This is a genomic window from Sphingopyxis sp. (assembly GCF_035998965.1).
GTDB lineage: Bacteria > Pseudomonadota > Alphaproteobacteria > Sphingomonadales > Sphingomonadaceae > Sphingopyxis.
In genome coordinates this window covers 56,208-111,327 of the sequence record NZ_DASYHE010000098.1, presented here as the reverse complement: position 1 = coordinate 111,327, position 55,120 = coordinate 56,208, and the positions used below count along the sequence as shown (strand labels likewise).

Below are 55,120 nucleotides of genomic sequence, written 5' to 3'. Positions count from 1 at the left end.
CCGCCCATCGACCTCTAAAGCAACTGTCTTGGCCTGTGCGGTCTGCGCGATAGTCGGCCGATGGTAGGCCAACCGCAGGCCGGAGAATCTCGCTCGCCGGCGCATCATATCAAGGCGAACATCGTGCTCTACGGAGCGCTTTTCGCCAATCTCGGTATTGCCATCGCCAAATTCGTCGCAGCGGCGATCAGCGGCTCCTCGTCGATGCTTTCGGAAGGGGTCCATTCGCTGGTCGACAGCGGCAACCAGATGTTGCTTCTCTACGGCCAGGCGAAGGCGAAGCGCCCGGCCGACAATCGCCATCCCTTCGGTTACGGCCGCGAGCTCTATTTCTGGGCGTTCGTGGTCGCGATCCTTATCTTCGCCGTCGGCGCCGGAATTTCGATTTATGAGGGCTGGATCCACTACCGCGATCCCGAGCCGCTGCGCGATCCCACGATCAACTATGTCGTGCTCGCCATTGCCTTTCTGCTCGAGGGAGCGTCGTGGACGATCGCGGTGCGCGAATTCAACGCCGGGCGGCGCGGCCTCGGCTGGTGGACGGCCGTGCGGCGATCGAAGGATCCGGCAGGCTTCATCATGTTGTTCGAGGACAGCGCCGCACTCGCCGGGCTCGCGATCGCCGCAGGCGGCATCTGGCTGAGCCATGCGACCGGCGACCCCCGGATCGACGGGATCGCCTCGATGGCAATCGGCGCAATCCTCGCGGCGGTCGCGATCCTTCTCGCACGGGAAGCGAAGGAACTGTTGATCGGCGAAGCGGCGGATCCCGAACTGATCGCGCGCATCTGGACCATCGTCGAGCGGCACCCCGAAATTACCGCGGTCAATCATGTCCGGACGATCCACACCGCGCCCAATTGGATCTTCGTTGCGGTAAGCGCCGACTTCGAGGATCGTCTCGCAATGGGCGAAGTCGAGACGCTGGTCGAGGCTATCGAGACCGAGCTCAAGGCGGCGTCGAGCGATATCAGCTCGATCTACATCCGGCCCGAAAAGCAGTGCGATGCGCTCGTCCAGCCTCGCCCGTCTGCGGCGCCCGATCCCGCGCCGCGGCCTCCCGGCAAAAGCTAGGCTTTAAGTTCGCCGGGTCGCAACTGGATCCTGATGACCGCGCTTGTTCCCGGCATATCGCGCGAGGCATCGACCGCGCCGTAAGTCACGCCGGCCTTGTGGGTCCGCGCCAGCGCTTCGATGAGGCGCGTACCCAGACCCGTGCCGCGCGCCGTCCCGTCCGCCGGCATCCCGGCCCCGTCATCGACAACCGCGAGTTCGAGCGATGTCTCGTCGGCCCGGCGAAGCGATATCCGGATCTCGCCATCATGGCTGTCGCCATAGGCATATTTGCAGGCGTTGCTGACCCATTCATTGGCAATCATGCCAAGCGCCACCGCCTTGTCGGTGGCGACACGCATGGGCTCCACGTCCGCGATCACGCGCCGCGCCGCGACACCCGTCGACCAGGTCGCTGTGAGATCCTCGGCGAGGCCGCCGAGATAATCGTCCATCGCCACATGTTCGACATCGTCGGTCGTATAGAGGCGCCGGTTGACTTGCGCGACCGTTGCGATCCGTTGCTGCGTCTTCTGCAGCGCCTCGCGGGCTGCGGGATCGGCGAGCGTCTTCGTCTGGAGGGCCACGAAAGACATCACCATCTGGAGATTGTTCGCGACGCGGTGGTTCACTTCCTTGAGCAGCGCCTCGAGCCGCGCATTGGTCGCGCGAAGCTCGGTTTCCGCCTCCGCCCGAGCGCGGCGAAGCTGCGCGCGTTCGAGCACCTGCTCGAAACTGGAAGCCAAGAGATCGAAGAAATCCTCGCCGACCGACTTCACCACATAATCGTCGGCGCCCGACTTCAGCGCCGCGACGGCGATGCGGCTTTCCTCGGAACCCGTCACATAGACGACGGGCGGGCAGTCGCTGAGCGCGCGAAGGGCCTCGAGCGTCGCAAGACCGTCCTGCCCGGGCATATAATGATCGACGGCAATGAGATCGAAGGCGGAGACCTTCGCCATATCGACGCCCTCGCCGCCGCTCGCCGCGAGGCTGACCTCATAGCCTTTCCGGCCAAGCGCGCGCGACGCAAGCCGCCGCATGCCATCGTCGTCATCGATATAGAGGATGTGGGCCAGGGCGGGTCTCAAACCGGATCCGGATCGGGGACCTGGATCACTGACAGGAAGAGACCGAGCTGGCGGATGGCGTCGGCGAAATTCTCGTAATTCACCGGCTTGGTGATGTAGACGTTGCAGCCAAGATCATAGCAGCGCTGGATCTCGACCTTGTCGTCGGTGGTCGTGAGCACGACGACGGGGGTGCGGCGGAGCGGACTGCTGTCGGCCTTCAGCTTGGCGAGAATGTCGGTCCCGCTCATGTCGGGCAGATTGAGGTCGAGGAGCACGAGCGCGGGGCCGTTGCGCATCGGGCCGTCCGCCGCATCGTAGAGGAAGTCGAGCGCCGAGGTGCCGTCGAGGAAATGGTGGATCTTGTTCGAGATGCCGGCGCGCCGGATATTCTTCTCGATGAGGCGCGCGTGCCCCTCGTCGTCCTCGATCATCACGATGTTAACGGGCAGTTGGTCAGGCATCTTCTTCTCCGTTTTGCCACACAAGGGGCAGGATCAGCCGAAAGGTGGAACCCGTACCGAGCTCGGACTGTATTTCGATATTGCCGCCGAGGCGATAGGCAAGCGCCCGGGCGTGGGCAAGGCCGATCCCCTCGCCTTGCTGGTCCTGGACACCGGACCTTCGGAAGAGGTCGAACACGCGTTCATGATCGCGCGGCTCTATGCCCCGACCATTGTCGGCGACCGAGACCCATGCGCGCCCGAGATCGGTGCCGCCCGCTACTCGGATAATGCCGGCCCGCCCCGGCTGCAGATATTTGAGGGCATTTTCGATGAGGTTCGATAGGATCTGCTCGACCGCGACGCGGTCATTGATCACGGTCGGCAGGTCCCTCAATTCGACCGTCGTACCGGTTTCCTCGATGCGATGCTGCAGGCTGCCGACGATCGCGCGCACGACGTCGCCGAGCGCAAGCGTCTCGGGTGCGAGCGTGCGGCGTCCCTGGCGCGAGAGATTGAGGATCGCGTTGATCAGCCGGTCCATCTTCTGCGTCGACGTACGGATGAACCCGATCGATTCCGGCAGATCTTCCTCGATCGCGAGCCGGGTCGCGGCATCGGGCGCCTGCCAGCCCTGCGCATCCCCCTGCTCGAGATAGCCCGAGATCGCCTTGCGCGCGGTCTCGAGTTCGGCGGTGAAGCCCATCACATTGACGAGCGGCGAGCGGAGATCGTGCGACACGATATAGGCGAAGCGCTGGATCTCGGCATTGGCGCGCTTGAGTTCGCCCGTGCGTGCATCGACCAGCTCCTCAAGCCCTTCGTTGAGGCGGCGCAGTTCTGCTCGCGAGGCGCGGAGTTCGACGAGATTGTTGCGAACGAGGAGCAGCGTCGCGGCGGCCACGACCACAAGGAGAATGCCGGTTCCGATCAGCGTCAGGGTGAACAGCGACTGGGTGCGTTGCTGCCGCGCTTCACGATTCTTGAGCAGGGCGAGCTCGCTCGCGAGCATCGTCTCGACGAGCGCGCGCGCGGCCCGCACTTCGAGCACCCCCTTGTCGTTCGTGAAGTCTGCGATCAGTGCTGCGCGGTCCGTGCCGCGCAGGCCGAGCGTCGCCCGGTAATGACGGCCATAAGCATCGAGATGCCCGCGAAGCCTTTCGGCGCGGCCGCGCTGGTTCGGATTGTCGCTGATCAGCGTCTCGAGCGATGCAAGCTGAGCGCGCGACCGGTCCTCGGCCTCGTCCATGATCGTCGAGAACGCCGGGTTCTGCGTAAGGATCAGTCCGCGGCGCGCGGTCTCCATCCGTTCTGTCGCGCTGGCAAAGGCGCCGAGATTGGCCTCCACCGCGAGCGTGTGTGCGACCATGCGCGCGTCGGCCTCATTTTGGCGCTGCACAAAAAATGCTGTCGATGCCGCAGCGAGGAGCGCGGCAAATCCAATGGTGAGGAGAATGATGATCAGGCGGCTCGCCCGCGTGTCGCGGCCCAGCGACGAGATCCTGGCCGATTCCATGTAAATGCCCCCCGGCCCCGGTCGATCAATTTCCGCCGTGCATGCACTGCCGCGCCCTTCGTGGCAAGCAGCCTCACCAACCCGGCCAGCCCTGAACGTGCCGAGTCCCGCGCGGGATTAACCTGGATCAATAGGATTTCGGATGAGTGTCGCCGAAGCGCTGGCGTAGGGGGGCGGCTGGGCGATTGAGGTGACCAGGATGAAGCGGGATGTCGAACGGTCATGATCGCGGTATAAGTGGCTCGCAGATTATAACGGGGAAGAGATGTCCAGGAGGATATTGATCGTCGAAGACGATCCGCTTGTCGCCATGATGCTGGAGGATGCGCTGGGCGCGCTGGGGCACGACATCGTCGGGGACGCTGGCGATATCGGCACGGCGCTCGGGCATATCGCGGCAGGCGGGTTCGATGCAGCGATCGTTGATGTGTATCTTGAATCCGGCTTGCCGTGCGATGCGGTAGCAGAAGCCCTTGCGGCGCGATCGATCCCTTTTCTCGTTGCGACCGGCGGTTTCGTCGGTCAGCCCGGACCGTGCTGGAACGACCGGCCGATCCTCGCGAAACCCTTCACCCTCGACAGCCTCGAAGCCGCGCTATCCGGCCTCGCGCAAACGTAGGCGAGCGCGCACCGGCGGTCAGAGCCCGGCTTTCTCGAGAGCGGCCGCGACCTCGCGGTCCAGTGCATTCGATCCCTTCGGCGTCGCGCGGTTCAGCAATGTCTGTATCCGCCTTTGCGCGACCTGCAGGGCCTTGTGGCGCACCTCGCGTTCGCGGTTCGTCCGCCAGGATCGGCTCTCGCCCAAAAGTGCGGCCCATTTCGCCTCTTCAGCGGCAAGTACGGCGAGGGCAAGCCGCAGACCGTCGCGTTGTCCGCGTGCATAATCGTCATTCATCGAAGCCTCCCCACGTCACCGGCAATCGCAACGAAAGGGCCTGCGCCAGACGTCTTCCCACTCGCGGCTCCCTCTCCGGTAGGAACCTTTGCCGCGCACGCGGACTGTTTTGCGGAAAGGAGAGAAATCATGAAAGACGAACCCGAGAAAGGCGACGTGGTGACCTGGAAGAGCCACGGTGGACGCGCCGAGGGCAAGGTCGTGAAAAAAGTGACGAAAGCGATGGACATCAAGGGCCATCATGTCGCGGCATCGCCAGAAAACCCCGAATATCTGGTCGAAACGGCCGAAGGCAAGCGAGCGGCCCACAAGGCCGGCGCCTTGAAACGAAAAGAGCCGCGTTAAGGACGGCTGCCGAACTCGGCCGAGCTGCGGCCTCCGGTCCCGCCCGCCGAAGCGCACGCGATCCTCGTTCACGAGGCCACATCGATCATGATCTGGAGTGCTGCGGCGACCGCCTGATCGAGAACATTGCGGCGGCCGATATCGCCGAAGTGAAAATCCTCGACGTGTACGGCGTCGGCACTGGCCACACCGATGTAGACCAGACCGACTTCCTCACGACCTTCGCGAGGCCCACAAAATCCCGTCATCGAAACGGCAATATCGGCGCAGCTCTTGCCGAGGGCGCCTGTCGCCATCGCGGCCGCGACTTCGGGATTGACGGCGCCGTCCCGTTCGGCATCTTCCCGCGGGACACCAAGCATCTCGCATTTGGCGTCAATCGAGTAAGCGACGAAGCCGCGCTCGAGATGGGCTCCGAGCGCGGCGTCAGCGGCGAAGATGGCTGCCAGCTGGCCGCCGGTGCAGCTTTCGGCTGTCACGAGCCGCAGCGTCTTCCCGGCGAAATGCCGGGCCAGCTTGCGCGTGCGCCGTTCGATCAGCGTCGCCGCGCTCACCCTACATGGTAGCGAGTTCGGCGGGCGGCAGCCCTGCGGTCTCGGCCTGGCGCTTCAGCTCTTCCTTCCGGGCGAGCATCCTCTCGCCTAGCGCGTCGAGGTCGACATCGGCGGCGCGCGCCTGCTGGAACATATTGTCGTGCTGCTTTTCCTCTTCCTTCACATGGTGCTTGATCTCTTCGGACAGCACTGTGACCTTTGCCTCGAAAAATTCGTCGGCGGGTCCGGAGGCGACGATGTCGTTGATCAGGATCTTGGCGCCGTCATGCTCGACATAGGCCTCCTTCAGCAGGTCGTCGTCGATCTTTCCTTTGAGCGCCGGATAGAAGACTTCTTCCTCGATCTGCGCGTGAATCTTGAGTTCGGTGCAGATCCGGTCGGCGATCTTCGCCTTGCGGTCGCTCCCGCTGGCCTTCTCGAATTCCTCGAACAGGGCTTCGACCGCCCGGTGATCGGCTGCAAGGATATGGGTGGCGTCGGTGTCGATTTCGGTCGGTTTCATGGCAGTCTCCATCGTCGTGCCCCGCGCCTGTTCAGCGCGCAGCGGAGCCGAAAGTTGCGATCGACTAGTTCACACCGTACCATCCTCGGCATCGCGCTGGCGGGCTGTGCCGTCCGAGCGCTTGATGAAGCTGATTTTGCCTTGCGGTTCGAGGATCGCCCATTCGACGTCGGAAAGGTGTGCGATGCCTGCAAGCCGCATCTCGGATGCTATTTCGTCGGCGGTGAGCCGGTCGCGGTGAAGATTGTCGCGGATGATCTCGCCCTGCTTCACCACGACGCGCGGGTGGCCCTCGAGCAGATTCTTGAGCCGCGGAAAGAGATAGGTCGCCCAGCTCAGCGTGAGCGCCCAGAAAGCGAAGGTCACGATCGCGAGCAATGCGCCGGTCAAGCTGAAATCATTGTGGGTGACGCCCTGCTGGATGAGGTCGCCCATCACGACGAGCAAAACCAGCTCGAAGGGCGTCATCTGCCCCAGTTCGCGTTTCCCCATGAGACGGAGCAGCGCATAGAGCAGGAAGAACATCACACTCGCGCGAAGGACGATATCCATCAGGGCAGGACCTTGATCTGAAGCGGCATGCTTCCGAGTCGCTGTTCGCCGTCGAACAGCGCGATGTCCCCCTTGGTTCCTGCGAAAAGTGGCGGGTTGATCTGCCCGTCGATCTTGACGACAATCGTCTCGCCCGCGCGAAGCTTCCCATAGGAGAAACGATAGCTCCCGTCCTTGAAGCTCTCTTCAGCGGCGGCGGGGATCATCGTGTTGATCGTCATGTCGGTCCAGAGCGAGGAGGAGACCGCGAGCACGGCGTCGGAAACGTCGCGCGCTGCCTCGATGCGAATACGGGTTTCGAAGAACTCGCCGTTGCGAATGACTGAGGGGGTCTTCACCTCGAGCCGCGCTGCCTCGAAATCCTTGCTGCGCGGCGGGCTGGGCTGTCCACCGGCGAGGCCGGACAGGGCGGCGGCGAGGACGAGGGCGAGGATGCCAAAAGAGACCGGGCTGGCATGACGATGCCAGCGCTGCCCGGAGATCATTTTCTCGCTAATTCCGTCCGGACGACTGGAGGGCGTTGTTGTGCGAAGTTCAACCGGATCGCCCGCCGCCTTATCCCGGCGCGACGTCAAACGAGGGGCTCCGGCCAAGGGCGGGCGAGATATGTACGAACCGCATCGGCCTTGTCACCGACGGTCGCGACCGCGATCAATATCTCCGACTGGCTGACGCCAAGAATGCGCGACCAGGCGAGCATCGCGCCGGGTGCGCTTCGATCGATGCGGCCGCTTTCGAACTGCTGATGGATCATTGCCGTCTCCCGTCGATGATGACGGGCGAACGCACACAGGGAACGAAAGTTGCTGTCGCTCGGCGCCCGTCCCTGCCCGACATTCGCGACCCCTATTCGGCGTCGGAGCCTTGCAGCGCGGCCGCCTTGTCCCAATGACAAGCACCACAGGCGCGCGCCCCGAAACACCGCCGAGCCACGAAAGTTGCGATTGAAGGCGAAGATAAATCCGGGCGGTCACAGGCAACTTTCGTACGCGCCCAGGAGTTTTCCGATCCATCATCCACAGCCAAAGGAGATCATCATGAGTGTCAAGGGACAGATCAAGGAAGCTGCCGGCTATGTGAAGGAAGAAGCCTTCGAAAATGGCGACAGCCCCGAAGCCAAGCGCAAGGCGCAGGAAGGCCGCGACCTTCGCAACGAAGGGCGCATCGAGGATGGCAAGGCGCCGAAGACGGGCACTCCCGGCACCGAAAAATAACACTCCCCCTGCCAGGTTGATGGCATCCTCGGGTTCGCGCACGCGAACCCTTTTTTTGGATCGGTGGCGCGAAGCCGCCGGTAATGAAAGAATTCGCATTGACCCAGAGCAAGTCGGCCGAACTTCGGCGCTCCCGGCGCATTGTTGCTGCATGACACCGCGCATAGCCTTCGTCGGAGCCGGCCCGACAACGCTCTACACGCTGCATGCGCTTCTCGCCCAAAATCCCCTGCTCTTCCGCCTTGCCGTGTATGAAGCGCAGGCGAGCCCCGGCCGCGGGACACCCTATCGCCCTGGCTGGAACGATCCTGCCATGCTTGCAAACATCGCGAGCATCGAAATCCCGCCGCTTGCAGAGACGCTCTGCGAATGGCTGATGCGCCAGCCGCCGGATCGCCTCGTCGATCTCGGGGTCGACCCCGGCGCGATCGGCGAACGGACCTTCTATCCGCGCGTCGCGCTCGGCGAATATTTCCGCGACCAGTTCGAAGCCCTCATGGATATGGCGCGTTCGCGCGGGATCGAGGTCGAGCTGCGCACGCGCTGCCGCGTCGAGGATGCCGTGAACGCATCAGACGCGATGATCCTCAAGGTGCGCACGCGGTCGGGCGAAATTGTCGACGAGGCTTTCGACCATGTCGTCCTTGCCACGGGGCACCAATGGCCCGCCGAGCCTCAAGTTCGGCCGGGCTATTTCCTAAGCCCCTGGCCCGCCACGGCACTTGCCGCGGTCCCGCCCTGCGCCATCGGCATTCGTGGCAGCTCGCTCACCGCTATCGATGCGTGCGTGGCGCTCGCGAGCCTGCATGGCGCGTTCGACGAGAGCAAGGACGGCGAAACCCACTATCGGCCGGCGCCCGCCACTGATGCGGTCCACATGACGATGATGTCGAGGAAAGGCCTGCTCCCCGAGGCCGATTTCTACGCGCCGCTGCCCTATGAGCCGCTCGCGATCTGCAACGAAGAGGCGATCGCGAGCCTCCTTACGAGCGACGAGGATCAGTTGCTCGATGCCGCCTTTGCGCTTTTCAAGGCTGAGCTTGCAGTCGCCGACCCCCCTTATGCCGCAGGCATCGGCCTGGAGAACCTCGACCTCGAGGGTTTTTGCGAGGCCTATTTCGCGAGGCGCGCGGAGAACGACCCGTTCGAGTGGGCCGAGGCGAACCTTGCCGAAGCGAGGCGCGATTATGCCGCACAGCACACCGTGGCCTGGCGCTACGCGATCCTGCGAATGCACGAAACCCTCGCGCTTCTCGCGCCGCATCTCGATGCCGCCGATTACCGCCGCTTCGTCCGCCATTTCAAGCCGGTCTTCGTCGATGATTATGCCACCGTTCCGCACAAATCGATCCGGCGATTGATTGGCCTCCACCGTGCCGGAAAGCTCGATGTCATGGCGATCGGCGACGACTATTGCATCGACACGAGCGGCGACGAGGCAGGCGCGACGCTGGTCGTGGGCGGCGAGCGCAAGCATTTTCCGGTGTTTATCGAGGCGATGGGTCAGCGCCCCCTCGGCGCCGCAGCATTCCCTTTCCCTTCGCTGCGGCGACAGGGGATCGTGCGCGATGCTGCGCCCGGCGCCGGCAAGACGGAGGCGCGGGGCATTGCAATCGACGAGCTGTTCCAGCCGGTTGGGGACGAGATTCCGGAAGCCCGCCTCTTCTGTCTCAGCCTGCCCTTCCTCCTCGGCCGCCACCCTTTCATTCAGGGAATCACGAGCTCGCACGAAATCGGTCTGGTGGTCGGCGAACAACTCGCGGCGGCGATCGGCGCAAATGCCGAGGAGAAAGCGGCGTGAAGCTCTTCGCCATCTATATCGGCGGCGACATGGCGGGTGCGAATATCGAACTGCACGACATGCGCTTCGTTGCCGCGCCCACAATCACCGACACTTATGATGCGCTCCGCCGCCAATGGTGGGGCACGCCGGGCAGCCTCCATATCGACTGTTGGACCGAGCTCGATCACGCCGATGGCTATGATATCGTCCTGAAGCCGGAGCCGTTCGAGGGGCCGGAGCGGCTCTATTACGTCAATCTCGGCGGCTATGTGCCGGGCGAATTTCTCGAGCGCCACCGCAATCTCTTCATTGTCGCGGACACGCTCGTGCGGGCCAAGTCACGCGCGCTCGCCTCGGTGCGGCAGTGGCTGCAGCCGCACCGCGACGAGATGTACGAGGCCGAGCAAGCCTTCGGGCTTGATGCAGTCGCCGCCGAAGCCCGCCTTCACATCCATCTTGCCCCGGCGCCGCCGCGCGATCCCGTCGTCACCTGCGAATATCGTCCCATCCGTGCGCCGCGCCGGCAAAGCCGGACCGCCGCGTCCGGTCCCTGACCCAGAGGCCCAAGGCGAACCGCCCCTGCCGCAACTCCCTCCTTCGCGGCGCATTGATGCAGACATAGACGCTCCAGAAAAAAGGCTCCTGCCATGACCATGACGATCGAACAGCTCTCCGAAAAAATGAAGGATATCGACTTCGCGATGCTCGCGACGCACACCGCGGGCGGCGCTATCGGGTCGCGGCCGATGAGCAACAATCGCGAGGTCGATTATGACGGCGATGCCTGGTTCTTTACCGACGAGACGGCGCTCATGGTCGCCGATATCGCAGCCAATCCAAACGTGAACCTCAGCTATCAGGGCAAGTCCGGGCTGCTCGGCATGCGGCCCTTCTTTCTCGCCGTGGAAGGCCATGCCGCGCTGATCCGCGACAAGGCCCGGTTCGCCGAACATTGGACGAAAGGTCTCGAACGCTGGTGGCCGGATGGTATCGAGACGCCCGGAATCGTCCTCATCAAGGTGTCGGGCACCCGCGCCCATTATTGGGACGGCGAGGACGAGGGCGAACTGCCGCTGTGACACGGCGCCGGAAGCGGACCCGCGTCGCTTCTCTGTGCCCGATCGGACAGCCAATGCCGCTACCCCGCTCGGCCGTCCGCACCGTCCGCGCCGACCGCGCCCCGAGAAAGGCGAGCCGATGCCGAACCCTTCCGACAGCGAGGCGACGACGCCCGAAAATTTTGCCCTCGAAGGGGGCTGTACTTGCGGGGCGGTCCGTTACCGCCTCTTAGAGAAGCCCTATGACACCGGATGGTGTCACTGCCGGGTCTGCCAGCGTGTCTCGGGGTCGGGAGGTATGGTCTTCACGACGGTACATCTGGACCGGTATCGCATCCTCTCGGGCGAAGAGCATATCGCACACTTCGCATCGACGAGTTTCGGGACGCGCAGCTTTTGCCGGAATTGCGGCTCGCCGCTTACGATCCATGTGCGCCATCAGGCCGACCAGATCGATATCGCCGCAGGCACGCTCGACGATCCCGAAGAGATTGCACCGGCGTTCCACCTCTATACTGCCGAGGCGCCGAGCTGGATGCCGATGGTGGCGTTCCTGCCGCGCTACAAGGCCCTCCGACCGAAGATGCGCGGGCTCGACGAGGGCGTGACGGAAGCGGGCTGAGGCACCTTAGAAGATCAAGGTGAACGCGATCGCGTGAGCGCTTCACCTCGAACAATGAGAGCGGTAGACGGCAAAAGGGCTCCGCCGATCGGCGAAGCCCTTCGTCGCTCTCAAATCCGGACCGGCGGGAGCCCCCCAGCTCCCGGCCTGGACGAGAATCAGGCATGCGCCTTAGACGAACAGAATTTGGCCGACCTTGATCCATGTTTCCCAAGTTGGCGATTGCCGTGACGAGCCGCTCGCTCATGCCGAAGCAGACAGGGACGTCACCGCGCCGGTGAGGGATCGGCTCGACAGCTATCTGCGCGACTTACCCGACGCCGAGCTGCATCTGCTCGACGGCGGTCATTGGCTGCTCGAGACCAATCTCGAAGAAGTTGTGCTGCTGATCCGGGACTTCCTGGACCGGACGCTGAGCTGACGCCCGCCGGCGCTGAGTTTCGTTCGCGCCGCCGGACCCGATCCGAGGCTCCGAAAAGATAAAGGGCGCCGGAACCGGCGCCCTTCACCCTGCCCTTAGGGAAGGCAGTCTTATTTCTTTTGCGTGTCGCCGACGCCGGTCTCGGACGGAGCGATCTCGCCATTGTCGTCCATCGCATTGGCTTTTTCTTCGCCCTGCTCTTCGACGACATCGGCCTTCTGCTCCATCGCTTCCTTGGCGGGGCCTTCAGGCATCGCGTCGGCCTGATCGTCGATCGCCTCGGCTTTCGCTTCGGCTTGGTCTTCGACCTTGTCGGCGGCGGGGCTCTGGCACGCACCGAGTGCGAGGGCCGAGGTTGCGGCGAGGGTTACGAATAGCTTTTTCATCGAAAGTCTCCCTGTTGATGACTGCCCTTGCTAACGCAGCGAGGGCCACGGGGTTCCGCAAGGCCGCCCAGTGAAAATCATCAGCGTCGCGAAGCCATGATCCGAGCGATCATGTCCTCGTCGCGAAGTCGCCGCCAACGCGCCTCGACGAAGCCGTGGAAGCCGAAAAGGAAGAGACCGGCGGCGACGAGCAGATAGAGAGGCGGATTGTCGGTCAGCGCCGAGAGCGCGTCGCCGAGCCCCTTAACCTCGCCCGCGGCGCCAAACCAACCGCCACGGATGAGCGAGGCGCCGATCACCGCGAACACGACCGCGCGCGCCGCAAGTCCCGCCCGTCCCACGGGCACTGCCCAACCCGGTGCGGCGGTATCGAGATTCTTTGCAAATTCGGTAGTCCAAGCCTTGATGGCCTGCTGAACGGCCGCCGCGAGGAAACCGGCGCCGACGAGCCCGAGCAGGAGGCCGCCAAGCGGCAAATCGAGCAGCATGCCCGCCGCTTCTTTTTCGCGGCCTTCTTCGGCGCCGCCGCCCGAGGCGAGGCGAAGCGCCGCCCAAGCCAGGATGAAATGGGCGATACCGCTCGCCGCATAGCCAACACGCACCGCGACACCCTTTGCGCCCGCCCCCTTATTCTCGCTGTCGAGCGCCGCCCCGTAGAGGCGGTAGGCGCCGTAGAGCGCCAGCCCCATCGCGAGAAGGGCGAGAAGGATCGAACCGGCAGGCATGTCGCGGAGCGAGCGGAACACCGCCTGCGGACTGGCGTCGTCAGCCGAGGAGCCGGTGAGCGCAATCCATGCGAGCAGGCAATAGACGATCCCACGCGCGAACCATCCCGTGCGCGCAAATGTTTCGAGCCGCCGCAGCCTGTCCATGGTGCCTGTCCTGATGGTTGAACCATCAGGCCAACGCAGGCTGGACCCGGCAGTTCCTCGCCCCTCCCCAGCCGAAGGGGATCACCCCCTCTCCCTCCGGGCCACTCCATTTCGCCCACCGCCGCCGCCCCGCCTCGCCGCCGAAGCAACATCAACTTCTCAGCCGGAATATTTGCCAAATGCCCCGACGACGAAATCACGGCCTGTCCGCAGGCCGACCGGATCGACGCTGTGCCCGACGCCGTAGGAAATATGCGTCTCGACCTCGACCCCAAGCCGCTGCAACTGGCTCTCTGACATATGCAACGCCGCGATCGGCACGACGGGATCGGCCGTGCCGTGCACCAGCAGCACCGGCGGTTTCGACGGAATATGATGCGCGAGATCCGCTGCGCCGGCGAGCATGCCCGAATAGCCGACGATTGCCGCGACGGCACGCCGACGACGAAGTCCGATCTGGAGCGCCATTATCGTGCCCTGGCTGAAGCCGACCAGCGCAAGATCGGACTCGCTGAGGCCATATTGCGTGAGCTTCCGGTCGATGAATGTGTCGATCGCAGGCGCTGCCGATGCCGCCCCCGCGGCCAGCGCAGCCGGCGCGAAGCCCGACAGACCCCACCATTGGTAGCCCGCGCCCATCATCGAACATCGCTGCGGCGCGTGTGGCGCCAGAAACAGTGTGTCCGGCAGGGCCTCCTGCCACTGCGGCGCGAGAGAAATCATGTCGGCGCCGCTCGACCCGAAACCATGGAGCAGCAGCACGATGTTTTTGGGTGCGCCTCCCGAGCGAGGCTGCAGGCTGGCGCCGTTCATGATCTTCGACAAATTACTTCTTTCAGCTTCGACGCCGCCAGCCGCCGGCAGGCGGCAAGGTCGGCAAGGCTGCATAGGTAGAAAGTCGGCCGCACATTTCCAGCCCATGGCATCTCCCGCCCAGCTCTGCCGCAGCGCGGCCCGGCATGGAGGCAAGCGCTCCGCAACCAAGTGCAGGACCCGCCGGTTTGTTGGGGACTGGCAGAATAAAGGAGTCGGCATGTCACGCAAAACAGAGGTCGGAAAAGTCGGAGAAACCGCATCCGAAAAGCGCGGGAAGCAGACTGCTGCGAGGAAGCTCCGCAAAGAGGTCGGCGACACGAAAACGATCCGCACCCCGCCGAAAGATCGCGAGTCCGATCTCGACCGCGCCCCGAAATGGGAGCCGCGCTATGCCGGCTCCGACCGGCTCAAGAACAAGGTCGCGATCGTGACCGGTGGCGACAGCGGCATCGGCCGCGCGGTGTCCGTGCTGTTCGCCCGCGAGGGCGCGGACGTGGCTATCGTCTACAAGAGCAACAAGGCCGATGCCGAGGATACGGCGGCGATGGTGAGCGCAGAAGGGCGCACCGCGATCCTCGTCAGGGCCGACGTTGGCAAGACCGGTGCCGGTAAGACCATCGTCGACAAGGTCGTAAGCAAACTGAAGCGGATCGATATCCTCGTCAACAATGCGGGCGAACAGCATCCGGCGGACGATATCCGCGACATTAGCGCGGAGCAGCTGCAGCGCACGTTCGCCACGAATATCTTCGGCATGTTCTATCTTGTGCAGGCCGCGCTGCCGCACCTCAAGAGAGGCGCGGCAATCATCAATTGCACAAGCGTGACCATGTACCAGGGGAGCGGCGGTCTGCTCGATTATAGCGCGACCAAGGGCGCGATTACTGCCTTCACGCGCTCGCTCAGCGGAAATCTGATCGAAAAGGGCATCAGGGTCAATGCGGTCGCACCCGGCCCGATCTGGACGCCGCTCAATCCGCGCGGCGGAGCGCCCGCCGAAAAGGTCGCCAGCTTCGGCGAGACCACACCGATGAAGAGGCCGGGGGAGCCCAATGAGGTCGCACCGAGCTTCCTTTTTCTCGCCTGCGACGACAGCAGCTATATGTCGGGCCAGGTTCTCCACCCGAATGGCGGAACGGTCGTAAACGGGTAGGTTGAAGTCCCGACCATTTTCGGCGCGCCGCGTCGCTGTTCGCGACGCAACGTCCGGCATTGCGGACTATCACTGCGCTACCGTCCGCCGGTGGCGATGCCATCGAAGCCGCATATCCTTGCCCGGAACCCCGGCAACATCCATTGGTTGACCGATGGGGGGCTCATCTGGAGACCCGTCATGCCCCGAGGCGACAAATCGAGTTACACCGACAAGCAGAAACGCAAGGCCGAGCATATCGAAGAGGGGTATGAAAAGCGCGGCGTCAGCAAGAAGGAAGCCGAGAGCCGCGCCTGGGCTACCGTGAACAAGGAGTCGGGCGGCGGCAACAAGTCGGGTTCCGGCCGTGGCAAGCCCGATAACCATGAAGCCTCGAGAAAAGGCGGACGCAAAAGCGGTGCGGGTCAAACCAGCGAAAAGCGATCGGAAGCTGCGAAAAAGGGTTGGGAAACACGTCGACAAAAGGAAAAGGGTTAGAGCTGTCGTGGTTTCGAACAGCAGCCAGATAGACAGCGTCTATATCGGTGTTCCATTCCAGGCAGCGCCTCCATCACCGTCATAGGATTTCAGCCGATCGATGAGGCGCCTGCGCTCCGCCGCCACCTCGCGGAGGAGCAGTACCGCAGCGTTCGGGTCGAGGCCGACGGGATCGAGACGTCCCTCATCGATTCGCACGATGAGGTCGGAGACGAACTGGAGCTCCTGCCCGGCCAGCATCAGAAATTCGTCGCTCTGGTTCATGGCTGTGCAACGCCTGGCAGGCCCGACGGGCTGCATCCGGCGGGCAGCGACGCGCGACCCTATGGGTCCATGGGTCCCCATCCGTAGCGGGGAGCAAGCCTCCGCCGACTTCCCGATCGCGCCGGGACAGTGGGGCAATGGGCGACCGGCTACCCCCGCCTACCCCCCCGGAAAAACAGTATAACCTGCGTTAATCCGGCCGTGATTTCCGGAGCTTTGCGTCAAGGAGTGGCAACTCGGCCACTCCCTCCGCGTTCGTCCGAACATGCCGCATCGACTCTCCCAGTTCGAAAAGACGGATCGGCACCGCACACCGGATCGCGGCAGCACGCGCGGCCCCTCGCCCACGCCGTTCCGGAAGTGCATCACGACCACCGAGCCTCGGCTGCTCGCAGCCGGCGCTGCGACCGCATCGACGCTTAAAGCTGACGCTCCCCAACCCTGTAAGGCGATCGCCGGCCCCGGATGCCGCCAGCGCGCCGCGCGAAAGTTGATCCCATGACTGCGACAATCCAGCCCGTCATCCTTTGCGGCGGCTCGGGAACGCGCCTCTGGCCCGCCTCGCGCGGCGCGCGAGCAAAGCAGTTTCTCGACATCATCGGAAAGGAGAGCCTGTTCGCCCGCACGCTCGATCGAGCAACCGGACGCGGCTTTTTGGCGCCGCTTATCGTGTGCGGAGCCGAGCATGTCGCGATGGTGCGCGAACAGTCGGAGGGGCGCGACCTTCGGCTGATCGTCGAGCCCGCGGCTCGCAACACCGCCGCGGCCATCGCGCTCGCGGTAGCCTCGTCGGCGGATGACGCGCTGCTGCTCGTGATGCCGAGCGATCATGTCATCGCCGATGTTGCCGCATTTCGGGGCGCAATCGCGAAAGCGGCCGATCTCGCGCGCGACGACTGGCTCGTGACGTTCGGTATCGCCCCCGACCGGCCCGACACGGGTTTCGGCTACATCGCCAGCGGGGCGCCGCTCGGCGATACGGGATTCGCCGTTGCTCGCTTCGTAGAAAAGCCGCCGCTCGCCGATGCCGAAGCGATGCTCCGGGAGGGCGGCTACAGCTGGAACGCCGGCATCTTCCTTTTCCGGGCGGGCCGCATGCGCAAGGCGATGCTCAGCCAATGTCCTGCTATCTATCGGGCGGCGGAAGCAGCAGTTGCCAATGCCCTGCACGACGGCGATGCCCTCCACGCGGCACGCGCGCCTTTCGAACAGGCACCATCGGATTCGATTGACTATGCCGTGATGGAAAAGGACCCCCGCGTCGCGGTCGTCCCGGTGTCGATGGGCTGGTCGGACCTCGGGAGCTGGCAGGCGGTGCATAAGCTCACGGGCGCCGACGCGGACGGCAATGCTTGCAGCGATGATCTTTTCGCGCACGACAGCCATGGCTGCCTCGTGCGCGCGCCCGGTATGCGCGTGTCGCTCGTCGGCATGGACAATGTCGGCGTCATCGTAGACCGCGACGATATCCTCGTCATTGCGCTCGACCGATCGCAGGAGGTCCGGGCCGCAGCCCGGGCGCGCGACTGACGCTCCGGCCCAGGCCCCCTTCACAAGAGGTCAGCGCAGCTGACTGTCCTTGCTTCCCCGGCGATTGAAACCGGCTGGACGGCGTTCGGCGTCGCGAAGCGTCTGGCAGCCGACGCAGGTTCGGCTCACAGGCAAGGCCTTTCGCCGCGCGGCGGGAATCCGCTCGCCGCAATCGTCGCAATAATCCGCGCCCTTGCCGGAAAGCAGCCGTAGGCGCGCCTCCTTGACGGCGTCGCTCACCGTGTCGTCGATCTGCTCCTGAACGGCGCCGTCACGCGCCCAGCCATTGGCCATTTTCAAGCTCCCTGTCACGCTTTGGACGCCGGTAATCCCTTGACCGGAACAAGGTGGGAACGCACGGCCGCCCGGTCAAGTTGCCCCTGCCGCCGGGAACGAAAGCGCGGCCGGATGGTCTTGAGTCCATGGCCAGACCGACCGCCAAACCCAGTCCCGAAAACCGCGCCCCCTCTTCCCCGCGCGGCAAACGACAGGCTGTGGCTCCCCCACCCTTCCGTCCCGTCCAGCTGGCGACGCTCGTCGACAGCATTCCCGCCGGCAGCGGCTGGGTTCATGAGATGAAACATGACGGCTACCGGCTGCTGATCGCGGTCGGCGGCGGCGAAGCGCGCGCCTACACGCGCTCGGGTCTCGACTGGTCGGACCGCTTCGCGCCGCTTCTCGCCGAGGCCGCAAAGCTGAAGGTGCACAGCGCGCTGATCGACGGCGAAGCGGTCGTGCTCGATGCCCAGGGCCGCTCGAGCTTCCAGTCGCTGCAAAATGCCCTGAAGTCCGCGCCGGAAAGGATCGACTATTTTGCGTTCGATCTGCTCGAGCTGGACGGCGAGGATCTGACCGCGCTCGCCCTCCTCGACCGCAAGGCGCGTCTCGCCAAAATCCTTCCCAAGGCCTCGAAGCATATCCGCTATTCGGACCATATCGAGGGCAGCGGCGAGACATTGCTCGAAAGCTTCTGCGCCGCAGGTCTTGAAGGTGTCATCTCGAAGAAGGCCGACGCGCGCTACATCGGCTCGCGCGCCGGAAGCTGGCTCAAGGCCAAGTGCATCAAGCGGCAGGAGTTCGTCATCGTCGGCTGGACGCCTTCCGACAAATCGCGTGCGTTCCGCTCGCTCATGCTCGGCGTCCATGAGAAGGGCGCGCTGCGCTACGCCGGGAAGGTCGGGACAGGCTTCGATACCGAGGAGCTCTTCCGCCTCCAGGCGATGATGAAACCGCTCGAACGGAATGAGGCGACGGTGAAGGCGCCGCGCGCCGAGACCCGCGGCGCGCACTGGATCGAGCCGAAGCTCGTTGCCGAGATTGCTTTTACCGAGGTGACGAACGAGGGCACGCTCCGCCACCCGAGCTATCTCGGGCTGCGCGAAGACAAAAAGGCGGAGGCGGTCGTCATCGAAAACGAAGCGCCCGTCGCCGAGGTGGCGCCCGCCTCGACCGTTCCGATCAGCAATCCCGACCGGGTCATCTATCCCGAAGCCGGGCTCACCAAGGGCGAACTCGCAGCCTATTATGCTGCGGTCGCGCCGGTCATGCTGCCCTGGGCGGGCTCGCGCCCGATCAGCCTCGTCCGCTGTCCGCAGGGCCGCGCCAAGAAATGCTTCTTCCAGAAACATGATGCCGGAAGCTTCGGCGATGCGGTGAAGCAGGTCGCGATCGAGGAGAAAGATGGCGATGACCAGCCCTATCTCTACATGGACACGGCCGAGGGCCTGATGACCTGCGTCCAGATGGGGACGATCGAGTTCCATGGCTGGGGCGCGCGCATCGAGGACGTCGAGAAGGCCGACCGGCTCGTCTTCGATCTCGACCCCGACGTGGGCCTCGATTTCGAGGCGGTCCGCAGCGCCGCGTTCCAGTTCCGCGATATCCTCGAGCAGATGGGCCTCGAGACCTTTCCGATGCTGACGGGGGGCAAGGGCGTCCATGTGATCGCCCCGCTCGTGCCGCGTGCCGAATGGCCCGAGGTCAAGGACTTCGCGAGCCGGCTCGCCCGCGCCGTCGCGCAAATGGATCCCGATCGCTTCACCGCCGCCCTCCCCAAGGCCCAGCGCAAGGGCCGGATCTTCGTCGATTATCTCCGCAACCAGCGCGGCGCGACCGCAGTCATGCCCTATTCGGCGCGGGCCCGCGAAGGCGCTCCGGTCGCCGCCCCCATCAGCTGGAAGGAGATGGAGACGATCGACAAGCCGTCGCATTTCCGCATCACCGATGCGAAGGAGCTTCTGAAGCGCGCCGGCCTCAAGGCGCTGCAAGGCTGGGGCCGCGCCGACCAGACGCTGCCCGACCTGTGAAGATCGCCACCTATAATGTGAACGGCATCGGCGGCCGCCTCGACATTCTGCTCGGCTGGCTCGCGCAGGCCGAGCCCGACATTGTCTGTCTGCAGGAGCTCAAAGCCCCTCAGGAGAAATTCCCGGAAAAGGCGATCCGCGATGCTGGCTATGATGTGATCTGGCACGGCCAGAGCCGCTGGAACGGCGTCGCGATGCTCAGCCGCGTCGGCGAGATCCACGAGACCCGCCGCGGACTTCCCGGCGATCCCGGCGACGAACAGAGCCGCTATATCGAGGCCGCGGTCGGCGGTATCCTCGTCGCGGGCCTCTATCTGCCGAACGGCAATCCCTGGCCGGGTCCGAAATTCGATTACAAGATGCAGTGGATGGCGCGCCTCGACGCGCATCTGGCGACCCTCTTCGACCTCGACGCACCCGTCGTCGTCTGCGGCGACTTCAACGTCATTCCCACCGACCTCGATGTCTACAAGCCCGAGAACTGGAAGAAGGACGCGCTCTTCGCGCGCGAAGCGAAGGCCGCCTATCAGCGCATCCTCGACCAGGGCTGGACCGATGCGATCCGCCACCTGCATCCCGAGAAGCGTATCTACACCTTCTGGGCCTATTGGCGCCAATCGTTCGAGCGCAATGCCGGCATCCGCATCGACCATCTGCTGCTCAACAAGCCCGCGGCGAAGCGGCTCGCGGCCGCCGGCGTCGACACCCGCCCGCGGGCGCTTGACAAGACGAGCGACCATGCGCCTGCGTGGATCGAGCTTACGGAAAGCGCCGCAAAGCGAAAGCGAAAGGCCCCGTGACCTGCACCATCGTCGGATGGAAGCTGCCGCGCGCAGAGCGCGACAGGCTGATCGGGCGGTTCGAACCGCACTATGCAGGCGTCGTGGCCGATCATGTGACGCTGCGCTTCGGGACCGACGAGGACACGCCGCTTCCCGCCGCGCGGTCGGGCGAGATCGTCGGCGAGGTCGATGACGGCGCAGGCGTCCAGGCGCTTATCGTCCGCATCGGCGGAACCACCGATCGCGGCGACGGAAGCCATTATCACATCACCTGGTCGCTTGGGCCGGGCCGCGAGGCGAAGGAGAGCAACGACGTGCTCGCCGCAACGAAATGGCAGCGGGTTCATCCTCCGTTCGCCATCGCGCTCGCGCCCGCGCGATGGACCGTCTGACAAGCTCGGATCGGCAGGTCGCGGACCGCAAAAGCCGCAGGCGCGCGTTCGCTAACGTCCTGCCATTGCTCCCTCTTCCTTTCGATCCAGTTGCCGCCGATCCTGCTTCCCTTCCGATCGCCGGCGCGGAACGCTCGGCGAGCGCGCGCATTGAAGGAGAATAGGCAAAGGAGTGAGTGACGATGGCTGCGCGCCCTTATTGGAAAGGCCAGATCCGCCTGGCGCTCGTGTCGATCCCGGTCGAGATTTATTCGGCGACGAAGAGCGGGGCCACGATCGCCTTCAACCAGATCCACGAACCGACGGGCAAACGCATCAAATATGAAAAGGTCGTACCCGGTGTCGGCCCGGTTGACGTCGATGAGATCGTCAAGGGCTTCCAATATGCGAAGGACCAATATGTCCTGCTCGACGATGAGGAGATCGAGGGGGTCAAGCTCGAGAGCAAGAAGACCCTCGAGCTCACCCAGTTCGTCGAGGCCGAGGATATCGACGAGATATATTTCGAGAAGCCCTATTACGTCGTCCCCGCCGACGATCTTGCCGAGGAAGCGTTCATCGTGCTGCGCGAGGCGCTCCGCCGCACGGGCAAGGTCGGTCTCGGCCAGCTCGCGATGCGCGGCCGCGAATATGTCGTGAGCATCAAGGCGTGCGGCCGCGGTCTCGTCATGGAGACGCTGCGCTATGCCGACGAGGTCAACAAGGCGGCGAGCTATTTCCGCGACATTGCCGACAGCGACCCCGACGAAGACCTGCTCGACCTCGCGACGACCCTTATCGACAAGAAGACGGGCAAGTTCGACGCGAGCGACTTTCACGATCGCTATGTCGAGGCTCTGAAGGAGCTCATCGAGCGCAAGAAGAAGGGCAAGACGCTCAATCTCGACGACGGGAAGGACGAGAAGGCGCCGAGCGGATCGAACGTCGTCGACCTGATGGCGGCGCTCAAGAAGTCGATCGGAGACGGCGGCGGGAAAGCGAAGGCAGGCAGCGCGAAGAAGGCGCCCTCCAAAAAGGCCCCGGCGAAAAAAGCACCAGCCAAGACCGCCGCACGTAAGCGCGCATGAGCGGCGCGTTCGCAGTGCCTATCGTCGCCGGAGCTTCAGGCATCGGGACCGAACCGCCTGCGCGCCGGGTCGCGCTCGCACGGGAAATGATCCTTGATATGCGCATTGAAGTAGGCGCCGAGCGATTCCGCGGCGCACAGCCCGTCGTAGATGGCGCGGGGGACGTCATGATACAGATATTTGCCGGTGCCCCGGAAGCTGATGCAAAGCACCGACGCAGCCTCGTCATAGGCGACATGATCGATCATGGTCGAGCGGGTGAAGCGGCGCGCGCGCATATAGGTAGAGCGCGCCGCAGCCGCACCGGTTCCCGGAAAGGCGCGGGTGCGCGCGCGTCGGCGGCCCGGGCGAGCGCCCCCGCCCCGCAAGGTCGCCCCGCCTCTCCTTTCCGGCCCTGATCGATGGCGACCGAGCCGACAGCGGACGAGCTTCGCGCCATTGCCGAACATCGCGGGATGAAGCTCGTCAGGTCGCGAAAGCGAACGCCAGGTGTCGGCGACTATGGGAAGTTCGCACTCACCGATGCGGCGGGCAACCCGCTCCTCGGGATCGGCAAACAAGGACTCACGGCGACCGCCGCCGACATCGCGCAATATCTTCGCGGCGGGGCGGCCGACAGCTGGAAACTCTCGGCCGAACGCGAACCCGCAGCAAAGCCTGCAAAGAAGGCACCCAAAACCGCCGAACCTATCGAGGAGCAATCGCCCATCCGACGCCGCGGCAAGGCGCGTCCTTCACCGCCACCTGAGCCTGCACGAAGGCGGCAGGATCCGCCGCCGCCCCCGAAGGCCAAGCCGGTGCTCAGGATCGTCAAACCCGAAGTTCTGCCAGAGCCCGAGCTCAGCCTGCGGCCCGCGACGGGCAAGGATCGAAAGGCTCTCGGCCGTCTGCTCGCTCAGCTTGCCGAGCCGCCCAAGCGAATATCGATCGACGCCAACATCGACGCGATCGGCAAGGCGACGGCCGGCCTTCTCGTCGCCGATGCGGGCGGGCTGGTCGGATGCTGCGCCTGGGCCGTCGTCCCCACCTTGCAGCACGGCTTCGTCGGTCGCATCACCCTGCTGCTTGTCGACGGCGATCATCGCCGCCGCGGCATCGGGACGGCGCTTCTGACCGCGGCCGAGACGGCCCTCGCCAAGGCCGGATGCGGCACGATCGAGATCATGAGCGACATCATGATCAACAACGCGCACAACTTCCTGCGCGCGCTGAAGTTTGAGCAGAAGAGTTACCGGTTCGAGCGTCCGGCGGGTGCGTCGCCAAAGCCCCGCCGAGGGTGAGCAGAAGCCAGCAACTGAATTATAATTACCTGCGGGCGCCAAGCCATGTGCCTTTCCTTGCCCGGCAACATCGGCATAAAGCATCACTGCCGGAACGAAGCGCCGGGCGCCGACGTCTCTTCCCATGCGGTCGGCTGTGCCTTCGCAGGGTCGACCAACGGATGATATGATGTTCGAGCGCCTGAAAATCCTCGCCCAGCATGCGATGCCGAAGCGGCGCCTGACCGAATTCGCCGGCCGCGTTGCCGGGTCGTCGGGCCGGCTGACCCCAAGGCTCATCCAATGGTTCGTCGCCAGATATGGCGTCGACATGAGCGAAGCCGAAGATCCCGATCTTCGCAGCTATGCAAGCTTCAACGATTTTTTCACGCGGCCGCTGAAAGCCGGCGTCCGCCCGCTCGCCGCCGCCGATTTCGTCTGCCCGGTCGACGGTGCCATCAGCCAGTTCGGCGCGATCGACGATCATCACATCGTCCAGGCCAAGGGTCATCGTTTCACCACCGCCGCGCTCCTGGGCGGCGACACGGCGCTGGCCTCGACATTCCAGAACGGCAGCTTCGCCAACCTCTATCTGTCGCCCAGGGATTATCACCGGCTGCACATGCCGTGCGACGGCGAGCTCAGACGCATGATCTATGTCCCGGGCTCGCTATTCTCGGTCAACCCGACGACCGCGCGGGGCGTGCCCGGTCTCTTCGCGCGCAACGAACGAGTCATTTGCCTTTTCGAGTCCGCCTCCCATGGGCATTTCGCGATGATCCTCGTCGGCGCGACCATCGTGGGGAGCATCGCGACGACATGGCATGGCGTGGTAAACGCGAAGCGATCCGGCAATATCTCGGACTGGTCCTACGCTCCAGGCGACGTCGCGCTGCGCAAGGGCGACGAGATGGGACGCTTTCTCCTCGGCTCCACGATCGTGATGCTGTTCGAGAAGCAGGCGATCGCGTTCAATCCCGAATGGTTTCCCGAACGCCCGGTGCGCCTCGGAGAGGCGATGGGAAGTGTCATCGAGAGAGAGCCAGGCGTATAAGCGGTCACCACCTCCCATGGACCAAGTGACAACCGGCGCGTTTCGCAGAGGCTCGTGATCGAAAAGACTGCGCTATGGCAGCGGGCGCAATGGGATCGAGCCGCGTCGGCTGCGTGCCGACGTCTCGCCGAGGTCAGGCCTTGTGCCAGCCGGCCAGAAATCGCGCGCCGGGCTCGGCCGCAATGGTGGCGACGTCATCGACCCACAGGCATTCGCCCGCGTGCGCGGTCACGCCGTCCGCGGCGAGCGTGCCGTCCAAGGGAGCGATCATCGCCCCTTCCTTCACACCGGCGAGAAGCGACAGGTCATCGCTCCTCAGGTGCGCAACGGCGAGATGGCGGCCGTCGAGCAAAATCGCGCTCACCGCGTTATCGACTTCGCGGCAAAGATCCCCCGGCATCGGAGCGGCCCTCGCGACCGCCGCGCCATCGGCGAGGTGCAGCTCGCGCGGACGGCCGTAATCGTAGAGGCGATAAGTAACGTCGACATTCTGCTGGATTTCGACGAGCGAGACCCCTGCCCCGATCGCATGGACGGTTCCCGGCGGAATATGGAAGAACATGTTCGCGCGCACCGGATGCCACTCCATCAACGCCTCGATCGCGCCCGAGCGGGCGGTGTCGGCGAGTTCGCGTTCGCTGAGCGGACGACGCGTCCCGATCCCCAGCACCGCGCCGGGTTCGGCATCGAGAATATACCAGCACTCCTCCTTGCCTGCGGGAAGCCCGCGCGCCTGCGCTTGCCCGTCGTCGGGGTGGACCTGGATCGACAGTCGTTCGCTCGTGAAGATATATTTCACGAGCAGCGGATTGAACTTGGGCGGACGAAACCAGATTTCGCCGACGCGTCCGTCAATCCGTGCGTCGAAAGGCGGAGGAAGGCGATCGACGCCCCACGGCTTCTCGACCCTGATCGTATCGAGCTTTTGCGCCTTGCGGGTCACGAACCTACGTCCGAAAACTGCTCATTCTGGTCATCGGCGAGAAGCATGAAGGCGAAACCCGGGACAGCGGACCCGGTTGCGGCGATTAACCTGGGTTGTAACGATACACCGGCATCGTCGCTCATGAACGCCCCCTATGCCGCGGCACCAACTTTGGCGACCGCGTCGATGATCGCGTCGCAGAAAGCTGGGAGGTCGTCGGGGCAGCGGCTGGTGATGATATCGCCATCGATGACGACGGCTTCATCGACCACCTCGGCGCCGGCATTGGCAACGTCGGTGCGGATCGACTTGTAGCTCGTCATCCGCCGTCCGCTCGCGAGTTCCGCTTCAACGAGCAGCCATGGGGCATGGCAGATAGCCGCCACCGGCTTACCGGCCTCAGCGAAGGCCTTGATGAGAGCAATTGCATCAGCCTCCACACGCAGGAGATCCGGATTGATCTGGCCGCCCGGCAGGACGAGCGCATCGTAATTGTCCACCAGGGCGTCGGAGATCTTGAGATCCACGGCGACATCATCGCCCCAATCGTCCTCGTCCCAGCCCGTGATATCGCCTGTGTCGATCGAGGCGATCTCAACCTCGGCGCCGGCAGCGGCAAGCCGCTTCATCGGGACTTCGAGTTCGGATTGTTCGAACCCGTCGGTTGCCATGATCAGGATGCGGCGCTCGCATAGGGGACGGTCGGACATGCTGGATACTCCTTTGCTACCCGAACAATGCCTGAGCGGTCCCGATGTTGCCCTTCCCGGTGAAGAAGTCCGGGGCAGCGCATCCGCGGTCATGGATGCTTCGACGTCAGCGGACCGGAACCCATCGGATCGACTGATGTTCTTATCGCATGCTCCAACATGTGAAGGCCCTGCTTCGCCGGCGAAAGGTCAGGATCGGCGGTGCCATCATTGCCGGCACCTTTATCGCGTTGTTGTTCCTGCTGGCGGCCTTTCCGGTCGGATTGTTACGCGGCCTTGCCGAGGACAGGCTGGTTGAGAAATTCGGCGCACCGGTAGAGATCGCCGAGCTGTCGCGCGTCGACAGTCTCTCCTTCACGCCCGAAATTCACGCGCAATCTATCCGCATCGCCCAGCCCGCCTGGGCCGGCAAAGGCGATCTCCTCAAAATCGCGGAGCTTCGCACAAAAGTGTCGATCTTCTCGCTCCTGACCGGCAATGTCGCGCCGCGGTCGCTTCATATCACGGGGCTCGATGTGGCGCTCGTGCGCGACGCCAAGGGGAACAGCAATTGGGACGGCCGCGCAAACAAACCGGGAAAGCGTAGTCAGCCTCTGAACCTCGTGTCCCTCACGATCAGGGACAGCCGCTTCTCGCTGCGCGATGCAAAACGGCAGCTCGATATTTCGGGTTCGCTTGCGTCGGACGATCGCGCGGGACTGCGCCTTTCGGCTGCGGGAACTTTCAATGGCGCACCGGCGCGAGCGGAAGCACGCGGCCGCCCGATAGCCAACGCCAGCGAGACTGCCCCCTGGCCCTTCACGGCCTCGCTCTCGTCGGCGCCGCTCGACATAGACGTCAAGGGGACCATGGCGGGGATCCTCAATACGGACGACCTCAAGATGAAGATGCGCGCTCGCGGCACCAGCCTGAAGGAGCTCGATCACATCATCGAGGCGGGGCTATTCGGGACACAGGACATCGATCTTCAAGGCGATGTGCGCCGCGCCGGCGAGGACTGGCATATCGACCGTCTCAGCGGTTCGATCGGCCGCTCGCGCCTGCAAGCGCGCGCCACCGTGCTGAAACGCGATGGCCGAACCAGGATCGATGCGACGATCCGGGCGCCGCAGCTCGATTTCGACGATCTTGCGGACGACGCGGGTCTTGCAGAGGCAAGGGCAAAAGAGGCGCGCATCGGCAAGCGCGTGATCCCCGACACGCGCATCGATCTCAGCCGCATGGGGCCGACCGACGGGATCATAAGGTTCACGATCGATCGGCTCCTCATCGAGGGCGGGTCTGCCTTTAAGAGCCTGAAAGGCGAGCTGACGCTCGATCACCGGGTGTTGAAGCTGCAAAAGGCGGTGGCAGGGCTGGAGCAAGGCCGCGTTACCGGCTGGGTCAAGGTCGACTCGACCAAGTCCATGCCCATTTTCTCCACCGAACTCAGGGTTGAGGGCTCGTCGCTCGAAACGCTGATCGGCGCGCCCGACATGATCGGCGGTCCGCTTCGCGGACTCGTCCGCATCACCGGGCGAGGGAGAACGATCCGCGACGCTTTTGCGAGCGGCAGCGGCAAGATCGTGTTCGCCTCGGCCAAGGGCTCGATGGACCGTGCCGCCGCCTTCGTGCTCGGGCAGAATCTCGGCGGTGCGATCGGCGAGAAGCTCGGCGGCGGCGGCAACAGGGTCTCGCTCAACTGCGGCCTTTTCGCTTTCGACGCACAGGGCGGTGTCCTTACACCTTCCCCGCTGCTGCTCGATACCGCCGTCTCGAGCGGCCGGGGCCGCGGCCGCATCAATCTCGACGGCGAGACGATCGCCCTGACGATAACCGGCGCGGCGAAAGGCGACCCCTTCCTGAAACTGGTGGATCCGCTTAGCGTCGGCGGCACGCTGCCCGTTCCGACGATCGCCATCGACGGCGCCGCTCAAAAATCAGGCAAGCCGGGCGGCGGCATCGTCCGTTCGATCGGCCGTTCGATCGGCAGCGCGCTCGGGCTCCGCAAGGATGAGCCGAAACCCGGCGGCCTTCCCGGAAACGTCTCGAACTGCGGTGCGCTGACGGCCAGCGCTCTGAGATAGTTCAACTTGGCTGCTTACCGATTGCAGATCGTCCGCGCTCATCCCGAAATCGTCAATGCGGACATTCAGGACTTACGCGCTTCACCTGACCGGGGTGTAGACATACTCATGTTGACCGTCCTGCATGACGAGCAGCATCGCGCCGTCCGGTGCCGCGCGGCTGCTCAGCGGCCACCCAAGCAAGGTCGGATCGATCATTACGAAATTGGTCGTACCGTCCTCGTTGGCGCGGGTCGCCATCCGGCTCTGGAAGCTGCCGAAGTCGAACCGCAGCCCGCCATCGGGCTCGCGCGTCACGTCGATGAAGCCAAGTTCGCTATTCTCGTACCGCTTGCCGAGCTTCGCCGCAATCACGGGATCGGGCGGGATTTTCATCAAGCCCCGCTCCTTGGCGACATCGGCGCGATAGCTTTCTGCGCCGGTCGAAAGGGTCGGTACCGCCTCTTCGCGCGCATTATAAAGAAGCTCGACGATGCGCCGCCGCGTCCAGTTCAGGATCGGGCTCCCTTCTTCGCTGTTGAAAAGCATCACGACGCCGACCCCCGCCTCGGGCAGGATAACCCAATCCGTCTTGTAGCCTGGCATCGCCCCGCCATGGTGGACCATCGGGACGCCCCAACGCGACGTCGTCTCGATCCCCATACCGTAACGCGTGGCCTCGCCCGTCTCCATGCCCTGGTTGCGCCGGGCGAGCAGGCTTTCGGTACTCACAATCCGTTTGCCGTCCGGCAAGACGCCTTCGCGAAGCTCGTTGAGTGCATAGAGCGCGAGGTCGTGGGCGCTCGACCACGCGCCGCCCGCGGGACGCGCGAAATAGATGCTGTCGCTCTTGTCGATCGTCCCGACCGCGGGGTTTCCATCGGCGTCAAGGCTGTGCGGGTCGGCGTGATTGCCGCCTTCGGCAACGGCCTTGCTGAACGTCGTCTCCTTCATGCCGATCGGTGTGAATATCAGCTCCTGCATGGCCCGGTCATAGGCTGCGCCGACCTCCATCTTGGGATACAGCAGGCCGCCTGCGACGTAGCCCGCCGCGCTCGCAAGCAAATTGCTGTACTGATAGACTTCCCCGAATTTGCTCGTGGGCTTCATTGGCGTCAGCAGTTCGAACACATGGCTCGCCGGCGTCTCGTTCGTCCCCGTCATGATCCATTCGAGATCCTGCCGCGGCATCCCGGTGCAGGCACAGATCAGGTGACGGAAGCGGATTTCGTTCTGGACGGCGGGATCGCCCATCCGGAAGGCTGGATAGGCTTCGACAACGCGCTCGTCCCAGGTCATCTTGCCCATGTCGACCATGCGCGCGAGCAAAAGCGTCGTCATACCCTTAGTATTCGATGCGATCATGAAGCGGGTGTGCGCATCGACGGGATCGAGCTTGCCCACCGTCTTGACGCCGATCCCGCCCTCCTCGACGATGCCGTTTCGGTCGATGAAGGCATAGGACATGCCCGGCACCCCATAGGCCGCCATCGCATCTCGCCAAAAGCTTTTGAGAGCCTCGCGCTTGGCGGCACCGAAGGGATCCGCGGGTGCACCAGCGAAGTTTTCAGCAACGACGCCGACCGGCCGGATCGTATCGATCATCGCGCGGACCTGACCGATGCGCTTGTCGGCGGTCGCCGCCGACCCCTTGCCCAGCAGCACCGTCCAGTTCGCCCCCCGGCGATAGGCGGTTGCGGTCAGCACCAGCTTTTCGTCAGGCGAAACTTCATAGTCAGTGTACCAGATTTCGTCCCAACCCTCTCTCCCCGCGCGCTGGGTAGAGAGGCGTACAGCACGCGCAAAACCGGGTTCCAGCTTTTTCCACGCCGCCGCCGTTGCCGTACCCGCGTCCGCCACGCCCTCGACATCGACGACGGCGAGAAACAGATCCTTCTCAGGCGCGACGACCTTCGCCGAACCATCCGATCGTTCGACTGTCCATTCGTCAGGCGTGGCAAAAGAAGCGGTCGCAGTTTCAGCCTTGCCGGGTTCCATCGACCAAGCGGACGAAACCGCCGCCAGCGTGAGCGACGCAGCGGCCGCCAATAATATCCGTCGCATCAAGTCCCCCACTTGAACCCGTTTCACCCCACTTTGATGGTAACAGCGACTTTCACCGAGCGCGAGCGGTTTGGAATGGGCGGCTGAAGACTCACCGCTCTTGATGAAGGCATTACGGAACCGGCCGCTTGCTCTTTTCGTTGGCATGCCTTGCCAGAAACCACCAGCGACCTTCCTTCCAAAGCCAGACATTTGTGAATCGCCGCTCGACCGGCTGCGCTCCGTCGGCGCGGCGCTTGCCGGCGATGCTGTCGACTGACGGCCGCACGACCTCGCGGCCCGCCACGACGCCGACGCTGCCGTCGAGGATGACGCTTTCGACCGTGCGGTCAAAGCTCTCGTGCCCGATACCGCGATTGCGCCACAACTCGAGCGTCTTGGCGCGGGACCACATTTCGCCTTCGGGCGAATTCACTTCGAACCCGGGGTGCATCATCGCCGCGAGCGCATCGGCGTTGCGCGTCCGGGCCGCCTCGTGCTGCGCCGCGTCCGCCTGGCGCAAACTCGTCTCATCTTGCGCCGCCGCCGGAGTGGCGACCAGCAAGGCCATCAGGGGTGCCCATATCTGCATCGCTATCTCTCCTTCTTCGACGTCGAAGGCTAATCGAGTTCGCATGTGCACGGCAGCCGCATTGCTGCTATGCGGGGGCCGCAATTTTGCGACGGGGCGACGATGCTAGACTGGAATGATCTGCGGCATTTTCTGGCACTTGCGCGAGAAGGGAGTACGATCGCCGCCGCGCGAGTGCTCGGCGTCAACCAGTCCACCGTCCAGCGCCGGCTCGCGGCGCTCGAGGAAAGCCTCGGCCAACCGCTGGTGGCGCGAACCCCGGCAGGATATGTGCTGACGCCGTTCGGCAATGCGCTGCTCCCCTATGCCGAGACCGTGGCCACATCGGTGCGGGAGCTGGAGCGACATGCCGCGCACGCATCGAACAGCGTGGAGACCCGGTTGCGGGTGACCTGCCCCGAGCCGATCCTCGCGCGCCTCATGCCGCTGATCGAACGCTTTCAGGCATCGCATCCGCAATTGCGAGTCGAACTGGTCACGAGCGATCGCTACCTCGATCTCCACAAGGGTGACGCCGATGTCGCCTTCCGGTCGGGCAATACTGACGCCGATCTGGTCGGTCGGAAGATCGCAGATTCGATCTGGGCTGTGTACGCGAGCCAGGCCTATCTCGACCGGAACGGCCGCCCCGCGAGCCTGGACGACATCGACAAGCACGCCGTCGTCACCTTCGACCAGTCGCTCGCGAAGCATCGCATCGTCGAATGGCTCACCGCGATCGCTCCCCATGCCACTATCGCGGCGCAGGCCAATAGCGTGTTGGGTCTTCTGCAGGCCACGCGGTCGGGCGCCGGCATCGCGCCCCTCCCGGCCAACATAGCCGACGCCGACCCGTCACTGGTCCGCATATTCGGACCCGTCCCGGAGCTTGCGCGAAGCTGGAAGATCCTGACCACAAGGGCGCTGCGCGGGACCGCCCGCGTATCCGTGCTGTTCGATTTCATCGCGGCCGAAAGGGAGGCCGTCCGCTCGATCTTCGGCTGACCCACTGGATGCTGTGGTACAGTCAAACGGAGAGCCGCCTCCTGCAGGTTGAAGACGTCCGTTTCGAGGATGTTCGAACGGCAAGCAGAGCTGCGCGAAGCTGACGCACCGCCGCGGCGTGGCTACCGCGGCTTTGTTGCCGACCCCGACGGCCATGCGTGCGAGATTGTCTTAAACCCCGCCTCGACGATCGACGAGAGGGGCCACGTCACTTTCGGCCTCTGATCGGCAAATCAGTCGTAGTCGGAAGCCGCCTGCTCAAGAGCCCCTGCCGGATCCGCGTCGATTACGTCGCCGTGCGATACGATGATCCGCGTCAGGCCCGGCAGGGCTGCCCAGCACCGGAACTGCGCGGCGACCGCAGCGCCGGCTTCTACGAAAGCCCGCCGTACCGGGCGCGAGGTGCGAGGGCGCTTCACGCCAAAGCCGAACAGCCGCGCCATGATGTTCGCGCCAATGCCCTCAGGGTGCCGCACATTCGAGAGAATATCGTTGAGGATTAGCGTGACGCGCCCACCGCGATCGACAAGCAAGGCGAACTCATCCTCCTTCGTCCCTGCGATGCGCTCAAAGCGGATCGCAGGGTCGCCGATGATGTCGTCGGTCGCATCGACCGGCGCGGCCTCGCCGACGGCTTCGCGCGCGCTCGGAGGCGCGATGATCTTTGCCTCGGGGTAGCGGCGATGCCAGGCACCGACATCGGCCCGGTGACCCGCATTGGGAACGATCAGGAAGCGCGGAGTGCCGATCGCCTCGATACGCGCCATCTCGGGTTCGCCGAGCGGGATCGCGCTCCAGATGACAGCGCCGCCTTCGGCAAGCGCGACTATTGTCATGCGCCGTGGAAACTTGCCCAGCGGCATCACGATATTGCCCGCGACGGTCCAGATGCCGTCGTCGACCTCCACCATCGCGCCATGTGGCTGAACCACCCAGTCCTGATTGAGCTTGGCCATATCGTCGCTCCTTCGCGCGTGAAACGCGCGGCCTCACCGTATCGATCCTACACACCCCCGGGGAACGACGTCGGGACGCCCATAGCGTAGCCCCCGTGCAACCGTCCCGGCACCCGTTCGTTTGGAACCTCGAGGGGCGGAGATGCAGATGAACATAGATGTTCGCCCCGAAGAGCTCATAGCGTGGATCGCACGCATCGGGTCGGCTGCGCTGATCCTTATCGTCGGTCTTTGGCTCGCCTTTGTCATCTCCAAATATGTCCGCAAGAAAGCCTCTGCGCACCCGCGCATCGACGCGACGCTAGCGGGCTTCCTCACAATGATGATCCGCTATGCGCTGATCATTGTCGTGCTTATCGTCGTGCTGCAGCAGTTCGGGGTGCAGACGACGAGCCTCGTCGCGGTGCTCGGCGCAAGCGCACTCGCGATCGGGCTCGCGCTGCAAGGCACCCTCACCAACGTCGCGTCGGGCATCATGATCGCGATTATCCGCCCCTATCACATCGGCGACTTCGTCGAGATCAACGGAAAAGAAGGAACAGTCACCGACCTCGACCTCTTCTTCACCGAACTTCGTTCGCCCGACGAGCGGACGATCCTCGTTCCGAACGGGCAGGCAGCCGCGAACAATATCGTCAACTACACGCAGAAGGGTCGGCGGCGCTGCATCATCGCTATCGGCATCGGATATGAGGACGACATAGACCGCGCGCTCGAAATCATGTCCGAGACCATGACGGGCGACAGCCGCGCGATCGCCGACCCTGCGCCTTGGTTCGGCGTTCAGGGCCTCGGCGATTCAGCGGTGAATATCGAGGGCCGCGTCTGGGTCGCGACCGACAAGCACCGCGTCTACAAATCGGAAATGACGAAGGCCATCAAGGAGGCCTTCGACCGGGAGGGCATCGATATGCCCTACCCACACGCCGTCGAGCTCAGCAAGGGCGAGATCGAGCGTCGCGGGCCGCCGATCAAACCCAAGCAAAACCAAGGCGCAGGAACGATGCGCACGGCGACGAATTGATAGGCGATGGACATGCGCTCCGGTCAGATGGCCTCGGCCGCCCCGCCAGCCTCTCGCTCGTGGACGACGACCGCGAGACACTGGGGTCGCACGGCCTGGACGCCGTCATGGCTTGAGGAACGCCCTGGCCCGCTTAGGATCGCCGTCCGCACCATCGCGATCATTCTTCTCACCATCTTCGCGATCTGGCTCATTCTCTTCATCACCAAGGGCCGCTTCCTCAAGGGCCCGTTCGAGCGGATCGCCACCTCGCAGCTCGAACGCCAAGTCGATGTCGGCGGCGACTTCCAACTCTATTTCGCGCCCTTCAACATCAAATTCTACGCCGAGGATCTGAGGATCGCGAACCCCAAATGGGCGAACGATAAGCAGTTCTTCGTCGCGACGAAGATCGACACGCGGATCGCAACCCTTCCGCTGATCTTCGGCAAGCGCATCGTCCGCTTCGCCGATCTCGACGGCGCGAAGGTCGCGCTCGAATGGGATGCGAATAACAAACGCAATAGCTGGACGTTCGGCGATCCCAACCGCCCGCCGCAGCCTCTCGATCTGCCCGTTATCCGCCGCGCGGCGATCATGAACAGTGGGCTGTCCTACCGCGACCCCGGTCTCAAGCTGTTCGCCGATATCGACTTCGACACGGTGAAGTCGCGAAACACCACGATCGAAGATGCGATCCGCTTTTCGGGCGGAGGGACGATGCGCGGCCAGCGCTTCACGCTCTCGGGCGGCCTCACCTCGCCCAACGAGACCATCGCTGGTGGCAAGAATGCGCTGACGCTGCATGCCGCCGGTCTCGGCAGCACGCTCGATATTTCGGGGACGTTGCCCGGCTCCACCGACATCGAAGGCGCCGATCTTGAGTTCAAGGCACGCGGCGCGAACCTCTCACGCATTTTCGACTTCCTCGGTGTCGCCATCCCCGATACACGCGCCTATCGCCTCTCCTCGGCGCTGACCTATGAGGACGAGGTCTGGAAGCTCACCGGGCTCAAGGGCCTGTTCGGCGACAGCGACATTGCGGGCTCGCTCGCCGTGAGCCAGCCGGACGGCCGCCTTTATCTGAAGGCGGATCTCAGGACGAACTCGCTCAACATCATCGATGCAGGGCCCTTCGTCGGATACGATCCGCAGCGCCTCGACAAGATGGGAACATCGGGCACGGTCACAAGCGAAGGCGGCCGCCCTCGTGTCCTCCCCGACGCGCTGCTGCGGGTCGAGGCGATCAAGCGTTTCGACGCCGACGTTCGCTACCGTGTCACCAAGGTCCGCGCCGAGAGCTTTCCGATCAGCAATGTCGATCTGACGCTCGCGCTCAAGAAGGGGCTCATGGAACTTAAGCCCTTCAACTTCGCCGTCGCCGGCGGCACCGTCAAAAGCGATATCTCGATCGACAGCCGCCCCGCCATCGTCCGCACCGAATATGACATCCGCTTGTCGCCGACAAAACTGGGGACGCTGCTCGCGCGCTTCGGAACCGAAGAGTCGGGGACGACCGGCACGGTCAGCGGCCGTATCCAGATGGTGGGATTCGGCGACAGCGTCCGCGAGAGCCTCGCAACCTCGAATGGCCGCATGGCCTTCGTCCTGCCGCAAGGCACCTTCTGGACCCGCAACATCCAGCTCGCCGAGCTCGATATCGGCACCTTTGTCCAGAAGATGTTCCAAGACAAATTGAAGAAGCCCGTCGAGATCAACTGCGGCCTCATCGCGTTCACGGTTCGCGGCGGCATTGCGGCAGCCGATCCCATCCTCATCGATACCAAGAAGAATGTCATGCTCGGTCGCGGCGGCTTTTCGTTCCGCAGCGAGGTGATCGACATGGCAGTCCGCGCCGACGGCAAGACCTTCAGCCTCTTCTCGGGCCAGTCGCCGGTCGGCGTCGGCGGCTATTTCGCCGCGCCCAAGATCGATCCGATCAGCGACGAACTCGTCGGCCGCGCCGGAACCGGCCTCGGCCTAGGTATTTTCGCAAGCCCGGTGGCCGCGATCATCCCATTCATCGATCCCGGCGACGCGAAGGCCGCCCAATGCGGTCCCGTGCTTGCGGGCGCGACCGCCAAGGCGCAGCGCACGACCAAGGGCAAACCGCGCGACGACGTCGGCAAGGGCACGACCGCCAAGTCCGAGGACGGCAAGGAAAGCACCGAGGGCGAGACAAAGCAGCGGAAGAAGTTTTTGGGAATCTTCTGACCGCAATTTGCAAGGAGCCCCGATGCCGAAGTTCATCACGATCGGCTATGGCGACGAGGCCGGCTATAACCGGACGCCGCCAAGCGCACGCGACGCAGCGCACGCGCACGACGAAGAGCTGAAACGCGAGGGTGCGGTCATGGGGATCGCCGGTCTGCCCGTCCAGGTTCGAAACCCGGCGGCGAATAGCACGACGGCCAAGGAAGGCGCGTTCCTGTCTGCTGGCCTCCCCCTTGCCGGCTTCGCCGGGATCGAAGCTGCCGATTTTGCCGAAAAAGATTTCCGCCTCCCCCTGCGCCGGGGCTCACGTCGTCGTCGAAGTGTGGCCGCTGATCCAGCCCTTTCTCACGCGCAGTAAACCGATTTGGCCGATATCGGAATGACTGCTTCCAGTAAGAAACGGAGAACAGCAGAGGTCTATTTCGGAACAGTCGGTTGCACCGCAGAGACTCGACCGATGTCCCCCGCAGTTAGAGGTGGCACAGCTGATGTGCAGAGCGCGGATCTTTAGGCTTCGAGAACTGATCGTATCTTGGTTGCGAGTTGCTCAACCGTGAAAGGCTTGCTGATCAGTTCTACGCCAGGGTCGACGACACCGTTATGAACCACGGCGTTGCGTGTGTACCCTGTTGTATAAAGAACTTTCAGGCCGGGACGCCGTCGCAGCGCTTCGTCGGCAAGCTTACGTCCATTGATATCTGGCATGACAATGTCAGTGAACAGTAGGGCGATTTCGGGGTCGGAGTCGAGTAGCCGCAAAGCCGCCACCGCGCCGTCGGCCTCGATCACGCCATAGCCAAGCTCGGTCAGGGCATCGACGCTGAACTGGCGCACCGCAGGCTCATCTTCGACGACAAGAATCAACTCCCGCCGTTCACCGCGAGGCAAATCGCGCGTTTTCTCCTCGGCGGTCGAGACGTCTTGACCCACGAACCGCGGAAGATAGATTTTGATCGTCGTGCCCTCGCCTGCTTCCGAATAGATTTTCACGTGGCCGCCCGACTGTTTCACAAAGCCATAGACTTGGCTGAGACCGAGACCCGTACCCTTGCCGACGCTTTTGGTGGTGAAAAAGGGATCGAAGGCTTTAGCGATCACATCGGGAGACATGCCGGCGCCCGTATCGGAAATGGCAATCATGACATATTGCCCATGTGGAACGCCGATGTTCGAAGCCGCATATCGCTCATCGATATGGGTGTTTTGCGTTTCGATCGTGAGCCGCCCGCCGTCCGGCATTGCGTCGCGCGCGTTGACCGCCAGATTGAGAATCGCGTTTTCGAGTTGGTTGCGATCGGCATGGGTGCGCCACAGCCCGGCGGCGAGAACGGTTTCCTGACGGATTTCAGCGCCTAATGTATGGCTGAGCAATTCGGACATGCCGGGTACCAGCTTGTTGGGATCGAGCACTTCAGGGTTAAGCGGCTGCTGGCGAGAAAATGCGAGAAGGCGCTGGGTCAGCACTGCGGCGCGCTGTGATGCTTCCGCTGCCGCATCGACATAACGTCTCTCGCGTTCATTGTCGTCGCCCAGGCGCCGTCCGAGCAGATCGAGCGAGCCAATGATCACCGCCAGCATATTGTTGAAATCGTGCGCGATGCCGCCGGTCAATTGGCCGACAGCCTCCATCTTCTGGGATTGTCTCAGAGCTTCCTCGATCTTCTCGCGCTCGCCAATGGCCTCTGCGACGCGCCGCTCGAGATGATCGTTCAGCTCTCGAAGTTCGGCTTCGTCATATTTGCGTGCCGTCACGTCGATCGCCGTTCCCACGACCCTGACGCAATTGCCCTCGCCGTCGAATATACCGCGACCTTTCGCCGCTACCCAGCGTATCTTGCCGTCTTCCTTGCCCACCGTTCGGTAATCGACATCGTAGAGCGCGCGGCGAGCGGGATCGCACGCACCGGAAAAGGCTTCGAACGTAGCAGCCTGGTCGTCGGGATGAATCCCGGCATAGAAGTCCGCCATCGAGACTGGGACATCGGGCGAAATGCCAAACATCTCCTTCACGATCGGCGGCCAGATCAAGACGTCATTGACAATGTCGACATCCCAAAAGCCGACCTCGGCGGCATCGGTCGCGAGACGAAGCCGCTCTTCGTTGATCGTAAGGATCGCCCGCGTACGCTGACGCTCGGTCAGATCGAGCATGGCGCCGATCATACGGACTGCCTTTCCGGCATCGTCGCGAATGATATGCCCGCGATCGAGAATGGCAGCGTAATCGCCATTGGCCTGTAGAAAGCGATACTCGTCCGACCAGCTGGCAGCGCTACCGTCGATCGCCGCATGAATGCTGGCGTCGACACGCGCCCGGTCGTCGGGATGAATATGCGCGATCCACCAAGCACCCGTCGGCTTCACCGCGTCCGGGCGATGACCATGAGCAGCTTCGAGGGCTTCGTTCCAAATCACGTAATCAGTTGCGAAGTCCCAATCCCAGACCGCATCATTGGTGGCGCGGCTCACGAGGCGATAGCGCTCCTCGACCCCGCGGAGCGCCGTTTCAGCGTCGGCGCGCTGGAGCACTTCTGCGCGCAGATCTGCGGCCAGCAGCTTTTGTTCAACCAATGACTTGCGCAGCTCGAGCTGGGTCATCACCTGGCGCGCCAGGACCTCGAGGACGAGGCGTTGATGCGCTGTTATACCGTCCGGCCTCGCCTCGCGATCGAGCACGCATACCGTGCCGATCGGCAATCCCGCCGCACTGCGCAGGATCGCTCCGGCATAGAAGCGGAGCCCATCATCTGCCGTTACAAGCGGATTGCAGTCAAGGCGCGGGTCTTTTCGCGTATCGGGAACGACGAGAAAGTCGTTCTGCAAGATTGCATGGGCGCAAATCGAGACATCCAGCGGCAGCTCGCGAGCGCCAATCCCCACCTCGGCCTTGAACCACTGGCGATCGTTGGAGACGAGGTTGACCACGGCGATCGGCGCTGCAAAAGTTTCCGCAGCAAGACGGACGACGTCGTCAAACTCTGCTTCAACCGGCGTATCGAGAATCGCATAGCCTTCGAGCGCCGCTACGCGATCGGCTTCGGACCATGCGAGAGCAGGTGCCAGACCAATGTTTGGATCGGTGTCGGAACTCATCATGAACTCGATACCATCCAGCCGCTCCAACAACAGCGAAATTTCTATTCGATCCAGATGGCTCCTGGGCGGCAAAGCGGCAGCCGGTATCCTATGCTAGCAGTCAGCTACGACTTATGGCCGGTTTCAGGCTATCAGCTTCTGAGGAGCACACCAAAAAACAGCGGACGTTCGAAGTCGGTGAGCAAGGCTGGCAGTTCGTGACTGATCGCGGACAACGGCGAGTCGCTAATGCCAAATGTCTACGGTGCTGCAGGAGACGGATTGACGGCTTACAGTGGTTATATCCAGCTGCTGTAGCGTGCAATTGTGTCATGCAGCCGAGGGCCTAATGACCAACAACTTCTCCAGCAACATCCGCGAAATCGCGGCGCGCGAGGGCATCGGGCGGACTATAGAATGTCGCATTTCCGACATCGCCGAACATCCATCCGAGCACAGGATCGCTAGCAAGATTCAGCAGGCACAACGTGGGATCATCGGGATGTAGGGGTTCCTGCGCCGACGGAGCATGGCCCAACATCTGCGAATATTGCAGACCCCACACGGAATTTCCCGACATGTGAGGCTCCATTTCGGCGTACGCGAAAGAGGCGATCTTGGCCGACAATGCCGGATCCCTCGCCCACGACCGGATGTTCAATCTCACCGCGTGAAAAACGCATTGCGCGTATGGCGTGCGCCTCTTGGGCCCGTTCAAAGGCTTTTCGAGTGTCATAAGCCAGCGGCGAAAGCTGGCTTTGTCGGGGTCACCGACGGCCGCCGCCGCGTCTGCGGCTCGTGCCCTGTCAAGCCAAGCTAAAGCGGTGGGAAGTTGCTGTTCGTCATAAATGGGGTGGGACGGGCTGCCGCCGAAGTTGCCGATGAACGTTCGCGCCGCGTACTCGATTTGGATCCAAAAGTGAGGGAAGGCTTCCGGACCGCAATTGGCGCGTTCGAACAGCCTCTCAGCCACGTCCCTGCCATCCGACGCTGCGTTCCATGGCAATATGGGTTTGCCCGTGGCGCGCGCAAAAGCAGCGGCGCGTAGAATTTGGTGGCGATAGGCATAGGCCTCATAGCGTTTTTGCTCGTCTTCCCAACTGGGCTGCGGCCGGCGCTGGAGGCGATTCCGCAACGCCTGCAGCCAGTCGAACGGGCCGTTCTCGTTGGCAGGCTCGTCGAACAAGGTGTCCGGCCAACTGTCGATCCGAAGCGGCAGAATCGGCCACTCGACGTGAACCCTTGGTCCGTCTTCGTCTTTGAGCAGCAGGTTCTGCCAAGCTTTGGCTCTGAAGTACGTCCCGCCGATCGGCCCCAAGTCGGACGGATGATCTCGCAGCGGCGTTCGTGCGAATGCATCCAGTGCGTAGATGACTGATGTTGATCTGCCCGGAGCATTGTCAGCGTCCCAAATCTGCTCGTCGTCGTCGCGACCAAAGAAAAATAACACCCCTCTATCGGGCAGCGGTGTCGCTACCTTGATGTCGGCACAGTCGATCTGGGCAAGAAAATGAAGCGGCGCATTGTTCTTGTCGCGCGGCCAAGCATAGTCCGCAGGCAAACGCGGCAAGCCGCCAAACTTCGAGTTCGTAGGCGGGCCGTCGTGAGGAGGATATGGGCGATGCAGCAAGATTGCATCACGCCTGAACTGCGCGAAGTAAGCGTCGATGTCGCTTTCGATCATGGCGAATGTTTGCCTCCTCATACACGCGATGTCGACACCGCTCGTTGGCAAAGCGCGATGATAACCCTGATCTGATCTGGCCGGTTGCGGTCAGGCAGCTTTTGGCGAGAGGCGGGTCCTAAGCTGCCATTTGGGGGTTGGATGGTTGCCGCGCGTAACCGGCCCCGCCACCGACCAGGAGGTGACGCGGAGACTGGCGACCGCGAGTAGTGATCGCTACGCTCGTGACATGAAAGTAATGCTACTGATCGACACCTGCGTTTGGCTCGACCTGACCAAGGATCCTCGCCACCTGCCTCTGCTCGACGCGATGTTCGCCATGACAGAGGCGGATGAAATCCAGCTCATTGTCCCGCAGATAATCCTCGACGAGTTCGCACGTAATCGTGATCGGGTAATGGCTTCCAGCCGGGCTAGCCTGTCGAGCCATTTCAAGCGAGTGAAGGACGCGGTCGTGCAGTTTGCGCATGAAGACGGTCGCGACGACATCATTAGACAGTTGAACGAAGTTGACCATCGGATCGCTACAGGTGGCGAGGCGGTGAATGAGGCCGTAGGGCTGATAGAGAAGTTGTTCTCCACGACTGAACCCGTGCCGGTTAGTGACAGCATCAAGGCTCGCGCGGCAGACCGCGCCATAGCGAAGGTTGCGCCGTTCCACCGCCAGATCAACGGCATCGGAGACGCGATCATCGTTGAAACATATATCGATGCTCTGGCTAAGCGGAACGATGATGACGTACTCGCCTTCGTTACCCACAACATTCACGATTTTAGCCAAAAGGCAGGAGATACCCGCCTCCCACATCCTGACCTATCGCCTCTTTTCGACGGGGTACACTCGCGTTACTCGACTAACCTAGGAGCCCTTGTCAGCGAATTCGCCAGCGACCTGATCGAGGAGATCACGTTCGACCGAGAATACAGTCAAGAGTCTCGCGCCCTTTCCGAACTACTAGAGGCCGAGGACAAGCTGACCACGCAGATTTGGTATGGGCGGAAGTGGGGCATCATCGACGCCGTAGAGAGCGGCCGGGAGAAGAAGGTACCGCAAGAGGTATGGGAGGCAGCTACACGCGAGGAGCAGCGCGGCATGATTGTGGACACGATCTGGGACGGCATGATCGCGGCGATGAAGCGGGCGGAAGAGCAGTACCCTGACGAACTCGGACCTTGGAGCGACTTCGAGTGGGGGATGCTCAGCGGCAAGCTGTCTGCGATCCGTTGGGTGTTAGGTGACGAGTGGGATATGCTGGACACGTAGACAGCCGCTGCGTTGCTCCGCGCATCGCGCGATCGAGCTAGACCGAAAGGATTTCGCTTTCTTTTTGTTCGCGCTGCACCCGTCGCTTTGTTCCAAATCGGTCTATTCTTCCGAACAATCTTAGGGAGCGATCATTGCGATCTCACGGCTTAACGCTATCAGAATTCTTGGGGGACGTTTCGCCCGCAGGGCGGAGCGCAGAGGATCGGACATATCGATGAACCTTTTGGGGCTGAGGCTCATTGCCAATATCATGAACTGGACCGACGACGGCGTTGCCACCGCCGAATATAATTGGCTCCAGCTGGCCGCCTCGGTAAAATATGACGGCTACAGCGATTTCCGGGCCGGATCGCGTTTTATCGAGAGCCTTGCTACCTGGTTGAAGCAATTCGATCCCGAGGACAGACAGACCGCCTATGACTTCGTGAAGCATCGACTGGTTTATATCTCCAACGCCGAGATGTACCGCGTCATCGACGCTTTCTTCCCCGAGACGGTTACGCCTCATTTTCGGCGTCTCGCGGCCGAACAGGCAGGAATTCGGCCGCACGAGGTCTGGGGAAACAGCGACGCGGTCGCCGCGTTCAATCAGATATTGCGCCGCTCACTGTTTGTCGGGATGAGCGACGGCAGCCGGATCGATATCCTGCGTCGCGCCAATTCGGGGCGCATTTCGCAGGAACAGGTCCTGCCGATGATGAACATCGGCATAGAGAAGTGGAAGGATCTCGGCGGAAAGTTGAAAGAGCTGGATCAGGGTGACGAGCATTTCGAGCATGTCTTCCTGATCGACGATTTCACGGCGTCGGGGACGACTTTCATCCGCAACAACGGCGACGGCTGGAAAGGGAAGCTTCGCAAGTTCAACGACATGGTCGTGATGGCGCGCGCCGAACTCGGCGACGCGTTTCCGATCGCCGAAGGCTATGCACTTCATATCCATCATTATGTCTCAACGTCGCAGGCGCGCGAGGCGCTCGTCGAACGCGTCGAACAGGCAAGCCGCGAATGGCACGAACGATCCTATGGGTCTATTGCGATTACCGAGGGTATGCTGCTCCCGCCTTCGCTCCGGTTGCAGTCGCCGACGGATGATGCGGTGATTGCCTTGTGTGAAAAATATTATGACCACTGGCTGTTTCTGCGCCTCAAGGAGCATGCCGGGGAAGCGGGACAAACGGACTTCAAGATGGGCTACGCCGACTGCGCGCTTCCGCTGGTGCTCGAGCATAACACCCCGAACAATGCGATTCCGCTGCTGTGGGCCGAGACCCCTGGCGAACACGGCCATCGGATGCAGCCGCTCTTCCGCCGCCGCGACAGGCACGGCTGATCATGGCTAATCCCTTCCTCAGGCGCGCCACCGAATTTATTCGCGACGATGCGACCTTTCTCGAGATCGTCAGCCCCGCGCCGCTGACGACATTTCTGGCGCAGCACCGCCGCAAGGAAGATTTGTTCGATCTTCCCGTCCGGATCCTTGGGGCCCCGGGCAGCGGCAAGACGATGCTCGCAATGCTCGCCGAGTTCCGCCTCGTCGAAGCGATCCTGCGCGATCAATCGAGCGACACGAACCGCGATCTCGCGCAGGCGCTCGAAGGCGCCGGCTTCCTCGAGGACGGCAAACCGAAGGTCGCCGCCGTCCGCGTGCCGATGGAGTCCGAGTATCGCGATTTCTGGGAGCTGCCTTATGACGACAGCGTCCGGACCAAGTTGGCGCTGTGGTTGGTCCAAGCGCGTACGATGCTCGCGCTGCTGCGCGGCCTGACCAACGGCGACCACCGCAAGCTCGATTCGATCCGCTTCATCGCGCGCGACGCGTCCGAGGCGCAGATCGAGCAGATCGGCGGGCTGACCGCGGCGGGCATCCGCGACCGCGCGCTCGAAGTGCAGCGCGCCATCTATTCGATCGGCGCGAGCCTCCTGCCACCCAAGATCGACGACCTGCCGCGTGAAGCGCTCGATCCCTACCAGCCCTTTGAATGCATCCAGGAAATCGAGATCGACTGGATGGGGTCGCCGCTCGTGGTCAAGCCGGTGGCGATGCTCGACGACGTGCACGCCCTGCACCCCGACCAGTTCGAGCAGATGTTCACCGCGCTCGCGCGCCGCGAGATCAAGTTCGGGCGTTGGCTGATGATGCGCCTCGATGCGCTCAGCCCGGGCGCGGTCTTTCGATCGGCCAAAAGTCTCGCGACGCACAATCTGCAACCCGATCGCGATTTCGTAGACGTGTTCATGCAGGGCGGCGAGAGCCGCATCAGGGAGCGGCGCCGGTTCCGCGAGATGGCGGCCGATATGGCGGATCGTTACCTGCCGCGCGTCCAGGCCTTCCGAAACCGGAACGCGACGAATTTCAAGCGTCTCGTTCCGGACGAGCCGCCGCGTCTGTCGCAGTCGCGGATGCACGAGCTCGAGGCGCAGATTGAGCGCGACCAGCGGCGGTACGAAGTCACGGCGTCGCGGCGCGCCTCGATCGAAAATCTTGTCGCCGGCTATCTTGCTGGCGCCCAGTCGGGCGACCGTGAACCCGAAGTCGGCCTCGCGATGGTCCGCATCCTGATGGCGCGTTACGCGAACCGGATCAGCGACCGACAAGTGTCGCTGTTCGAGGAATATGACCCCGAGCCGAAAACGCCGTTGAAGGCCGACGCGCCGGTCGCCGAGGGCGCCCGGCTTCACCTGCACGAGATGACGGGGCGCGCTTTTCACTACGGGTTCGACACGCTCTGCGATGCGAGCAACGAGAATGCCGAGCTGTTCCTCCAATTGGCCGGCGCGCTGGTCGCGCGCATGGAGACGCAGGCGATACGCGGCCGGTCGCTCGCCTTGCCGGCGCCGGCCCAGCAGGATGTGCTGCGGACCAAGGCCGTCGAGATCATGGACGACTGGGCCTTTCCCTATGCACGGCGCGTACGCAACATGGTCGACGCGATCGGGGCGGAATGCCGCGATGTCTCGCTGACGCCCAATGCCCGCCTCGGCGCTGGCGCCAATGCGATCGGCATTCTCGAAACCGATATCGCCGAACTGCTCGTCTCGAACGACGAACTTGCGCTGGTCCTCAAATATGCCGTCGCGCACGGCGCGATCGAAATGACGCGCGATTATGGTCAGGGAAGCAAGAGCTGGTGTCTGATCGAGCTCAGCGGGGTCGCCTGTCTCGCGCACGGCCTCACCCTCAGGCGCGGCGGGTTTCTCGAACGCGATCTCGATTATCTTCGGAAAGTGAGTGGCTGAGATGGCGCGTCCGCACTGGCAAAACTGCATTGCCCATTTCGACGAAGCCGTGGCCGGTTTCATTGAAGAATATTTCGGCGACACCGACCGGCGCTGCCTGATCGTGGCCGCGGCGGGTTTCGATCCGCGCTCTCGGCACGTCGCGACGCTGCTGGCCGGGTCGATGGGCGAGCGCCTGACGGGACTGTTCGTTCGCGAAGAGCGCGGAACGCCCGACGCGAGCCTCGTCGATGCGGCAGACGAGAATGCCGATGCGCTCAGCGATGTGGTCCCGCTCAGCGAGATCGTGGCCGTCAATATATTCGGCAACGACAATGCGCCGATCGCCGGCTCGCAAATCGCAGCGATCATCGGCGGCTATGGCATTGCGCCCGACGTCACCGATATCGTCCTCGACATGACCGCGCTGTCGATCGGGGTCGGCTTCCCTGCCGCGCGCCTGCTCCTCGCGCATTGCGAGGAGAAAGGCATCGCCTTCCATATCATGATCGCGTCGAATCCCGAGCTCGACGACGAGATCGCAAGCGAGCCCGGCGATCGCCCGATGGCGGTGCGAGGCTTTGTCGGACCCGATCATTCGGGAAGCACGCAAGACGTCGCGCGCATCTGGGTTCCGCTCCTCGCCAAGGGTCGCTCGGCCGCGCTCGACGACATCGGCCGCTCGGTGGGCGAGACCTACAAGATTTGCCCGGTAGTGCCGTTCCCGTCGCGCGACCCGCGCCGGGCGGATTCGCTGATCGCCGAATATGAGACCCAGCTCGTCGACGAGTGGCAGGTCGATCCGCGCGATCTGGTCTATGTGTCCGAACGCAATCCCCTCGACTGCTACAGGATATTGAGCACCTTGAAGACGCGATATGATCAGACCATGGCCGATGTGTTCACGCCGTCGATCGTTCTGTCGCCGGTGGGAAGCCGCGTCATGGCGGCCGGTGCCTGGATGGCCGCGGTCGAACATGACTTTCCCGTCCAGTATATCGAGACTGTCCGCTATGATTTCGATCCGGCGAAAGCCGGCGTCGTGGCAGGCCCCGACCTGATCGTCCATCTGCTGCTATCGGGACCGGCCTATCGCGAGCTGGAGCCGGCAGCCCTCGCCGAAAGCGTTGAGCCGCCCGCCACCAGCGTGCCCGAATGACGCGATTTTCGGAGAAGCTCGACGGCCTGCTTCAGACAGTCGACCGGGTTTTGGGTGCAGATTTCACCGACATCGCGGCGGCCATCCGCACCGGTGAAGGCCGACCGACGATAGCGATCGGATCGGGCGGATCGGCAATCACCGCCCAATATTTCGCGCGATGCCGCGAGACGCTGTTCGGCGGGCCGACCGAGGTCGTGACCGCGGCCGAGTTCGTGCTCGGCAATCGCGACCTCGCCTCGAGCGACGTGTGGCTGTTCAGCGCCGGGGCTGACAATCCCGACAGCGTCGCCTGCGTGCTTGCCGCCCGCGCGCGGAGCGCGGGGCGGATTTTCATCGTCACCCGCAATCCCGCCGGCGCCGCGGCGTCGGGCGCGGCCGGCCTCGCGGCGAGAGTCCTCACTGTCCCCGTGACGGAGATGAAGGACGGCTTCCTCGCCACCCATTCGCTGCTGGCCTCGGTCCTCGCCTTGCTGCTCGCAAGCGACAAAGCGTGCGCAGATCCGGTCGGCGAGCCGCTCACGCTCGGCGTCCGCCCCCTCTTGGCCGCCATTCTCTCAGCGACCGCCCGCGCGTCGTGGGCCGAAAAACTCGCTTCGCTCCGCCGCGACGATCTCTTGCTCCTGATCTGCGATCCGCAACTGAAGACCGTCGGCGAGCTGATCGAGACCTCGGCATGGGAAGCTTCGCTGTGCGCAGTGCAGCGGACCGATATGCGCAATTTCGCGCATGGGCGGCACAGCTGGCTCCATCATCGCGCCGCGCAGACGATCGTCCTCGGTCTCGTCGGCCATGACACTCAGGAGATGTGGCAGGCGATCGCCTCGCGTCTTCCGCCAGCCGCGAGGCAGATAGGCTTTGCCCTCGGCGATACCGGGCGGCTGGCGAATGCGATCGGGATCGTCGAGGCCCTGACGATCGTCGAGGCGATGGGCGGCGCGGTCGACATTGATCCGGGCAGGCCCGGAATCGACGACTTCGGCCGCGCGCTTTATCACGATAATCGCCTGCTCGCGCTGTCGCGCCGGCTCGCTTCGTCGACACGGCAGAAGCGCGCCGCGCTTCTCGCCCGCGACGATGGCTCGGCCGCCGGTTCGATTTGCACTGCGGCCGCCGAATGGCGAACCAGGCTCCTGGACTCTCCGGTCGGCGCGATCATCCTCGACTATGACGGGACGATCATATCCGACGAGGAGCGTTACGGCGCACCGCGCGCCCAAATCTGTGACGAGTTGATTCGGCTGGCGGGACTGGGCGTCCGGCTCGGCATCGCAACAGGGCGTGGCGGATCGGGCGGAAAGGCGCTTCGCGGTGCGCTTCCCGCGGAGCTCCATGATGCTATAATCATTGGCTATTACAATGGCGCCTATGTGCAGACCCTGTCGGTGGACATCGAAGCCAATCCGGCACCAAAAGACGATGCGCTTGCGGAAACCTTTGCTTGGCTCCAGGCTCATCCCGAATTATTCTCCAACGGCGTAGGGGGACGATTCAGCAATGTGCAGATATCGATCAAGCTCGATGACCTGGCCGACTGCACAGCCTTGCCCGCCGCCCTTCAGGCCTGCCCGGCGATCGCGCGCGGCGCTGTGAAATATGCGCTGTCCGGCCACAGCGTCGATTTCGTCACGGCTGCAACCTCGAAACGGAGCGTCTTCGATCGTCTCAGGCGCGACGTGGCAGCTGATGCGGCGATTCTCTGCATCGGCGACAGCGGCGCGCGCGGCGGCAACGATAATGAGCTTCTTTCGCATCCGCACGGCATCAGCGTGGGAACGGTGTGCGGGCGCAGCGATGGCTGCTGGTCGCTCTTTGGCAAGGAGCTGACGGGCCCCGAAGCGTTGCTGAAGATTTTGCAGGCGATGAAACCCGATGTTCAGGGAAGAGTCGTTATCGAAGAGGCCATGCTCGGACTCGACAAGTCCGCCCAGTGAGTACAAATAGAGAACAAATGAACAGGCACCGCTCCATCGAAGTCGTCGGCACCGGGTTTACCGTGCTCGATCGGCTGTACGCCGATGGGGATTTCGCGGCCGAAGCGCTGGGCGGATCGTGCGGAAATGTCCTGCTCTCGCTGGCTATGCTGCATCGGCAAGTCGCCCCCGTCCTTTCGCTCGGATGCGACGACATCGGCGAACGCCTCGTTGACGAATTTCGCTCGGCCGGAGCGCATACGACCTACATCTCTTGCCACGAGGGGCGCCGCTCGCCGGTGTTGCGGCAAGAACTCGACACCTATTCGGGCCAGCACAGTTTCAGCTTCACATGCCGTGACACGCTTGAAGAATATCCCCGGTATGAGCCGATCAGCCTCGCCGAAGTCGAATCGGCGTCGCCCGCGCTTGATCAATGCGCGGTCTTTTATGCCGATCGCCTGTCATCGACGATTCTAGATGCTATGGAGCGCGCGCATCTCGGCGGCGCGGTCGTCTATTTCGAGCCGTCGGATTATGATCCCGATCTCTTCGACGATGCGCTCGCGATGACCACGGTGCTCAAATATTCCTCGGACCGGCTCGGTCCCGAGATCGATGACAAGGTCGCCTCGAGCGCGGCGATCGCGATCGTCACCTATGGCGCCGACGGGCTCGAGGTCCGTCATGGTCACCAGAAGATCTGGAGCGCTGCCGTGCCCGCGGCCGAGGTGATGGATACCTGCGGCTCGGGCGATATGGTCAGCGTCGGCCTGATCGACTGGCTTTTGAACAGCCAGCAGTCATGGCGCGTACAAAGCCTCGGGATTCACGATCTCATGGGCGGCGTCGTCGCGGGACAGCGCCTGGCCGCCGAGAATTGTGCCTTCGCGGGTGCGCGCGGACTGTTCCAGCATCGCGACGCGGCCTATGTCCGGGCGATCCTCGCACCCAGCCTGTACGAGTTGTAGGATTTAGGCAGCGGCAGCGACCCGGCGTTCGACCGGGGCTTTGCCCTGCAGCTCTTCGCGGATCTCCATCAGCAGCACCCCGAGCATATTCTTTCCGACGCCGTTGACTTCGCCCCACAGGCGATTGACCTCATTGTCGACCGTCGCGCTCTCGACGAGCCTCGCATCGCCGGTAGACAGCAACAGTTCCCTGAGATCGTCATGCTGCTCGAACTTGGCGCGCAATATGTCGCGCATCCGGTCGAACTTCGTCGTCGACCATCCCGGTGCGACATCCCAATAATAAAGTCCGTGCGCAGCCATCGCGAGAAGCGACGGCGACGGCGCCGCCATCAACCAGTCGCGCACCGCCTTTTTCCGCGGCTTGCCGGCCTGATAGGCATGCTCGCTCGTCGCGAACGTCTCGCCCTCGAAAACAACTTCGCGCCGATAGAGATTGCTGAATGCGCCATAGGGTTTTTCGCTGGCTCGATAGAACCGGATTTCGTTGGCCATTTTATCTCTCTTGCAAATTTGCTCGAAACATTACATGCAAAATTGCATGAAGGCAACTGCCAATCAGCTTGAGTCGCTCCGCAAGAGGATCGCGACGGCGCGCGCCGCCGACGCCTCGACCGACGCTGCGATTGGCGATATCTCCGGGGTTCATCCCAGTCAGGTCGGGCGGATCTGCCGCGGCGAGTTCAAGACCGTCAGCCATAACGTCGTGCAAGTTTGCAAGGCGCTGGGGCTGAAGATGGAGAGCGCCGCGCTCCGCGAAACCGGCGACGATCTGGGCTGGCTCAAGCTGGAATCGAGCCTGCGAAAGCTCTGGGACGAGACCCCCGAGGGCGCCGACAGAATCGCCCGCGTGCTTGAAACCATTGGCGCACTGCGGACCAGCTGAAAAGTCGAGCTCGCCGGGAATTTCCGGTGAACCGCGCCCGAAGTAACGCTATCAACCGGGCATGACATCTGATGCCAACGGCGGTGCACGAAATCATCATTTCGTGCCGCAACATTATCTCAAGAACTTCGCGCGGCCGCGCTCCAAGGAGGGCAAGCTTACCGTCTTTGATCTCAAGGAGCGCAAGAGCTTTACGACACGGCCGCGCAATGTCGCTGCCCGCCGCGACTATAATCGGATCGAGATCGAAGGGCAGGACCCGAATAGCGTCGAGACCCAACTGGCGGTGATCGAAGCGGACGCCGACCAAGCCTTTCGGCGGATCATTGCGTCCCGCTCGATCGCCAACGCCGACGACTTTTCATTCGTCCTCGTGCTGATCGCCCGCATCGCGCTGTCCAATCCGCTCTTCCGGGAACAGCGTGACAAGATGATTGGCCAGATCGGTACGATGATGATGCGCAATGTGGTCGCTACGCCCCAACGCTGGGCGGCGGCGACCGAAAGCGTGGGCGATGATCTCCTCGGCGAACCGATCCCCTACTCGGAAATGAAGGCCGCAGTCGACCGCGGCGGGATTGTCGTCGGCGCAGCACAAGAGGCTCTGATCGAACAGGAAATTGCCTTGTGGCCCTCGATCCTGCCACTGCTCGAAGAACGCCAATGGACCCTGCTGATCGCGCCGCCGAGATCGACCGGCTTCGTGACATGCGACCGCCCCTTCTCGCTGCAGGGAAACGACCCGGCGATGAGCCGCGGAGCCTATGGTATCGGCCTCGGTACCCAAGATACGACGATCACCTTTCCGATAAGCCATGAGCTTGCGGTCATCGGCAGTTTCGAGCGTGGCGGGGGCACGAATTTCGTCACCGAACAGATCGTAGCGGCTGTAAACTTCACCATGTTTCGCTCGGCCATGCGCCAGATCTACGCGCCCGCCGATTTCTCGATCAACGATATCGGCCCCAGAATCAGCGCCTTTTCGCAAAGCGAGCTATGGCGCCGCGTTCGCGAAAGGCCTGCCGATCCCGAAGACGCGTAGCGCGTTCGATACGGTCGCGCGGCGTTACCGGGCGCCGGATTCTAATCGAAATCTGTCATTTCAACGTAGCGCACCAGATGAGGGGCGATTCCGTAGCCGCCGAAGCTCGCCTGACGACAGGCGAGATCGCCATAGATGCTGATGGTCCAGCGTGTGGCAGCGAGATCGACGCGGTCCATGATTGCGCCGTAATAGGGCTCATCGACTTCGGATAGGCCATGGCCCATCACGCGAATGTCCCGCACGTGCGCAAGGCCGTCGAAGAAGGCGGCGTACTTTGCGATCAGGTCGAAGGTCGGTTTGAAGGTCGCAGCGAAATAACCCTCGATATGATCGATGCCGTCGCGGATGCGCCAATCGTCGTCGGGCCCGGGCGCCTTGGAATTGAGGCGGTCTTCTGGGCTCCGCTCCCAGCCGTGACCGAGGATCAGGTTGTCGGCAGGATCGGTCGCACGGCCGTGTATATGGAGGATGCGCTCAGGCGACACGCCATAGATGCGCTCCAGGGTCGGCGTGTAGTTGAAACTCAAAAATAGGGCGTCCTGATCGATCACCAAGGGCCGGGAGACCTCATTCCGTGCCGGGATGCGCAGGCTCCGAATCCATTCGGAGAAGCGATCGCGAAGTCCTGTCGAGAGCCCAGTGGCGATCTGTTCGCATTCATATTGAAAATGGCCATGACGTTCGTCCGAATGGAATTGCATCGCGTAATCGATCGCCTGATGAGCATCGAACTCCGCTAGCCGCTGCTCGAAATCAGCCCAGAATTCCTCGTCCGCCGAGAAATAATCTTCGACCATTCGGAATACCGTGTGATCGGACTGCGCCAGATAGGCGGCGAACTGCCTATATTGCGACGCGATGCCATGATGAAGGTCGAAGCCATTGCCAATAATGTAGAGCCGATCGCTTACCATGATCGCGGTCCATCCCTTTCGACCGTTGTCGAATAGAGGCTCTTTAATGAACGCCCTCCTTCGGGAAACAAGCGGGTCTTCGGTATGGCTGCCACTTGGGCTTTGCCTACGCCCCGTTGCAGCATGCGCGAACGACAGGTTTTAGTCGTCCGCCACGCTGGCAACTAAGACTTAAATGAGGCGCAATGCGGCCAATTTCCCCCTCAGACGTAGTGATGTAATGGCGGATATTCTCGAAACGCTCCGAATAAAGATGCAAGCCGCTGTCGATGTGCTCGATTTCGAAGAAGCACGCCGCTGCCGAGACCAGATCAATCTGTTACGTGGCGGTGCGACTGCCGAGGATGCCGTTCAAGCCGACCTTTCGGGCATCGAGCGGCAACAGCCCGGCGCGATGGGACTCGGCACGAGCCAACAGCGCATGACGCCCCCTCCGGGGTGGAAGCCGCCACCAAAGCCGGACCCCATGACGAAAGGTCGATCATCGCGTGGTGCAGTCAAGCCCGAACGATAAGGTATGCGACGCCGTGATGACGTTGCTGGCGGCGCGCCTAGGCGAGGGTTCGGTATGTCCGAGTGAGGTCGCTCGCACGATCAATCCCGGCACTGAATGGCGCAGCGCCATGCCGACCGTCCATGCCGCGGTCGACGCGCTAGTCGCTGAGAGGCTGGTGCGGCTTAGCTGGAAGGGTGAACCACTCGCCCTCCGCGAAGGTCCCTATCGTATCAACAGGTTCATCAAAGACTAAGCGACTTAACCTGTGTTTATTGTCTTCAACGACCACCGGCCTATGATCACAGGCCTGATGCTCCTGTACGACCCCGGGGGCAATAGGGGCATCTTTCGGTGGGAGACCCCTCCACGCCGAAAGAAGAGAGGGCTCTGCCACGGCAGGGCCCTTTGCTTTTTGAGGCTCAGCCAGCGTCGCGCGCCGTCGCCTCCAAGAGCGAAATTCGCTCGCGGCACACCAGTTCGACGATCCCAGCCAGATCAGCGACGCGCTCATCCAGCCAAGCCAGTTCCTCGGTGGTGATGCTGTAGTGCTTCGAGTAGCGCGCCTTGATGTAAGCTTCTTTCAGCTTCTCAAATCGAGATCGGTCAGACCTAGTCTCGCGAGGCCATGCACCTATGAGCCGATCGTTGAGCCGCTCGGCCTGCGTGCGCAGGAACGCCAAGTTGTGAACGTGTGGCGTGTAGAAATTGCAGACTAGCAACGCGCAATGGTAGAAGCGCTCGGTAGCCTGATGTAGGTCAAATGCAGCCTTCTTAAGATCACCATCGTCGACGGCGTGACGAAACCCACGAACGAAGCTCTCTGCGCTCGGAAACCACTCGTCAAAATATTCACGCGCCATCTCGAGCGCCGCATGCGGCGTCTTCGGCTGCGGCTCGGCAAGCTCACTGTCCTCGGCCTCGTACAGCGCGATCCCGTCGCGAGCGACATCCATGAAGAAATAGCGACCTTGCGACAGCCCGGAATTCACCTCGTCGAGGCTGTGGACGATGAAATTCACCGGTGTTCGCAGCGTCTTCGTCACCGACAGTTCGCGAATGAGCCGGTCATCGAGCTTCGACCAATAATCGGCGCGATCGGTCAGCCGTTTGTCGTTGACAATGATCAGCAGGTCATAGTCCGACTGGTAGCCCTTCGCGGTGTGCGGCTCGTCGACCCAGCCGCCGCGGGCGTAGCTGCCGTAGAGAATGATTTTCGATATGCGTCCCTTCTTCTTCCAGCCCTGTGTCGCGAGCGCCAGCGCATCCTCGAATTCTTCGAAGATAATTTCGACGACGCGCTCAAGTTCGCGCTGTTTGTGCGGGGGAAGATGGTCGATACCGCTTTTCATCCTGGTCACCCTATCAAGGCTGCGGCTCCAGCGCACCAGCTATTGCAGCCAGTGCGAGGATAAGCCGCCAGTTTCGGGATCGCCGTCAGTCGGCGGGGTTCCAGAGCAGCGCATAAGCATCGGGATTGTCCTGCCCCGCCGCGCGGGCCAAGTTCGCATAAAGGCGCCGCTGCCCGAACTCGGGGGCTTCGAGCGCGAGCGACACATAGCGCCGCTCGGACACGGCCGCGAGGCGTATCCATCCCGCGCCGATCTCGACGCCATCCGAATAGACGCGGTAGTCGGGCTGCATTTCGCTTCCCTTGCCGCGGTTGACGCGAATTTCGACCGGCACCCGGATCGAGAGGGTGCGAAGCTCGCCGATGAAGCCCTTCTCTATAGTGCCGCTGACGAAGCCGATGGCTCCCATGATCCGTCTCCTGCCATTGCCCGCGGGCCCGTCCCGCGGCGCAGGAAGGCAGCCGGGGCGCCGCCAGGCGCCGGCGCACCCGCAGGGCCGCAACACAAGTGGAGGACGGGCGAAGCCCGTTGCGCCGGGGCCGCGCCCCGGCAGACGCCTCAAGCGCGGGGCGGGATCGCGGCTGGCTCCCGGGGATGCGGGCGGTGGCGGCTGCCGCCCCCGGCTAGAGAAATCAAGGCGAATCGCGCCTTCACGGCCTTGAGGAAAGCGTGTCGAACCGATCGCGACGCAGGTTGTCGAGGCCCCAGAGAAAGCTCTATGTTGTCGATCGCGACCAATGACGTGCGCCGCCGTCGCGCCAGCCCATAACGGCTCCGGTGATCACGAGAAGCGCGGCGACCCCCGCCCCCACCGCGACGACATGGGCCTCTTGTCCGCCAGCCGCGAAGATCGCCGCGAGCGCCCAGAGGAACACGAGTGCAAAGGGCGGATTGCCCTTACCGCGCGCCAGCGCCGCGGCCACGATCACACCGCCGACGACGAGGATCGACGCGGAGATCATCGGCGCGGCATCGTGCGACGCGTCGATGCCATAATAGCGCAAGGTGGCCGCGACATTCACGATCGACGCTGCGGTCAGCCATGACGCGAGCGCCGACAGCGGCAGGACGGCGCCCCAGCGTTCGGCCGCCGAGAAGGCCGCGGGCCAGGAGGCGATCCGCCGGTACGCACCGAGGATAGAGACGAGCGAGCCGAAGATGATGAGGATCGATACCGCGTCGATGTCACCGAGCTGCACCCAGGTCGCCCAGAGCGCATTGCCGAGAAAGGCGCCCGCCGCCGGCCAGCGCAGCTCGGCGAACAGCCTGCTATCGCGTCCGGCA

At 63.2% G+C, this 55,120-nt stretch carries 60 protein-coding genes (1 of these 60 running past the window's edge); 33 read left to right on the top strand and 27 right to left on the bottom strand.

The genetic code is table 11. From position 1 onward, the window contains the following. The first annotated feature begins 60 nt into the window (after positions 1 to 60). Positions 61 to 1,074: a cation diffusion facilitator family transporter gene (locus VGN68_RS18745; RefSeq protein ID WP_327478914.1), complete on the top strand. Its 1,014-nt coding sequence runs from the start codon at positions 61 to 63 to the stop codon at positions 1,072 to 1,074. On the opposite strand, the gene VGN68_RS18740 is transcribed toward VGN68_RS18745, so the two are convergent. From VGN68_RS18740 to VGN68_RS18730, 3 genes are read right to left on the bottom strand one after another with little or no spacing between them, the layout of a single operon-like run. Then, positions 1,071 to 2,144, bottom strand: coding sequence for a sensor histidine kinase (locus VGN68_RS18740; RefSeq protein ID WP_327478912.1), 1,074 nt, complete (start codon positions 2,142 to 2,144; stop codon positions 1,071 to 1,073). The two genes, VGN68_RS18745 and VGN68_RS18740, sit on opposite strands and share 4 nt — an antisense overlap. Beyond that, positions 2,141 to 2,587, bottom strand: a complete 447-nt coding sequence (locus VGN68_RS18735; protein ID WP_327478910.1) for a response regulator — start codon at positions 2,585 to 2,587, stop codon at positions 2,141 to 2,143. The genes VGN68_RS18740 and VGN68_RS18735 overlap by 4 nt, the downstream gene beginning before the upstream one ends. Beyond that, a complete protein-coding gene (locus tag VGN68_RS18730) occupies positions 2,580 to 4,082 on the bottom strand; it encodes a sensor histidine kinase (RefSeq protein ID WP_327478908.1) in 1,503 nt (500 codons plus the stop codon). Before VGN68_RS18730 ends, VGN68_RS18735 begins: the two co-directional genes overlap by 8 nt. Positions 4,083 to 4,362: 280 nt before the next feature. On the opposite strand from VGN68_RS18730, the gene VGN68_RS18725 reads away from it, so the two are divergent. Further along, on the top strand, positions 4,363 to 4,701 hold the full coding sequence (locus VGN68_RS18725) for a response regulator (protein WP_327478906.1): 339 nt from the start codon (positions 4,363 to 4,365) through the stop codon (positions 4,699 to 4,701). A gap of 18 nt (positions 4,702 to 4,719) precedes the next feature. Here VGN68_RS18725 and VGN68_RS18720 read toward each other — a convergent pair whose 3' ends face one another. Next, positions 4,720 to 4,977, bottom strand: a complete 258-nt coding sequence (locus tag VGN68_RS18720) for a hypothetical protein (protein ID WP_327478904.1) — start codon at positions 4,975 to 4,977, stop codon at positions 4,720 to 4,722. 129 nt (positions 4,978 to 5,106) lie between these two features. Between VGN68_RS18720 and VGN68_RS18715 the strand changes: the two genes are divergently transcribed. Then, positions 5,107 to 5,322 carry a DUF2945 domain-containing protein gene (locus tag VGN68_RS18715; RefSeq protein ID WP_287408569.1) on the top strand — a complete coding sequence of 72 codons (216 nt, stop codon included), beginning with the start codon at positions 5,107 to 5,109 and terminating at the stop codon, positions 5,320 to 5,322. A gap of 68 nt (positions 5,323 to 5,390) precedes the next feature. Here the strand turns inward: VGN68_RS18715 and VGN68_RS18710 are convergent, their stop codons facing one another. The 5 genes from VGN68_RS18710 to VGN68_RS18690 all read right to left on the bottom strand — a co-directional run bounded on the left by VGN68_RS18710 (position 5,391) and on the right by VGN68_RS18690 (position 7,684). Then, positions 5,391 to 5,876 carry a nicotinamide-nucleotide amidohydrolase family protein gene (locus VGN68_RS18710; protein WP_327478897.1) on the bottom strand — a complete coding sequence of 162 codons (486 nt, stop codon included), beginning with the start codon at positions 5,874 to 5,876 and terminating at the stop codon, positions 5,391 to 5,393. Between the two features lies 1 nt (position 5,877). Then, entirely contained in the window at positions 5,878 to 6,378 is a 501-nt protein-coding gene (locus tag VGN68_RS18705; RefSeq protein WP_327478895.1) for a hemerythrin domain-containing protein, read from the bottom strand. Between the two features lie 69 nt (positions 6,379 to 6,447). Further along, positions 6,448 to 6,930: a DUF421 domain-containing protein gene (locus VGN68_RS18700; RefSeq protein ID WP_327478893.1), complete on the bottom strand. Its 483-nt coding sequence runs from the start codon at positions 6,928 to 6,930 to the stop codon at positions 6,448 to 6,450. Then, positions 6,930 to 7,505, bottom strand: coding sequence for a hypothetical protein (locus VGN68_RS18695; protein ID WP_327478891.1), 576 nt, complete (start codon positions 7,503 to 7,505; stop codon positions 6,930 to 6,932). The genes VGN68_RS18700 and VGN68_RS18695 overlap by 1 nt, the downstream gene beginning before the upstream one ends. Then, positions 7,502 to 7,684, bottom strand: coding sequence for a DUF3606 domain-containing protein (locus VGN68_RS18690; RefSeq protein WP_327478889.1), 183 nt, complete (start codon positions 7,682 to 7,684; stop codon positions 7,502 to 7,504). The genes VGN68_RS18695 and VGN68_RS18690 overlap by 4 nt, the downstream gene beginning before the upstream one ends. 283 nt (positions 7,685 to 7,967) lie before the next feature. On the opposite strand from VGN68_RS18690, the gene VGN68_RS18685 reads away from it, so the two are divergent. The 6 genes from VGN68_RS18685 to VGN68_RS18660 all read left to right on the top strand — a co-directional run bounded on the left by VGN68_RS18685 (position 7,968) and on the right by VGN68_RS18660 (position 12,028). Beyond that, positions 7,968 to 8,144 (top strand): hypothetical protein, encoded by a 177-nt coding sequence (locus VGN68_RS18685; RefSeq protein ID WP_327478887.1) that lies wholly within the window; start codon positions 7,968 to 7,970, stop codon positions 8,142 to 8,144. Between the two features lie 151 nt (positions 8,145 to 8,295). After that, on the top strand, positions 8,296 to 9,945 hold the full coding sequence (locus VGN68_RS18680; RefSeq protein ID WP_327478885.1) for an FAD/NAD(P)-binding protein: 1,650 nt from the start codon (positions 8,296 to 8,298) through the stop codon (positions 9,943 to 9,945). Beyond that, positions 9,942 to 10,481 (top strand): DUF1543 domain-containing protein, encoded by a 540-nt coding sequence (locus VGN68_RS18675; protein WP_327478882.1) that lies wholly within the window; start codon positions 9,942 to 9,944, stop codon positions 10,479 to 10,481. Before VGN68_RS18680 ends, VGN68_RS18675 begins: the two co-directional genes overlap by 4 nt. A gap of 93 nt (positions 10,482 to 10,574) precedes the next feature. Next, positions 10,575 to 11,006: a pyridoxamine 5'-phosphate oxidase family protein gene (locus VGN68_RS18670; protein ID WP_327478880.1), complete on the top strand. Its 432-nt coding sequence runs from the start codon at positions 10,575 to 10,577 to the stop codon at positions 11,004 to 11,006. Between the two features lie 118 nt (positions 11,007 to 11,124). Continuing rightward, complete coding sequence (locus VGN68_RS18665) at positions 11,125 to 11,607, top strand: GFA family protein (RefSeq protein ID WP_327478878.1); 483 nt, start codon at positions 11,125 to 11,127, stop codon at positions 11,605 to 11,607. Between the two features lie 196 nt (positions 11,608 to 11,803). Beyond that, positions 11,804 to 12,028, top strand: a complete 225-nt coding sequence (locus tag VGN68_RS18660) for a hypothetical protein (RefSeq protein ID WP_327478876.1) — start codon at positions 11,804 to 11,806, stop codon at positions 12,026 to 12,028. Positions 12,029 to 12,138: 110 nt separating this feature from the next. Here VGN68_RS18660 and VGN68_RS18655 read toward each other — a convergent pair whose 3' ends face one another. From VGN68_RS18655 to VGN68_RS18645, 3 genes are all read right to left on the bottom strand, one after another. Further along, the gene (locus VGN68_RS18655; RefSeq protein WP_054727924.1) at positions 12,139 to 12,414 is read right to left on the bottom strand and encodes a hypothetical protein; all 276 of its coding nucleotides are present in this window, start codon (positions 12,412 to 12,414) and stop codon (positions 12,139 to 12,141) included. A gap of 80 nt (positions 12,415 to 12,494) precedes the next feature. Further along, the gene (locus tag VGN68_RS18650; RefSeq protein ID WP_327478874.1) at positions 12,495 to 13,286 is read right to left on the bottom strand and encodes a DUF1206 domain-containing protein; all 792 of its coding nucleotides are present in this window, start codon (positions 13,284 to 13,286) and stop codon (positions 12,495 to 12,497) included. A gap of 159 nt (positions 13,287 to 13,445) precedes the next feature. Then, positions 13,446 to 14,111, bottom strand: a complete 666-nt coding sequence (locus tag VGN68_RS18645; RefSeq protein WP_327478872.1) for an alpha/beta hydrolase — start codon at positions 14,109 to 14,111, stop codon at positions 13,446 to 13,448. 316 nt (positions 14,112 to 14,427) lie between these two features. On the opposite strand from VGN68_RS18645, the gene VGN68_RS18640 reads away from it, so the two are divergent. Together VGN68_RS18640 and VGN68_RS18635 are read left to right on the top strand one after the other, a co-directional pair. After that, positions 14,428 to 15,255, top strand: coding sequence for an SDR family oxidoreductase (locus tag VGN68_RS18640; protein WP_327478994.1), 828 nt, complete (start codon positions 14,428 to 14,430; stop codon positions 15,253 to 15,255). Between the two features lie 180 nt (positions 15,256 to 15,435). Then, positions 15,436 to 15,732: a plasmid stabilization protein gene (locus VGN68_RS18635; RefSeq protein WP_327478993.1), complete on the top strand. Its 297-nt coding sequence runs from the start codon at positions 15,436 to 15,438 to the stop codon at positions 15,730 to 15,732. A 39-nt stretch (positions 15,733 to 15,771) separates the two neighbouring features. On the opposite strand, the gene VGN68_RS18630 is transcribed toward VGN68_RS18635, so the two are convergent. Then, complete coding sequence (locus VGN68_RS18630) at positions 15,772 to 15,996, bottom strand: hypothetical protein (protein ID WP_327478870.1); 225 nt, start codon at positions 15,994 to 15,996, stop codon at positions 15,772 to 15,774. A 498-nt stretch (positions 15,997 to 16,494) separates the two neighbouring features. Here VGN68_RS18630 and VGN68_RS18625 point away from each other — a divergent pair, with 498 nt between their 5' ends. After that, complete coding sequence (locus VGN68_RS18625) at positions 16,495 to 17,526, top strand: mannose-1-phosphate guanylyltransferase (RefSeq protein ID WP_327478868.1); 1,032 nt, start codon at positions 16,495 to 16,497, stop codon at positions 17,524 to 17,526. A gap of 30 nt (positions 17,527 to 17,556) precedes the next feature. On the opposite strand, the gene VGN68_RS18620 is transcribed toward VGN68_RS18625, so the two are convergent. Beyond that, complete coding sequence (locus tag VGN68_RS18620; RefSeq protein ID WP_327478866.1) at positions 17,557 to 17,820, bottom strand: DksA/TraR family C4-type zinc finger protein; 264 nt, start codon at positions 17,818 to 17,820, stop codon at positions 17,557 to 17,559. A gap of 200 nt (positions 17,821 to 18,020) precedes the next feature. Between VGN68_RS18620 and ligD the strand changes: the two genes are divergently transcribed. From ligD to VGN68_RS18600, 4 genes are all read left to right on the top strand, one after another. After that, positions 18,021 to 19,832, top strand: coding sequence for a DNA ligase D (gene ligD, locus VGN68_RS18615; protein ID WP_327478864.1), 1,812 nt, complete (start codon positions 18,021 to 18,023; stop codon positions 19,830 to 19,832). Then, positions 19,829 to 20,632 carry an exodeoxyribonuclease III gene (gene xth / locus VGN68_RS18610; protein ID WP_327478862.1) on the top strand — a complete coding sequence of 268 codons (804 nt, stop codon included), beginning with the start codon at positions 19,829 to 19,831 and terminating at the stop codon, positions 20,630 to 20,632. The genes ligD and xth overlap by 4 nt, the downstream gene beginning before the upstream one ends. Further along, on the top strand, positions 20,629 to 21,006 hold the full coding sequence (locus VGN68_RS18605; protein ID WP_327478860.1) for a hypothetical protein: 378 nt from the start codon (positions 20,629 to 20,631) through the stop codon (positions 21,004 to 21,006). Before xth ends, VGN68_RS18605 begins: the two co-directional genes overlap by 4 nt. 182 nt (positions 21,007 to 21,188) lie before the next feature. Beyond that, positions 21,189 to 22,073: a Ku protein gene (locus VGN68_RS18600; protein ID WP_327478858.1), complete on the top strand. Its 885-nt coding sequence runs from the start codon at positions 21,189 to 21,191 to the stop codon at positions 22,071 to 22,073. Between the two features lie 35 nt (positions 22,074 to 22,108). On the opposite strand, the gene VGN68_RS18595 is transcribed toward VGN68_RS18600, so the two are convergent. After that, entirely contained in the window at positions 22,109 to 22,441 is a 333-nt protein-coding gene (locus tag VGN68_RS18595; protein WP_327478856.1) for a KTSC domain-containing protein, read from the bottom strand. Positions 22,442 to 22,474: 33 nt separating this feature from the next. Here VGN68_RS18595 and VGN68_RS18590 point away from each other — a divergent pair, with 33 nt between their 5' ends. Continuing rightward, the gene (locus tag VGN68_RS18590) at positions 22,475 to 23,353 is read left to right on the top strand and encodes a GNAT family N-acetyltransferase (protein ID WP_327478854.1); all 879 of its coding nucleotides are present in this window, start codon (positions 22,475 to 22,477) and stop codon (positions 23,351 to 23,353) included. A gap of 169 nt (positions 23,354 to 23,522) precedes the next feature. Next, the gene (gene asd, locus VGN68_RS18585; protein WP_327478852.1) at positions 23,523 to 24,386 is read left to right on the top strand and encodes an archaetidylserine decarboxylase; all 864 of its coding nucleotides are present in this window, start codon (positions 23,523 to 23,525) and stop codon (positions 24,384 to 24,386) included. A gap of 133 nt (positions 24,387 to 24,519) precedes the next feature. On the opposite strand, the gene VGN68_RS18580 is transcribed toward asd, so the two are convergent. Continuing rightward, positions 24,520 to 25,329 carry a class I mannose-6-phosphate isomerase gene (locus VGN68_RS18580; RefSeq protein ID WP_327478850.1) on the bottom strand — a complete coding sequence of 270 codons (810 nt, stop codon included), beginning with the start codon at positions 25,327 to 25,329 and terminating at the stop codon, positions 24,520 to 24,522. Between the two features lie 134 nt (positions 25,330 to 25,463). Next, positions 25,464 to 26,021 carry a type 1 glutamine amidotransferase domain-containing protein gene (locus VGN68_RS18575; protein WP_327478848.1) on the bottom strand — a complete coding sequence of 186 codons (558 nt, stop codon included), beginning with the start codon at positions 26,019 to 26,021 and terminating at the stop codon, positions 25,464 to 25,466. A gap of 161 nt (positions 26,022 to 26,182) precedes the next feature. On the opposite strand from VGN68_RS18575, the gene VGN68_RS18570 reads away from it, so the two are divergent. Further along, positions 26,183 to 28,087 (top strand): AsmA family protein, encoded by a 1,905-nt coding sequence (locus tag VGN68_RS18570; protein ID WP_327478846.1) that lies wholly within the window; start codon positions 26,183 to 26,185, stop codon positions 28,085 to 28,087. 81 nt (positions 28,088 to 28,168) lie between these two features. Here VGN68_RS18570 and VGN68_RS18565 read toward each other — a convergent pair whose 3' ends face one another. Both VGN68_RS18565 and VGN68_RS18560 read right to left on the bottom strand, forming a co-directional pair. Then, on the bottom strand, positions 28,169 to 30,130 hold the full coding sequence (locus VGN68_RS18565) for a serine hydrolase domain-containing protein (RefSeq protein ID WP_327478844.1): 1,962 nt from the start codon (positions 30,128 to 30,130) through the stop codon (positions 28,169 to 28,171). Between the two features lie 112 nt (positions 30,131 to 30,242). Then, positions 30,243 to 30,701 carry a nuclear transport factor 2 family protein gene (locus VGN68_RS18560; protein ID WP_327478842.1) on the bottom strand — a complete coding sequence of 153 codons (459 nt, stop codon included), beginning with the start codon at positions 30,699 to 30,701 and terminating at the stop codon, positions 30,243 to 30,245. A gap of 102 nt (positions 30,702 to 30,803) precedes the next feature. Between VGN68_RS18560 and VGN68_RS18555 the strand changes: the two genes are divergently transcribed. Continuing rightward, the gene (locus VGN68_RS18555) at positions 30,804 to 31,685 is read left to right on the top strand and encodes a LysR family transcriptional regulator (protein WP_287406940.1); all 882 of its coding nucleotides are present in this window, start codon (positions 30,804 to 30,806) and stop codon (positions 31,683 to 31,685) included. A 233-nt stretch (positions 31,686 to 31,918) separates the two neighbouring features. Here the strand turns inward: VGN68_RS18555 and VGN68_RS18550 are convergent, their stop codons facing one another. Further along, positions 31,919 to 32,641 (bottom strand): hypothetical protein, encoded by a 723-nt coding sequence (locus tag VGN68_RS18550; RefSeq protein WP_287406941.1) that lies wholly within the window; start codon positions 32,639 to 32,641, stop codon positions 31,919 to 31,921. 148 nt (positions 32,642 to 32,789) lie between these two features. Between VGN68_RS18550 and VGN68_RS18545 the strand changes: the two genes are divergently transcribed. Genes VGN68_RS18545 through VGN68_RS18535 form a run of 3 tightly spaced genes read left to right on the top strand, consistent with a single transcriptional unit; the run spans position 32,790 to position 36,216 of the window. Then, positions 32,790 to 33,665 (top strand): mechanosensitive ion channel family protein, encoded by an 876-nt coding sequence (locus VGN68_RS18545; RefSeq protein ID WP_287406942.1) that lies wholly within the window; start codon positions 32,790 to 32,792, stop codon positions 33,663 to 33,665. A gap of 6 nt (positions 33,666 to 33,671) precedes the next feature. After that, positions 33,672 to 35,858 (top strand): AsmA family protein, encoded by a 2,187-nt coding sequence (locus VGN68_RS18540; RefSeq protein WP_414713056.1) that lies wholly within the window; start codon positions 33,672 to 33,674, stop codon positions 35,856 to 35,858. Between the two features lie 22 nt (positions 35,859 to 35,880). Further along, on the top strand, positions 35,881 to 36,216 hold the full coding sequence (locus VGN68_RS18535) for a hypothetical protein (protein WP_327478835.1): 336 nt from the start codon (positions 35,881 to 35,883) through the stop codon (positions 36,214 to 36,216). Positions 36,217 to 36,365: 149 nt separating this feature from the next. Here the strand turns inward: VGN68_RS18535 and VGN68_RS18530 are convergent, their stop codons facing one another. Together VGN68_RS18530 and VGN68_RS18525 are read right to left on the bottom strand one after the other, a co-directional pair. Further along, positions 36,366 to 38,984 carry a PAS domain-containing protein gene (locus tag VGN68_RS18530; protein ID WP_287406945.1) on the bottom strand — a complete coding sequence of 873 codons (2,619 nt, stop codon included), beginning with the start codon at positions 38,982 to 38,984 and terminating at the stop codon, positions 36,366 to 36,368. Positions 38,985 to 39,279: 295 nt separating this feature from the next. Further along, a complete protein-coding gene (locus VGN68_RS18525; protein ID WP_327478832.1) occupies positions 39,280 to 40,617 on the bottom strand; it encodes a DUF1963 domain-containing protein in 1,338 nt (445 codons plus the stop codon). Between the two features lie 238 nt (positions 40,618 to 40,855). On the opposite strand from VGN68_RS18525, the gene VGN68_RS18520 reads away from it, so the two are divergent. The 6 genes from VGN68_RS18520 to VGN68_RS18495 all read left to right on the top strand — a co-directional run bounded on the left by VGN68_RS18520 (position 40,856) and on the right by VGN68_RS18495 (position 49,146). Beyond that, positions 40,856 to 41,881 carry a PIN domain-containing protein gene (locus tag VGN68_RS18520; RefSeq protein ID WP_287406947.1) on the top strand — a complete coding sequence of 342 codons (1,026 nt, stop codon included), beginning with the start codon at positions 40,856 to 40,858 and terminating at the stop codon, positions 41,879 to 41,881. A gap of 217 nt (positions 41,882 to 42,098) precedes the next feature. Continuing rightward, positions 42,099 to 43,217, top strand: a complete 1,119-nt coding sequence (locus tag VGN68_RS18515; protein WP_287406948.1) for a phosphoribosyltransferase-like protein — start codon at positions 42,099 to 42,101, stop codon at positions 43,215 to 43,217. Positions 43,218 to 43,219: 2 nt separating this feature from the next. After that, the gene (locus VGN68_RS18510; RefSeq protein ID WP_327478829.1) at positions 43,220 to 45,124 is read left to right on the top strand and encodes a hypothetical protein; all 1,905 of its coding nucleotides are present in this window, start codon (positions 43,220 to 43,222) and stop codon (positions 45,122 to 45,124) included. Then, positions 45,117 to 46,262: a hypothetical protein gene (locus VGN68_RS18505; RefSeq protein ID WP_327479002.1), complete on the top strand. Its 1,146-nt coding sequence runs from the start codon at positions 45,117 to 45,119 to the stop codon at positions 46,260 to 46,262. The genes VGN68_RS18510 and VGN68_RS18505 overlap by 8 nt, the downstream gene beginning before the upstream one ends. Further along, positions 46,259 to 48,196 carry an HAD hydrolase family protein gene (locus VGN68_RS18500; RefSeq protein WP_327478827.1) on the top strand — a complete coding sequence of 646 codons (1,938 nt, stop codon included), beginning with the start codon at positions 46,259 to 46,261 and terminating at the stop codon, positions 48,194 to 48,196. Before VGN68_RS18505 ends, VGN68_RS18500 begins: the two co-directional genes overlap by 4 nt. A gap of 17 nt (positions 48,197 to 48,213) precedes the next feature. Next, positions 48,214 to 49,146, top strand: a complete 933-nt coding sequence (locus VGN68_RS18495) for a PfkB family carbohydrate kinase (RefSeq protein WP_287406953.1) — start codon at positions 48,214 to 48,216, stop codon at positions 49,144 to 49,146. 3 nt (positions 49,147 to 49,149) lie between these two features. On the opposite strand, the gene VGN68_RS18490 is transcribed toward VGN68_RS18495, so the two are convergent. Then, entirely contained in the window at positions 49,150 to 49,641 is a 492-nt protein-coding gene (locus VGN68_RS18490) for an NADAR family protein (protein ID WP_287406955.1), read from the bottom strand. Between the two features lie 46 nt (positions 49,642 to 49,687). On the opposite strand from VGN68_RS18490, the gene VGN68_RS18485 reads away from it, so the two are divergent. Then, a complete protein-coding gene (locus tag VGN68_RS18485) occupies positions 49,688 to 50,032 on the top strand; it encodes a hypothetical protein (protein WP_287406956.1) in 345 nt (114 codons plus the stop codon). Between the two features lie 61 nt (positions 50,033 to 50,093). Next, entirely contained in the window at positions 50,094 to 51,074 is a 981-nt protein-coding gene (locus VGN68_RS18480) for a DUF4238 domain-containing protein (RefSeq protein ID WP_287406958.1), read from the top strand. A gap of 41 nt (positions 51,075 to 51,115) precedes the next feature. On the opposite strand, the gene VGN68_RS18475 is transcribed toward VGN68_RS18480, so the two are convergent. After that, a complete protein-coding gene (locus tag VGN68_RS18475) occupies positions 51,116 to 51,991 on the bottom strand; it encodes a bacteriophage abortive infection AbiH family protein (protein ID WP_287406959.1) in 876 nt (291 codons plus the stop codon). Between the two features lie 220 nt (positions 51,992 to 52,211). On the opposite strand from VGN68_RS18475, the gene VGN68_RS18470 reads away from it, so the two are divergent. Beyond that, positions 52,212 to 52,505 carry a UvrB/UvrC motif-containing protein gene (locus VGN68_RS18470; RefSeq protein ID WP_327478821.1) on the top strand — a complete coding sequence of 98 codons (294 nt, stop codon included), beginning with the start codon at positions 52,212 to 52,214 and terminating at the stop codon, positions 52,503 to 52,505. 16 nt (positions 52,506 to 52,521) lie between these two features. Continuing rightward, on the top strand, positions 52,522 to 52,740 hold the full coding sequence (locus tag VGN68_RS18465) for a DUF3253 domain-containing protein (RefSeq protein ID WP_287406962.1): 219 nt from the start codon (positions 52,522 to 52,524) through the stop codon (positions 52,738 to 52,740). Between the two features lie 166 nt (positions 52,741 to 52,906). On the opposite strand, the gene VGN68_RS18460 is transcribed toward VGN68_RS18465, so the two are convergent. The 3 genes from VGN68_RS18460 to VGN68_RS18450 all read right to left on the bottom strand — a co-directional run. Beyond that, positions 52,907 to 53,836, bottom strand: a complete 930-nt coding sequence (locus tag VGN68_RS18460; protein ID WP_287406963.1) for a HEPN domain-containing protein — start codon at positions 53,834 to 53,836, stop codon at positions 52,907 to 52,909. A gap of 85 nt (positions 53,837 to 53,921) precedes the next feature. Further along, complete coding sequence (locus VGN68_RS18455) at positions 53,922 to 54,245, bottom strand: DUF736 domain-containing protein (protein ID WP_287406965.1); 324 nt, start codon at positions 54,243 to 54,245, stop codon at positions 53,922 to 53,924. Positions 54,246 to 54,552: 307 nt separating this feature from the next. Beyond that, positions 54,553 to 55,120, bottom strand: the 3' portion of a protein-coding gene (locus VGN68_RS18450) for a hypothetical protein (RefSeq protein WP_287406966.1). Its footprint extends 236 nt past the window's final position; the window shows 568 of its 804 coding nt (coding positions 237-804); its start codon lies off the right edge, out of view; it ends in the stop codon at positions 54,553 to 54,555.

Coding starts and splice junctions, on each gene's coding strand:
- VGN68_RS18745 (WP_327478914.1), top strand. CDS start 61: ATGGTAGGCCAACCGCAGGCCGGAGAATCTCGCTCGCCGGCGCATCAT.
- VGN68_RS18735 (WP_327478910.1), bottom strand. CDS start 2,587: ATGCCTGACCAACTGCCCGTTAACATCGTGATGATCGAGGACGACGAG.
- VGN68_RS18730 (WP_327478908.1), bottom strand. CDS start 4,082: ATGGAATCGGCCAGGATCTCGTCGCTGGGCCGCGACACGCGGGCGAGC.
- VGN68_RS18720 (WP_327478904.1), bottom strand. CDS start 4,977: ATGAATGACGATTATGCACGCGGACAACGCGACGGTCTGCGGCTTGCC.
- VGN68_RS18715 (WP_287408569.1), top strand. CDS start 5,107: ATGAAAGACGAACCCGAGAAAGGCGACGTGGTGACCTGGAAGAGCCAC.
- VGN68_RS18705 (WP_327478895.1), bottom strand. CDS start 6,378: ATGAAACCGACCGAAATCGACACCGACGCCACCCATATCCTTGCAGCC.
- VGN68_RS18700 (WP_327478893.1), bottom strand. CDS start 6,930: ATGGATATCGTCCTTCGCGCGAGTGTGATGTTCTTCCTGCTCTATGCG.
- VGN68_RS18690 (WP_327478889.1), bottom strand. CDS start 7,684: ATGATCCATCAGCAGTTCGAAAGCGGCCGCATCGATCGAAGCGCACCC.
- VGN68_RS18685 (WP_327478887.1), top strand. CDS start 7,968: ATGAGTGTCAAGGGACAGATCAAGGAAGCTGCCGGCTATGTGAAGGAA.
- VGN68_RS18680 (WP_327478885.1), top strand. CDS start 8,296: ATGACACCGCGCATAGCCTTCGTCGGAGCCGGCCCGACAACGCTCTAC.
- VGN68_RS18670 (WP_327478880.1), top strand. CDS start 10,575: ATGACCATGACGATCGAACAGCTCTCCGAAAAAATGAAGGATATCGAC.
- VGN68_RS18665 (WP_327478878.1), top strand. CDS start 11,125: ATGCCGAACCCTTCCGACAGCGAGGCGACGACGCCCGAAAATTTTGCC.
- VGN68_RS18655 (WP_054727924.1), bottom strand. CDS start 12,414: ATGAAAAAGCTATTCGTAACCCTCGCCGCAACCTCGGCCCTCGCACTC.
- VGN68_RS18650 (WP_327478874.1), bottom strand. CDS start 13,286: ATGGACAGGCTGCGGCGGCTCGAAACATTTGCGCGCACGGGATGGTTC.
- VGN68_RS18635 (WP_327478993.1), top strand. CDS start 15,436: ATGCCCCGAGGCGACAAATCGAGTTACACCGACAAGCAGAAACGCAAG.
- VGN68_RS18630 (WP_327478870.1), bottom strand. CDS start 15,996: ATGAACCAGAGCGACGAATTTCTGATGCTGGCCGGGCAGGAGCTCCAG.
- VGN68_RS18625 (WP_327478868.1), top strand. CDS start 16,495: ATGACTGCGACAATCCAGCCCGTCATCCTTTGCGGCGGCTCGGGAACG.
- VGN68_RS18620 (WP_327478866.1), bottom strand. CDS start 17,820: ATGGCCAATGGCTGGGCGCGTGACGGCGCCGTTCAGGAGCAGATCGAC.
- VGN68_RS18600 (WP_327478858.1), top strand. CDS start 21,189: ATGGCTGCGCGCCCTTATTGGAAAGGCCAGATCCGCCTGGCGCTCGTG.
- VGN68_RS18590 (WP_327478854.1), top strand. CDS start 22,475: ATGGCGACCGAGCCGACAGCGGACGAGCTTCGCGCCATTGCCGAACAT.
- asd (WP_327478852.1), top strand. CDS start 23,523: ATGTTCGAGCGCCTGAAAATCCTCGCCCAGCATGCGATGCCGAAGCGG.
- VGN68_RS18575 (WP_327478848.1), bottom strand. CDS start 26,021: ATGTCCGACCGTCCCCTATGCGAGCGCCGCATCCTGATCATGGCAACC.
- VGN68_RS18565 (WP_327478844.1), bottom strand. CDS start 30,130: ATGCGACGGATATTATTGGCGGCCGCTGCGTCGCTCACGCTGGCGGCG.
- VGN68_RS18560 (WP_327478842.1), bottom strand. CDS start 30,701: ATGCAGATATGGGCACCCCTGATGGCCTTGCTGGTCGCCACTCCGGCG.
- VGN68_RS18555 (WP_287406940.1), top strand. CDS start 30,804: ATGCTAGACTGGAATGATCTGCGGCATTTTCTGGCACTTGCGCGAGAA.
- VGN68_RS18550 (WP_287406941.1), bottom strand. CDS start 32,641: ATGGCCAAGCTCAATCAGGACTGGGTGGTTCAGCCACATGGCGCGATG.
- VGN68_RS18545 (WP_287406942.1), top strand. CDS start 32,790: ATGAACATAGATGTTCGCCCCGAAGAGCTCATAGCGTGGATCGCACGC.
- VGN68_RS18540 (WP_414713056.1), top strand. CDS start 33,672: ATGGACATGCGCTCCGGTCAGATGGCCTCGGCCGCCCCGCCAGCCTCT.
- VGN68_RS18535 (WP_327478835.1), top strand. CDS start 35,881: ATGCCGAAGTTCATCACGATCGGCTATGGCGACGAGGCCGGCTATAAC.
- VGN68_RS18525 (WP_327478832.1), bottom strand. CDS start 40,617: ATGATCGAAAGCGACATCGACGCTTACTTCGCGCAGTTCAGGCGTGAT.
- VGN68_RS18520 (WP_287406947.1), top strand. CDS start 40,856: ATGCTACTGATCGACACCTGCGTTTGGCTCGACCTGACCAAGGATCCT.
- VGN68_RS18515 (WP_287406948.1), top strand. CDS start 42,099: ATGAACCTTTTGGGGCTGAGGCTCATTGCCAATATCATGAACTGGACC.
- VGN68_RS18510 (WP_327478829.1), top strand. CDS start 43,220: ATGGCTAATCCCTTCCTCAGGCGCGCCACCGAATTTATTCGCGACGAT.
- VGN68_RS18500 (WP_327478827.1), top strand. CDS start 46,259: ATGACGCGATTTTCGGAGAAGCTCGACGGCCTGCTTCAGACAGTCGAC.
- VGN68_RS18495 (WP_287406953.1), top strand. CDS start 48,214: ATGAACAGGCACCGCTCCATCGAAGTCGTCGGCACCGGGTTTACCGTG.
- VGN68_RS18490 (WP_287406955.1), bottom strand. CDS start 49,641: ATGGCCAACGAAATCCGGTTCTATCGAGCCAGCGAAAAACCCTATGGC.
- VGN68_RS18485 (WP_287406956.1), top strand. CDS start 49,688: ATGAAGGCAACTGCCAATCAGCTTGAGTCGCTCCGCAAGAGGATCGCG.
- VGN68_RS18480 (WP_287406958.1), top strand. CDS start 50,094: ATGACATCTGATGCCAACGGCGGTGCACGAAATCATCATTTCGTGCCG.
- VGN68_RS18475 (WP_287406959.1), bottom strand. CDS start 51,991: ATGGTAAGCGATCGGCTCTACATTATTGGCAATGGCTTCGACCTTCAT.
- VGN68_RS18470 (WP_327478821.1), top strand. CDS start 52,212: ATGGCGGATATTCTCGAAACGCTCCGAATAAAGATGCAAGCCGCTGTC.
- VGN68_RS18465 (WP_287406962.1), top strand. CDS start 52,522: ATGACGTTGCTGGCGGCGCGCCTAGGCGAGGGTTCGGTATGTCCGAGT.
- VGN68_RS18460 (WP_287406963.1), bottom strand. CDS start 53,836: ATGAAAAGCGGTATCGACCATCTTCCCCCGCACAAACAGCGCGAACTT.
- VGN68_RS18455 (WP_287406965.1), bottom strand. CDS start 54,245: ATGGGAGCCATCGGCTTCGTCAGCGGCACTATAGAGAAGGGCTTCATC.